The following is a 56,780-nucleotide window of genomic DNA, read 5'->3' as shown; positions in this document are numbered from 1 at the left end:
CGTCTTCACTGGAAGCACGAAGCTCGTCTTCTGTAATGTCTCCGTTTTTCTCAAGTTTTTTGAGGTCATCGTTGCTGTCACGGCGGACATTACGGACTGCTACTTTCGCTTCTTCCGCGTATTTTTTCACGACTTTGACAAGTTCTTTACGTCTTTCTTCCGTCAGAGCCGGGATCGCGATGCGGATAATTGTGCCGTCACTTGTCGGCGTTACGCCAAGATCAGCTTTCAGAATCGCTTTTTCAATATCGCCGATTGCCGTTTTGTCATACGGTGTGACAACAAGCATACGCGCTTCAGGCACATTGATGGAAGACAGCTGGTTTAAAGGTGTTTGGGCACCGTAGTATTCTACTGTCACTTTATCCAATAGAGATGGGTTGGCACGTCCTGCACGGACTGACGCCAATTCACGTGAATAAGCAGCAACCGCTTTTTCCATGCGTTCTTTTGTTTGTGTTAATACTTCGTTTGACAACGTTATTTCCCCCTTACGATCGTTCCGATTGATTCGCCGATTACGGCACGCTTAATATTTCCTTCTTCCATAATAGAAAAGACGATCAGCGGAATATCATTATCCATACATAGTGAAGAAGCCGTAGAATCCATGACTTCCAGCCCGTCTTTTAACACATCGAGATAAGATAATTTTTCGTATTTAACGGCTGACTCATCTTTTCTCGGATCAGCATTATACACACCGTCGACATTATTTTTCGCCATTAAGATCACGTCCGCTTCGATTTCAGCGGCACGCAGCGCTGCGGTTGTGTCCGTAGAGAAATAAGGGTTTCCTGTTCCCGCGGCAAAAATAACAACGCGTTTTTTCTCCAGGTGGCGGATGGCTTTTCTTCTGATGTAAGGCTCAGCGACCTGACGCATTTCAATTGATGTCTGCACTCTGGACTGAATTCCGAGCGTTTCCAGGCTGTCCTGCAGGGCAAGTGAGTTCATGACAGTAGCAAGCATGCCCATATAATCGGCCGTCGCACGGTCCATTCCTAAGTCACTGCCCGTTTTTCCGCGCCATAAGTTGCCGCCGCCTACGACTACGGCCACTTCGACGTCAAGCTCAGCGATTTCTTTTACCTGTTTAGCGATGGATTGGATGACAGTCGGATTAATGCCGTTTCCCTGCTCTCCTGCCAATGCTTCTCCGCTAAGCTTTAAAACGATACGATTGTATTTTGGTTTTTCCATAATAACCTCCAAGTGTAAACATTGCCGTTTCCTATTATGCAAGAGAAAAAAAGGTTTGTAAATATAGTTTTAAAAATAGGGAACACAAGTAGTGTCCCCTATACTGCCTGAAAAGCCGCGAAAGATTCGCCAAGGCTTTCCGCCATTATTTTTTCACTTGGTTCATAACTTCTTCAGCAAAGTTTTCTTGGCGTTTTTCAATACCTTCTCCAACTTCGTAGCGGACGTAAGTTTTAACAGATGCGTTTTTCGCAGCCACAACTTGTTTCACTTTTTCGTCTGGGTTTTTAACGAAAGCTTGGTCTAATAAGCAAATTTCTTCGAAGAATTTGTTCAGACGGCCTTCAACCATTTTAGCTACGATGTTTTCCGGTTTGCCTTCTTGAAGAGCTTGCTGAGTCAGAATCTGACGCTCATGGTTTGCTTCTTCTTCAGACACTTGGTCGCGGGAAATGTAACGAGGATTTACCGCTGCAACATGCATCGCGATGTCTTTTGCAAGATCTTCGTCAGTTGTTCCGCTAAGAACGGATAATACGCCGATGCGGCCTCCCATGTGAAGGTAAGCACCGAACGCTTCGCTGTCTTCTTTTGAAATAACAGCAAAACGGCGAAGAGTGATTTTCTCTCCGATTTTAGCAACGTTGCTTGTGATGTATTCTTCAACAGTAGAACCGTTTTCCATCTTTTGACCCATTGCTTCTTCAAGATCAGCAGGAGCGTTTGCAAGAAGGTGGTCAGCAAGCGTGTTCAGAAGCTCTTTGAAGCCTTCGTTTTTCGCAACGAAATCAGTTTCAGAGTTTACTTCTAAGATAACGCCTTTGTTGCCGTCAGTTTTAATAAGAGTAGAACCTTCAGCAGCGATACGGTCAGCTTTTTTAGCTGCTTTCGCAATTCCTTTTTCTCTCAGAAGGTCGATTGCTTTGTCCATATCTCCGTCAGTTTCAGTCAATGCTTTTTTACAGTCCATCATACCAGCGCCTGTTTTTTGACGCAGTTCTTTTACCTGCTGTGCAGTAATAGCCATTTGAATTCCTCCTTATATGTGTAAACAAGATATGTATAGATACATTTTTCTTGAAAAAAGGTGATAAAAGGCAGTCCCTCTTATCACCTTTTGATTAGGTTACGCAGTTGTCGTTTCTGTTTCAGGTGCAGTCTCTTCAGCAGCTTCCGCTTCTTCTTCGCCTTGCTTCGCTTCAAGAATAGCATCTGCCATTTTAGAAGTAAGAAGTTTGACAGCGCGGATTGCGTCATCGTTTGCAGGGATTACGACATCAATTTCATCAGGATCACAGTTTGTATCTACGATTCCGATGATAGGAATGTTCAATTTGCGAGCTTCCGCAACAGCGATGCGCTCTTTGCGAGGATCGATGATGAATAATGCATCAGGAAGATCCTTCATGTCTTTAATTCCGCCGAGGAATTTTTCAAGACGCTCTAATTCTTTTTTCAATTGAACAACTTCTTTTTTCGGAAGTACTTCAAATGTACCGTTTTCTTGCATTTTCTCGATGTCTTTCAGACGCTTAATGCGTTTTTGGATTGTTTCGAAGTTTGTCAGTGTACCGCCCAACCAGCGTTGGTTGACATAGTACATGCCAGAGCGTACAGCTTCTTCTTTAACAGAATCCTGAGCTTGTTTTTTTGTGCCGACGAAAAGGATTTTTCCGCCTTCAGCAGCAAGGTTTTTCGTGAAGTTGTAAGCTTCCTCTACTTTTTTCACTGTTTTTTGAAGGTCAATGATGTAGATTCCGTTACGCTCCGTGAAAATGTAACGCTTCATTTTTGGGTTCCAGCGGCGTGTTTGGTGGCCGAAGTGAACACCAGCTTCAAGCAATTGTTTCATAGAAATAACTGACATGTGATTTCCTCCTAATAAAATGGTTTTTTTCCTCCGCTTAGGTCATTTTTGTGCAGAACTGCCGTTTGCAGCACCCTCTGCATAAATCGTTAAGCGTGTGTATTTAACACCAAGACATAATATAACACAGCTTTATGCGACAATCAAGAATCCTTTACAGCTTTGCCGCGAAATTTTAAAAACAGCTCGATTTCTGTCTTTCCGCTCTGCATCCGTTTGGCGATTTCCGCGGGGGTGAGCCCTTGTTCATATAATTCTGAAACACGTTCTTCAAACGAATGCGCACCGTTGTTTTCATCACTTTCAGCCCGTTCCGTTGCACTGATGAGCTTTTCCATGTGGTCCGGAATATCAGGCTCTTCTTTCGGTTCCGCCATGGGTTCGGCGTCTTCTGCGTCCGGCGCTTGACGGCTTTTTGCGTCTTCGAGTCTTTCATTTTCTTCTTTCAGCTCAAGCAGAAACGCTGCAAGGGTGTTTTCCGTCTCTTCAAGAATCTTCTTCTGCTGGCGCTCTGTCTCCTTGAGGGCTGAAAACCTCGTGTACAGAATAATGACGGCATAAAGCAGTACGCCGTGAAGCACAAAGCTTAAAAGCCATAATAGTGTTGACATGTTTTTCACTCGCTAACCATGAGTTCATTATTGAATTACTTTTTCAAGCAGATGCTTTAATTTAAACAGCGCCTTTGAATGAATCTGTGAAATCCGCGACGTCGAAAGGTTCAGGACTTGTCCGATCTCGGTCAAAGTCAGTTCTTCTTTATAGAATAAACTGACGACAAGCTGCTCTTTTTCAGAGAGCTCGTGAATTTTGCCCGCAAGCTGAGCGATCAGCTCGTCCTTCATGATTTTTTCTTCCGGCGGCACATTTTTGTCATCTCTGATCATCACTTGAATATTCTCACCGTCATCCTGGTCATGAAGCTTTTCATCAATTGATAAGAGATTGGCAAAAAACCCTTCATTCATCGTTGATACTACGTCCTGCTCCGTCATCCCCAGCTCTTCTGCGATCTCTGAAGGCGTCACATTCCGAAGGTAGCGCTGTTCAAGTTTTTCGATCGCCGCTTCGACTTTTTTTGTCTTCTCCCGTGAAGTTCTGGGCAGCCAATCTTCTTTACGCAGCCCGTCGATGATTGCACCGCGAATTCTAAACGAGGCATAGGTATCAAATTTTAAATCCCGGCCGGGGTCAAATTTTTCCAGGGCATCATATAAACCAAGCATACCAAGGCTCATTAGATCGTCTTTATGCACCGATTTCGGCAGTCCGACGGAAATTCTGCCGACATGATATGTGACCAGCGGCATGTAACGGCGCATTAAATCATCACCGGCTTTAGGATCTTTCCACTCTTTCCAGCGCGACCAAAGCACCTGATCTTCATAATTCAAGGATTGCATTGTTATCCCCCTACCTCATACCTTTATTAAATCGTTGTTTCACCTTGTTTAACAGTTCGAATGTGCAGCATGCAGGACCTTGGCTCAAATTCAATCGTCCGGCCGCTTGAGCCGCCCGTATCTTCACTGATGACCGGAATGTTATACAATGAAAGCTGCTCTTTGATGGCCGCTACATTCCTCGGACCGATTTTCATCAGGTCGTTTGTCATTTTAAACTTAAACATCTCCGCTCCCCCGGCGAGTTTTGCCTTCAGGGCAAACTTGCGGCAGCCGGCTTTCAAAAGCATATCAATCGTCATCTTAACGGCGGTGTCCGCGTATTTTGCACGGTTGAGCTCCGCCGTTTTTGATAAACCGGAGTCCGGCAGCATGACGTGAACGAGTCCTGCCGTTTGTTTGTCTTTATCGTATAAAACCAGCCCCACGCATGAACCGAGTCCCGAGGTCCGGATTTTATCCGGGTAACGCGCGACTTGAACATCCGCAATCCCCACTTTAACGACTGCGGCTTCCGCACGGCTCATAAAGCCGCACCCAATGAGACGAAGAGCTTTTCAAAAGAATCATAGTCCGGGAGCATAAACATGTGAGCTTTGAGCTCCTGCCGGCTGCCCTGGTCAAAAATAGAAGTATCCACGACAATGGCATGCTCTCCGACTTGGCTGAGCTCCATCAGCCCTTCACTGATAACCGCGCCGAACATATCAAGTGAGATTTCCGGCACGCTCGGGTAAATCTCAAGTTTTGTCAAATCAGCCAATGCCGTTAAATAGGAACCTGCTAAAATATTGCCGAACTCATGTAAAGCAGAAGAACTCAAATGATCTTCGCCCAACTGGTCAATATCAAAATCCGGATTTCCGATCAGCTCTCTGATAAACTGTTCCGCCTGATGGAAAGGCATGATGAGAAAGATAGAGCCGGTCATGTCGCCTTCCATTCTTAAAAAGATACTGGCGACCGGCGTTTCAGCCCCGCCGAAAAAATCAGCAAGCTCATCAAATGTCAATAAAGTCGCAAACGGCACTTCCATGTCTATCTTTCTGTTCAGCAGCTGAGCCATTGCAGAAGCCGAGTGACCCGCCCCGATATTTCCGACTTCCCGCAAAATATCCATCTGCTCTTCTTTGATCGCTTCAAACTTACTCATGTTGTCTTTTCCCCTTTAAGCATTAGGCTCTCCGGACGCAGATGCCGAAGCACCTTTATCCAGCACCGCATGCGCATCGATAATATTGAGGAGCCTGTTATCTTGCTTGACGATCTGTTTAATCCACACATCCGTTTCCTTTGTCTGGCTTTCAGGCGCGGATTCGATTTCATTTTCATGCACGGTGATGACGTCATTGGCCTCATCCACGACCCATCCGACATCGGCGTCACGGTAAGAAATGATGATAATCCGAGTCTCTTCTGTGATGTCCTGTTCAGGCTGATTCAGACGTTTTCTTAAATCAAGAACCGGGGTAATCACTCCGCGCAGATTGATAACACCGCGGATATAAGATTCCACACCCGGGACCCTCGTCGGTTTTTGCCACTTTTCAATTGATTTCACCTGGGAAACTGAGATAGCGTATTCTTTCCCGTTTATCATAAACACAATCATTTTTTCACCTGTTTTGATTTCAGCAGTCATTCGGGCACCTCCTCGTGTCGTTTTAGTAGATCAGCGCATTGCAATCAATAATCAGCGCCACTTCTCCGTTTCCGAGAATCGTAGCGCCGGAAATCGCAAAGACGCTTGTTAAATAGTCGCCGAGTGATTTCAGTACGACTTCCTGCTGTCCGATAAAAGAGTCCACGACAAAAGCAGTGGATTTATCGCCCTTTTTCACGACGATTACATGGAACTGATCGGCATCCTGTTTTGAATCCGTAATGCCGAATTCTTTTTTCAGATAGACGATCGGAACGATTTGGCCTCTGAAATCAATCACTTCTCTGTCATGCGTCTGCAGGATATCTTTCTTATCAATAACAGCCGTCTCTATAATAGAAGAAATCGGTATCGCAAACGTCTCTTCTTCCAGTTTAATGAGAAGAACGGATATAATTGAAAGTGTCAGCGGAAGCTGGATACTGAAAAGAGAACCTTGACCTTCCGCGGATTTGACACTGACAGAGCCGCCGAGTGATTCGAGTTTATTTTTTACGACATCCAGGCCGACGCCCCGCCCTGAAATGTCAGAAATTTGATCGGCAGTCGAGAAGCCCGGAGCAAAAATAAGCTCGTAAATCTCATTATCTTCAAGCGTTTCAGCATCACGTTCGGTGATTACACTCCGCTCGAGCGCTTTTTCAAGAATTTTCTTTCTGTTCAGGCCGGCCCCGTCATCTTCAACCTCAATAAAGACGTGGTTGCCGCTGTGATATGCCTTAAGCACAACATGACCTGATTCCGGTTTTCCTTTATTCACCCGTACTTCAGGCGATTCAATGCCGTGATCGATGCTGTTTCTGATTAAATGAACAAGCGGATCGCCGATTTCATCAATCACCGTGCGGTCCAGCTCCGTTTCAGCTCCGATGATGGACAATTCGATTTTCTTGTTTAATTCTTTTTGAAGCTGGCGGATCATTCTCGGGAAACGGTTAAAGACGGTTTCTACCGGCACCATCCGCATATTAAGAATAATAGACTGAAGGTCGCCCGAGATTCTGGTCAGGCGTTCAACGGTTTCAGTCAGCTCATTGTGGTCAAGCTCTTTGGCGATCTGCTCAAGACGTCCGCGGTCAATGACAAGTTCTTCAAAAAGGTTCATTGAAGAATCCAGTCTTTCAATGTTGACGCGAATCGTTTTCGAGCCGCTGTGATGCTTCGGCTGTTCTTCCGTTTTCGCTTGCGGCTTAGGCTGTTTCTCAGCCTTTTTAACCGGAGCTTCCTTCACCGGTTCAGCCGCTTGCGGTTTTTCGGCCGTTTTTAACGGCGCACCGGCAGAAATTTCGACATTCTCCACTTCTGAAATGCCGCTGATGAGTTCTTTAATTTCTTCAGCAGGCTGCTTTGTTAAGAAACACACCTGAAAATCCGTTCCGAAATCTTCCGTCTCAAGCACTTCCGCGGCGGGTATCGTTTTTGCGACTTCCCCGGCTTCATTCAGCTTTTCAAATATCATGTACACGCGCACGGCTTTGAGCATGCAGCTTTCATTCAGGGAAACCGTTATTTCATAGCGGCTGAATCCTTGCTCTTCCGCCTCTTCAATAACAGTCCGTTCGAACTCATCATAATTCCATTCAGTTGAAGCCTGTTGTTTTGAAGCCGGCGGTTCTGCTGTTTCGGCTGAAGCCGCAGTCTCATGCTCCGCATTTACGTCGAGCTTCGCACTCACTTCAGAAATATCACGTTTGCCGTCTCCTCCGTCAATAATGGACTGCACCATCTCTTCTAGATGATCAAGCGCTTCAAACAGCACGTCCAGCCAATCTGATGTAACGGGCATTTCTCCGTTGCGGATGGCGTCCAGCACATTTTCCATCAGGTGGGTTAAATGCGCCAGATCTGTATATCCCATCGTTGCGCTCATGCCTTTCAGCGTATGGGCAGCTCTGAAGATGTCATGCACAAGCTGAAGGTCTGCCGGATCTTTTTCCAACAGCAGCAGCTTTTCGTTACATGTCTGTAAGTGCTCTTTACTTTCATCAATAAAGACATCTAAATATTGATTCATATCCAATTGATTCACACCCTCTCTTTTTTCACACATCCGGTGATGGATGCCGCGATATCTTCCACATGTTTAATCTCATGAATGAGGCCCGCCTTTATCGCTGACTTCGGCATTCCGAACACAACACAGGATTCGTCCGATTCCGCAATCGTTTTAACGCCGCCTGTTCTGAGCATTTCTTTTACGCCCTCGGTTCCGTCGCTGCCCATGCCGGTCATAATGACGGCTACCTTTTCGTAATCGGATAAGCGGCTTGCCGACCGAAACAAATAATCGGCTGACGGTTTATGCCGGCTTTCGGTATCATGAACGTCAAGAATGATGCGGAGCCTTCCGCCTTCCTCTGCAACCGTCATATTTTTTCCGCCGGGCGCGATGTACACCCATCCGTCTTTCGCTTCTTCACCGTTTTCCGCTTCTTTGACCTGAATATCTGACAAATGGTTGAGTCTGTCTGCAAGTGAAGCGGTGAAGCCTTCAGGCATGTGCTGAACGACAAATACAGGCGCCTTTAAATCCTTCGGCAGTTTCGGAATCACCTTTTGCAGAGCCCGCGGTCCGCCTGTAGAGGTCGCGATGAATACGGCCTGCTTGGCGGATTTTGCTTTCGGTCTTTCAAATCCCGCCAAAGCCGGACGTTCCGGGATAGAAGACTCTTTCACTGCCGCCTCAGGTTTTTGTGCGCGGGACAGCCCGGCTGCAATCACCCTCTCAATCAGCTGCTCTTTAATTTTATAAAGATCAAGTGAAATCGCTCCGGAAGGCTTGGTGATAAAATCAAAAGCGCCCATTTCCAGGCAGTTGATCGTTCGGTCCTTCCCTTGCTGTGTCTGGCTCGATACCATGATTACGGGAAGTTTATATATGCTGATGATCTTCCGCAATGTATCCGTTCCGTTCATGACCGGCATTTCAATATCAAGCGTTACAACATCAGGCTTGAGAAGCTCTATTTTCTTCAGCGCCTCTTCCCCGTTTCTGGCTGTCCCGATGACTTCTATCTGCACTTCCGCAGCCAGAAAATCGGTAATCATCTTTCTCATAAAAGCTGAGTCATCAACGACAAGCACACGAATCACTGTAAAGTCCTCCTCAATAAAAAAGAAGATAATCTCTCAATAAATGCCGGTTTCTCTTCTCTTGGTTTGTTTTCTTCCGTTTGAAACAAGACATCCGTCAGAAGACGGACGGACCTGCTGGCTTTTGCTTGAGGACTTTTTATTAAAAAAGGCACCTGGTCAATGACGGCTTGACTTACTAGCGGGTCATCGGGTATGGAGCCGGCGAAACGCACCTCCGCGCCTAAAAACGTGTGAATTGCATGAGAAAGGCGGTTGTACGTGTCCAGCGCCTGTTTTTGGGCGCGGGCGCGATTGACGGCAATGTTTACGGTCAGCCGTTCATCCGCGAGCAAGAGATGTTTGATCGCGCTGTAGGCATCCATAATGGCCGTCGGCTCAGGCGTTGTCACGGCGAGAATGTCTTCCGCCGATAAAATAAACGGCAGCTGTTCTTTTGAAAGTCCCGCTCCCATATCAAACAGAACGTAATCAAAATCGCCTAATACAGCGGAAAGACCATTCATAAAAGCCGACCACTTCTCTCCGTCTGCTTGATAGATCGCCTCAAGCCCCGTTCCTCCGGATATGTAGCGAAGGCCTTTCGGACCGGAGGACAGTGATTGCGCCAATGCGTGCCGATTCTCCATCACATCAATAATGGTGCGGGAAGAAGAAGCACCGATCAGCACATCAATGTTGCCCATTCCGATGTCAAGATCAATGATGAGTGCTTTTTTTCCTTTTTCCTGCAGGGCAACAGCCATGTTTAATGTTAAATTAGATTTTCCGACGCCGCCTTTACCGCTGATGACGGCTAATGTCTTCGCTTTTTTCTCATAAAGCTCCGGCTTGATCATTTGCCGCTCTCTCATTTTCCTTCTTAATGACTCTGCCTGATCGGGTTTCATGTCAAAAGCATCCTTACAAACTCTTTTGGTGAAGCCGATAGGATGTCTTCAGGCACATCCTGTCCATTTGTCAAATAGGCGGCGCCGATTCTTGATTCCGACAGCACTTGAAACACGGAGCCGAGTGAGGCGGTTTCATCCGTTTTCGTGAAAATGAATTGATTGACCGGCACACCTGAAAACTGTTTCAGCACCTGTTTCATATCTTCATATTTTGCAGATGCCGATAATACGAGAAAGGATTGTAAGCCTGATTCAAACGGAATCATCTCTTGTAATTCCGTAATATACTGCTCTTCTTTAAAGTTTCTACCGGCTGTATCAATGAAAACATGGTCATATTCAGCGAATTTTTCCAGCGCCTTCAGACATTCTTCCTTTGAATAGCATACTTCAAGAGGAGCCTGAAGCAGCTCCGCATATGTCTTCAGCTGCTCGACCGCGGCAATCCGGTAAGTATCCGTCGTCATAAAGGCAATTTTTTTATGCTCTGTCAGCATTGATGAGGCCGCGAGTTTCGCAAGTGTAGTCGTTTTGCCGGCCCCGGTTGAACCGAAAAGCACGACGTATTTTGATTGAATCCCTTCCTGCCACCTGTCTGCCGAAGGGAGTTTTTTCACTAACAAATCCTGCAGTTTGGAGCTGACATTATCTTCAGTTAAATCTCCGGAAACAATTGAAGAACGGAGCAGTTCACTGAGTACGGCGTTTTGCGTATGATCAGGAAGCCCGGCTTGCTTCAATAGTCTCTCGGCTTTTTTTAATGGTTCAGGGAGCACTTCTTTAAAATGCGCCAGTTCGCCGGAAATACTTTGATCCGGAAGACGTTGCGGCTGAACAGGCTCAGCTTTCTCCGCCGTTTTCGTCTTTTTCATTTCTTCAGCGGCAGCCGGCGGCGTTTTTCTCGCTTCCCTGACGTCACGATCTAAAACCGCTATCACTTCGACGGCCTGCTGCGACCGCAGCCCCAGCCATTTTCGTTTCTTTACTTGTTTGGAATGTAAAATAACGGCATCATTGCCGAGTTCCTTTTTGATTTGCTTCGCGGCATCCTGCATTGAAGCGGCTGTAAATTTTTTTATTTTCATTAAATATCCACCACTCCAATGCTCTGTACTTCAACATTTGCTTCCAGCTCATTATAAGAAAGAACCGGAAGATCAGGGAAATACCGTTCTAACAGCTGTTTTACATACATTCTGACAGCAGGCGAGCAAAGAAGAATCGCCGACTCCTGGCGGATGGAAAGCTGCTCGGCCTCTTTAGCGACAGAACGGATGATGCTGTCTGAAACCTCAGGGTCGAGTGACAGGTAATTGCCCTGTTCAGTCTGCTGAACCCCGTCTGCAATCGCTTTTTCCACCCGGCCTGAGCATGTGATGACCTTCAGCGTTTCATGCTCTCTCGCATATTGTGCCGTGATTTGTTTGGCAAGCGACTGTCTCGCGTATTCTGTCAAAAGGTCTGAATCTGTCGTTAATCTTCCGTAATCGGCAAGAGTTTCAAAAATGGTCACCAAGTTTCTGATTGAAACTTTTTCTCTCAGCAATTTGGCAAGCACCTTTTGAATATCGCCGACAGAAAGAGGGTTTGGCGTGACTTCCTCAACAAGCACAGGATAATTTTCCTTCAGATGATCGATCAGCTGCTTTGTTTCCTGTCTGCCAACCAGTTCATGGGCATGCTGCTTAATTTTTTCTGTAATATGCGTAGATACGACTGACGCCGGATCAACAACTGTATACCCCAGCATGTCCGCTTCATCTTTTGCAGCTTCACTTATCCATTTTGCGGGAAGTCCGAACGACGGCTCTATCGTTTCAATTCCTTCAATGACGTCATCTTCAGGCGTCGGTGACATCGCTAAGTAATGATCTAGCAGGAGCTCTCCTTTAGCGACTTCATTGCCTTTAATTTTCAATCTGTATTCATTCGGCTGGAGCGCGATGTTATCTCTGATGCGCACAACCGGAATGACAAGTCCCAATTCAAGCGCAAGCTGACGTCTGATCATGACGATGCGGTCAAGAAGATCACCGCCCTGCCCCGCGTCTGCAAGCGGCACGAGTCCGTATCCGAACTCAAATTCAATCGGATCAATATGTAAAAGCTGCACAACGCTTTCCGGGCTTTTCAGTTCATCCGCCTGAGCCTCTTCTTCAAGAATTTCTTCCTCTTCTTCGCTCGGCTTATCCGCTTTGGACAGCATGTAAGCGCCGAATGCAAGCAGACCGGCGATCGGCCCCGTCAGCAGAATGCCGATCGGTGTAAGAAGACCGAGCAAAAGTACAGTTCCCGCGGCTACATACAAGAGCTTCGGATAAGCAAACAGCTGGCCTGTAATATCATGACCGAGGTTTCCTTCAGATGCCGCTCTCGTCACGACAATCCCCGTAGCCGTTGAAATGAGCAAGGCCGGCATTTGAGAAACGATTCCGTCACCGACCGTCAGCATTGTAAAGTGAGACGCAGCTTCTTGTATGCTCATCCCCTGCTGCAGCATGCCGATTACGATTCCGAAAATAATATTGATCATCACGATGATGATACCCGCGATGGCATCCCCTTTGACGAATTTGCTCGCACCGTCCATGGCGCCGTAAAAATCCGCTTCCCGGGCGACTTTTTCACGTCTGTGCTTTGCATCCTGCTCCGTAATCATGCCGGCATTTAAATCCGCGTCAATACTCATTTGCTTTCCGGGCATCGCATCGAGCGTAAATCTCGCCGCCACTTCCGATACCCGCTCGGCGCCTTTTGTAATGACGATAAACTGAATAATAATCAAGATAATGAAGACAACAAGCCCTACCAGCACATTTCCGCCGACAACGAAATTCCCGAATGTCTCAACAACCTTTCCCCCTTCTCCGTGAGAAAGAATCGAACGTGTCGTCGACACATTGAGCGAAAGCCGAAACAGCGTCAATAACAGCAGCAATGACGGGAATATCGAGAATTGCAGCGGTTCTTGCATATTCATTGTGGTGAGAAGCACGATCAACGCAAGAGAGATATTAATGATGATCAAAATACTTAACAACCATGGAGGGAATGGAATCACCAGCATTGCCACAATGAGGACAACACTTATTAAAACCGATAAATCTCTTGTTGACATGCTGTTTTTCTCTCCTTTTGAATCTGAAATTCACTATACTTTTTGTTTCGTTTTATATACATAAGCCAAAATTTCCGCAATGACTTTGAAAAACTCTTCCGGCACGGCCTGGTCAATGTCAACCTGATCATATAACGCACGCGCGAGCGGCCTGTTTTCAATCGTCATGACATCGTGTTCTTTGGCGATCTGCCTGATTTTTAATGCGAGATGGTCGACCCCTTTGGCAACAATGTAAGGGGCGTCCATTTTCTTTTCATCATATTTTAAAGCTATCGCATAATGGGTCGGGTTGGTAATGATGACATCCGCTTTCGGCACTTCCTGCATCATCCGCCTCATCGCCATTTCCCGCTGCTTCTGCTTAATTTTGGACTTAATTATCGGATCACCCTCCGATTTTTTGTATTCATCTTTTATATCCTGCTTTGACATTCTGATATTTTTCTCATAGTCAAAACGCTGATATAAGTAATCAAGCCCGGCCAGCAGCATTAAAGCCCCTGATCCCGCAAGCCCCATCCAAAGAGTGAGCTTGGAAACGAAAGTGAGCACTTCCGCAGGAGTCAAAAGCGGAAGGCGGAGAATATCGCCATAATGCAGCCAGAGCACCATAAAGGCGGCAAAACCGACCACAGTAATCTTCAAAATGGATTTGACCAGTTCAACAATCGCCCTCATGCTGTAAATCCGCTTAAATCCTTTCAGCGGGCTGAGCTTATTCAAGTCAGGCTTGAGGACTTCCGCAGAAAACAGAAAACCCACCTGCATGTAATTGCTCACGACACCTGCCACAAGCGCGACCAGCATAATCGGCGCGAGGATGAGGCTGATATCTTTCACCGTATCCACGAACAGTTCATGCACGGCAGATGCAGACAGATGTAATGATATCGATTTCGTATAAAACGTTTTAATAAAGGACAGCAGCCTGTCCCGCATATAAGGACCGAGCGCGATCAGCGAAAGAAAGATAATCAGTAAAGAAACGGCTGTATTCACATCCGTACTTTTCGCGACCTGTCCTTTCTTTCTTGTATCCTTCCGTTTTTTCGGCGTGGCTTTCTCCGTTTTTTCACCGGCAAAGAATTGCAGATTCAGTCTGAGCCTCATCATGTCACACCGACCAATGCCAATAGATTCCGCATGGTTTCAACGGTAAGGCTGAAGATGTTGCGGACAACGACAAACATCACCGCCATACAAACGATCAGCATAATAAAGCTCACGGCTATTTTCAGAGGAAGCCCGACAACGAAAACATTCAGCTGCGGCACCGTTCTCGCCACGATACCGAGCGCCAAATCAACTAAAAACAGACTGGCCACAACCGGCGCAGACATTTGAAAAGCGATAATAAACATGGCATTGAAGCTTTTTGCGATAAAAAGTCCAAAGTGATCATTTCCAAACGACGGAAATGCCTGATCAAGCGGGATATACTGAAAGCTGTAATAAATCCCGTCCAACAAAAGATAATGGGCGTTTATGCTGAGCATAAATAACAGCGCCAGCGTATAAACGAATTGTCCGATCAGCGGGCTTTGCGTTCCTGATTGCGGATCAATGACATTGGCGATGGAAAAGCCCATCTGAAAATCAATAAAGGAACCTGCTATCTGAATGGCTGTCAGCATCATGAAAGCGATCAGCCCGAGGCTCAAGCCCACAACGGCCTCTTTTATGACAAGAAGCATATACTGTTCCCCTATTTCTATTTCCGGCGCATGTTTCAGCGTGCTGAAGCAGATCACCGAAAGAAAAAAAGCAAAGCCGATTCGGTGAACCGCCGGCAGATTCCGATGCCCGAACACCGGCACCGTTACAAAAAAAGCAGAGATTCTGATAAAGACCAATAAAAAAGCGGGAAATAAATCAATGATGGAATTCATTTGATTCTACCCTGCAAATCGGTTCAGATGAGAGAACAGATCAGTTGTGAACGAAAGAATCGTCGACAGCATCCAAGGACCGAAAAAGATCAGTCCAAGCATTACCGCCACGATTTTCGGAATGAACGCAAGCGTCTGTTCCTGGATTTGAGTTGTCGCTTGAAAGATACTGACGAGCAAACCGACGATCAGCGCGATCGCAAGCAGCGGCCCGCTGATCATTAGTGTTACATATACGGCTTTTTCCGCCATGGAAATTACAAATTCTGAACTCACAATTAGCACCTACCCTAAAAGCTGTCAAGCAAAGATTTCACGATTAAATACCATCCATCGACCAAAACGAAAAGCAATATTTTAAAGGGCAGAGAGATCATAACCGGCGGTAGCATCATCATTCCCATTGACATTAAGACGCTCGCCACGACCATATCGATAATTAAAAACGGAATAAAAATCATAAAGCCCATTTGAAAAGCGGTTTTGAGTTCTGATATCGCATAAGCGGGCACCATCGTCGTCAAAGGAATATCCTGAATCGATTCAGGTTTTTTCATTTTGGCATAGTTCATAAACAGCGCCAGATCCTTCTGCCTTGTATGCTTGCTCATATACTCTTTAATCGGCTTCTCGGCTTTTGTATATGCTTCATCGAGACTGATTTTGTTGTCCATCAGCGGCGTTAAGGCTTCCTTATTAATCTCTGAAAAAGTCGGCGCCATAATAAAAAACGTCAAGAACAGCGCAAGGCCGATTAAAACCTGGTTGGGAGGCATGTTCTGCGTCGCCAGTGAGGTTCTTACAAAAGACAGGACGATGACGATTCTCGTAAAGCAGGTCATCAAAATCAGAATCCCCGGCGCCACTGAAAAGACAGTCAAAAGCAGCAGTAATTTAACAGTGGAGCTGACTTCGGTCGGACTGTTTGAATTAAAAAGATTAATAAATTCATTCATGGTGATAAGGGCCTTTCTTCTTTCCTTCAGAACGGCTTTGTTTCAGCTCGTTCAGCTGTTCTTTCAGCGCTTTTGAAAACGACGGAAGCATCGTTTGCGGCTTTTTTTCTCCATCCTTACGCGGATTTACGAGCTTGGTCCATTCCACTTTTGAAGACATCGACTCTTCGTATTGGCTCAGAATCGCCTCGCGCTCTTTTTCATCTTCAATTTCTTTTAAAAGCTGTATCGTTTCGCCCACACCGACTACGAGAACGCTGTTTCCCACTTTAATCAGCTGCACGGAACGGTTTTGGCCGACTGATGTTCCGCCGATATTTTCTACATATTGAAACGGCTTCAGCAGACGGTTTCTTCTATTCATCAGTTTGACAAATCCATAGATCAGCAGAATGACGAATAATAATGCCCCAATCATCTTTACAAAATCAAAAGCGGAGACAGAAGATGCAGAAGCATCCCCTATCTCTTGATCAGCCGTTTGTTTCGATGTATCGCTTTTTTTCTCTGTTTTGTTTGTTGATTGTTTGTCAAACCATTCGTTGACGGTAGAATTGTCAGACTCCGCCGCAAAAGCAGGGAACGGATGTACATTGAGTAAAACGAAACAACAAATCAAAGCTAGTAAACCATGACTCTTTTTCAACAGTCGTACACCCTTTAGCTTAATGTTTTATTAATAGCTTCAAGCACGCGGTCCGCTTGGAACGGTTTCACGATAAAGTCTTTTGCGCCGGCTTGAATCGCGTCAATAACCATTGACTGCTGGCCCATAGCCGAACACATAATGATTTTCGCCTGCGGATCGATTTGTTTAATTTCCTTTAAAGCTGTAATCCCGTCCATTTCAGGCATTGTAATATCCATTGTCACTAGGTCGGGGGAATGCTCTTTGAATTTTTCGACTGCCTGCGCTCCGTCTGAAGCTTCAGCTACAACGTCAAAACCGTTCTTCACTAAAATATCTTTGATCATCATTCTCATAAATGCTGCATCGTCTACAATTAAAATTCTGTGTGCCATAATCTGTTTCTCTCCTCTATGTTCGCTTATTTTAAATTGTTAAGGCGGTCTGCCTGACTTAAAATATCAGTGACTCTCACGCCGAAGTTTTCTTCTATGACAACGACCTCGCCCTTTGCCACGATCCGCTGGTTGACCAGGATGTCAACAGGTTCACCAGCCAGCTTGTCAAGCTCAATAATGCTTCCCGCAGAAAGTTCAAGGATTTCTTTGACGCTTCTCTTCGTTCTGCCGAGCTCAACCGTAACGGAAAGCGGAATATCCATCAGCATATCAAGGTTATTCCTTGATCCTTGCGCCGCTTCGTTATGATCAAACGCCTGGAATTCTACCGGAGCGACTTGAACAGGAGCAGCTTTTTTTGCGGTTCCCTGTCTCTTCGGAAGCTCGGGTTTTGCCTGCGGCTCCGGCTGCATGGCAGGTTCCGGCTGCGGCGTTTCGTATGTTTCCTGTGGTTCTGATACGGTTTCTGCGGCCTCTGACTCATGCTGGTCTGCAGTCATCAGGTCTGCGATCAGATCTTTCGCAAACGTAATCGGATAAAGCTGCATGATGCTCGAATCGATTAATTCGCCGACTTTCAGACGGAATGACACTTTTACGAGCAGGTCATCCTCAGGTATTCTGTCAGTCCCTTTTTCTTCCGTCACATCCAGAAGTTCAACCCTTGGCGGAGAAATGTCAATCTTTTTACTGAACACGGTCGACATTGACGTAGCAGCCGAGCCCATCATTTGATTCATTGCTTCCTGCACGGCGCTCAGGTGGATTTCACCGAGTGACGGGTCGGCGCCCCGGCCGTCCCCGCCGATCATCAAATCCGCGATGATGGCCGCGTCGCTTTGTTCGACGACGAGCAAATTGCTGCCGTCAAAGCCTTCTGTGTAGTTCACTTCAATGGCAACATACGGATGAGGAAATTCATCACTGATTTTGCTTTTTGAAATGACGGTCACACTCGGCGTCGTAATGTCCACTTTTTGATTTAAAAGAGTGGACAGCGCCGTAGCCGAGCTGCCGAACGAAATATTCCCGATTTCTCCGATCGCATCGCGCTCAAGTTCAGACAAGTTCGCCCCTTGAGGCTGTTCTGTATCCTCTGATTGACTGTTTGTGCCGTTAAGAAGAGCATCGATTTCATCTTGAGATAATCTATTGTTCATCTTGTTCACCTCTTATGTCGTGATCTAAAATTTGCACTGCCTGTCTTCGATTCACCCGGCCGGCCTGCCCTAAAAACTTCGGTTTGTTTCCGACCAATACAGTAAGAGGATCAGTCACTGATTTGTCCAGAGTTATACAGTCCCCGACTTCCAAACTTAAAAATTCTTCTATTGTCAGTTCAGAAGCGCCCAAGAGAGCCACAACGGGAATTTGAGCCGTCATGATGCGCTTTTCAAGCAACTTCGTTTCTTCGGGCTTCGCTTCATTCCGGTCTGATTGCATCCAATAATGTACGGAAAGCTTAGGGATAATCGGCTCAAGTACGACATGGGGAATACAAAGATTAATGACACCGCTGATTTCACCTATCTGCGTATTGAGAGAAATGACAACGACTGTTTCATTTGGGGAAACCATCTGCACAAACTGAGGATTCACTTCAAATTCAGTCATTTCAGGGTCAATATCAGCAATCGATTGCCAAGCTTCTTTGTAGTTGCCCAGTGCATTTTCAAATAAGTTAGAAATAATATTCGTTTCAATTTCCGTAAGGCTGTCAGCTTTGTTATGAGTGATGCCGATGCCTCCCATGACGCGGTCAAGCATTGCGTATGCGATGGTGGGATTAACCTCCATCATGATTCTGCCTTCCATCGGATGAACATCGAATAAATTTAAAATCGTCATGTTCGGTATGGAACGGATAAATTCTTCATACGGCACCTGGTCAACTGAGCTGACGGATATATGAATATACGTTCTGAGCTTGGCGGAAAAGTGTGTTGTGAGAAGCCTCGCAAAGTTATCATGTATCCGGGTTAAACTGCGTATCTGATCTTTCGAGAATCTGAGAGCCCGTTTAAAATCATATACCTTTACTTTTTTCTCTTTAACTTCCTTTTTCAGCTCTTCCGCATCCGCCTCACCCGTGGAAATGGCGGAAAGCAGTGCGTCTATTTCATTTTGGGAGAGAACTTCTCCTGACATTTTCTTCACCTCCGTATTCTGTCAAATTTGTTTTTATTGCAGATTAAAGGAGGTAATGTACACTTTCTGAACTTTTCCTTCTTGGAGATAGCTGTTTACTTTCTCTTTTAATGATTGTTTAAACGCTTCTCTTCCTTTATCTCCCTCAATCTCTCCGGCGCTTGTGTCAGCTAAAATGGAAATGATGTTGTCTTTCACCTGAAAATCGCGTTTTTCAAGTTCTTCCTTCGCTTTAGCCGAGTCGGTTTCAAGCTTGATGCCGATACGGATGATGCTGTCAGACTTTAAGTTTGTCGTAATATCGTCGACAGACACAGTGGCTGCAACGACTTCGTCAATTGTCGGCTTTTTATCTTTGCCGGAATGTCCGCTGACGACAAAATATGCTGCCGTTCCGAGGCCGGCGATGACAATTAAAATAATCAGCAAAATGATGACTAATTTTTTCTTCATTCTTCTTCCTCTATTCCCTGATCCAGTGAAAATATTTGTATGCTATGGTAAAACGATATGACTTTTTTGAGAACTGCTTCTTCCGGTTCTTTCACTACGAACTTTTTGCCGTTGGACAGTGTAATCGTCGTGTCGGGGAAGCACTCAATCTGTTCGATAAACAGCGCGTTCAGCGTAAAAGGCTGGCCGTTTAAACGGGTGACTTGAATCATGCAATCCGGAGAAGCGGCCTAACCGCCTCTCCTCCCTCCTTACCGTTTCAGATTAACCAGCTCCTGAAGGATTTCATCTGAAGTCGTAATGATTTTTGAGTTTGATTGGAAACCCCGCTGAGCAACGATCATTTCGGTAAATTCATCTGTCAGATCTACGTTTGACATTTCAAGATAGCCTGCCAAAAGCTTACCCGTTCCGTTTTCGCCCGGAGTGGTGACTGCGCTTGCAGCTCCTGAACTTAATGATTCTCTGTAAAGGTTTCCTCCGATTTTTTCCAGACCGGCGCTGTTAGGGAACGTGACCAGACCGATTTGTCCGGCATCATGAACCTCATCCCCTGCATCAGTGTATGTAACGGTTCCGTCTGCACCGATGCTGTAATCTTTCGCATCAGTCGGAATATTGATTTTGCCGCCGCCGATTTTTTCAAGATAGTACCCGTCAGTCGTAACAAGGTTCCCTTGATTGTCCTTTCCGAAATTCCCCGCACGTGTGTAAACAATTCCCGCACCTGTATTAATCTGAAAGTAGCCGTCTCCGTCAATGGCTAGGTCGGTTTTATTCTGTGTAGCCTGCGGGGCGCCGGTTGAATGAACGACATCAATGGAAGAAGTCGCGGCACCTAAGCCGATTTGTTTTGAATTGGTCACGTTTGAACCGCCGGCGACTGTCTGGCTGATCATATCTTTAAATGTAACGCGGCTTTTCTTAAATCCCACTGTGTTGACGTTGGCGATGTTATTGCCGATTACATCTAGTTTTGTCTGAAAGTTTTTCATGCCGCTGATACCGGAATATAATGAACGTAACATGTTAAATTCCCCCTGGGTTTCTTTTTATTTAGATGTTTCGCTGACGGCCGTGACATTCCACGGACTGACCTCTTTGCCATTTTCAAGCACGAGCACGTAATTGCCGTTTGAATGCTTGACTGAATTGACCGGGCTTGTCTGATCCTTCCCGTCGCTGTCGCTGAATGTGACATTTTTGCCGATCCAGTTCACATACATCGTAAACGGATCTTGATTTTCTACAAATTTAGTCATCGTCGTATTCATATTCATCATTTGCTCCAATGAAGAAAATGTCGCCATCTGGCTGATGAATTCTTTGTCATCAACCGGATTGAGCGGGTCCTGGTTTTGAACCTGTGTCATTAAGATCTTCAGAAATTCGTCTTTCCCTAAATTCGTGCTGCTGTTTACTGCGGCGGTGCTCTTCGCGCTTGAAGTGGTTGAAGCGCCCGCCGCGGCATAATCCGAGTTTACTGATGTCAACTATTCTTCCTCCATTTCATTGAGAGAAAGCTCCTCCAGCATATCTCCGAAATCGCCTGACTGCTGCTGGTTCTTCTGCTCTCTCTGTCCCTGATGCTGCTGTTTATTGTGATCGGCCGTCTGCCCGTAAACAGGCTGCTGATCCCCGCTTTGAAGCGGGACTGTAAAACGGTCGACCTGGACCGCCATATTCGGAAGCGACTGTTTCAGCTGAGGAAGATGCTGTTCCAGCAGCTCTTTCGCGGACTGGCTGGATGCGATTATTTTGCTTTGAAACATCCCGTTTTCGTTTGTCACCTTAATTGTGACAAATCCGAGGTTCTCGGGATTAAGACGAATCGTAAAGCTTCCGGTTGTTTTCCCGAAAGGCGTGTATTTCATCTGTTTCCAGCCGCTGATGACCTGATCCGTTAACGGTTTATTTTCTGCCGGCTGCTGTTCGGCTCCTGCGGACGTTTGCTGAATGCCGGCAAGGCTTCTCGTTCCCGAAAACAGTATATGTGCAGACAATTTGCTGTCAGGCGCCTTTGCGTGAGAAACCGTGCCGCCGTTTTGCTGTTCTGTTTTTCCGGCTGACTCTTGGGATGATTCAGATGATTGAGATAACACAAAGGCTTTCAGCTCAGTTTCAGCCATATCCCATTCCTTTGTTCCCTTTTGAGAAAGGCCCGCAAGCTGCTCCGCGACGCTTTGAAAGCTCTTCAGCTCAGCGGCTGTCATGGAGTAAAGTTTAGATGCAGATTCGTTTTTCGGAAAAAATGTCTGCCGCAGGTCTTGAATCACGCGGTCCGGAACGCCTTGTTTTTTCAATGCCTCTAATAACCGGGCGCCTTCCTGGTAAACCGCCTTTGCCTGCGCGCTGTCCGGCAGTTCCTGCTGAGATGTGAAGAGCTGGGATACGGCTTCTTGAATGAAAAGCAGACCCTTCTCAAGCTCATCCTTGACGGAATCCCCGTCTTTTGCGGAAGAATCCGGCTCATCCGTTTCAGGCTTCGCCCCATGCTGTTTTCCCACTAACATGTCTTCAACAGATTCGGCAAGCTGTTTCAATAAAGGAAGAGCTGTTTCAGCCGTCTGCTTTCCTTCAAGAGCTTTTACCGCCTCAAGCAGCTGTTTTAGCTGCAATTCTTTATCTTCCGGGCCGGCTTTCAGCCAATCACCGATTTTCGATAAGGCATCATTCAGCTCTGCGTCACTTGTTTTTGTTTCATCTCCGGGCTGCCGGGGAAAAGTGATTTCCGACAGGAGCCAGTTCTGAAATAGACCTAAGCTGTTTACATTCATCTTCACATTGCTGTTTTGCACAGTCTGCGTACGATTACCCGTTAATTCAAGCAGCTTCAACTTACATCACTCCTTATTTCCGTCAGCGGATAGTTTTTCTGTATATTTAGCCGCTTGTTCAGGAGTCATTTTCGTCAAGATTTCAGCAAGCTGCTTTTTACTTAATCCGTTTAAAATATCGAGGGCTTCTTTTTCTTTCAGCTTTACGATAATGCTTGCCGCTTTACCGCTGTCCATACTTTTATAGATGTTGATCATTTTATCTTTTCCGGCTGAATCCGAAGCGTCTTTTTTCGTTTCATCCGTCTTCGTTTTCTGCTGTTGTTCAGCTTCCTGTTTCAGTGAACGGATTTTCTGATTCAGATTATCGATTTCGGACTTGCTTGTGTCTAAATCTTTATTCAAAATGTTAATTTCACTTTTTTGTTCCTTTATGGTCTTTTCAAGAGAAGCCGTTCTGTCTTCCTTCTGCTTTTCCGCCGCGCTTTTCATTTCTTTCGTTTCGGGAACCAATTCTTTTAAAACAGGCGTTTTAGCGGCTGTTTCCTGAATCGGCTTCATCACATCAACGCCGGCAGCCCAAAGGATGATGCTTGCGACGATGATCAGAAAAATCAGCGGGATCATGATAAAAAGCAGGATTGAACCGAACTTTCCAGATCTCTTTTCTTTATCGGCCATTTCATTCGCTCCTAATGCCCCTGAATCATAAACTGCTTGATTGAAATGTCGTCCATTTCCCTCATCTCTGCAGCTTTGTCTTCAAGTGCGAACATATTAAATTGTTTTTCCCGCATTTTTTCAAATTTCTTTACTTCAATGTTTTTTTCGGTGAGCTGTTCCTGCTTCTCATTCATTTCATTTCGTTTCATGATGACAAGCTTTTGATAATGATAGATGGTGTTCTCAAGATTGGAAACGAAGTGCTGATAATGTCTCATTTCCTGAACGCTCATCCCGCATTTCAGCTTTGATTCTTTGTCTTTTTCGAGCAATTCTTTTTTGCTCATATTTTCATATAGTTTTTCAGCCACTGTCTCAAATTCAGAAACCGATTGTCTGTATTCAGTCAATGTTTGGTCTTTTTCATTTTCTTTTAATTCCAGCAGCTTTTGAAATCTGAATTGGTATGCCACGATGTTATTCCTCTTTTCCTGTCAGACTCGTCAATGCCGCAATGCTGTCTTCCAATTGAGCGGGTTCTTCCGTTCCTTGTTTTAAAAATTGAATAAGCTGCGGATAAAACTGAATCGCTTCATCAATTTCTCTTGATGATCCTCTTTTGTAAGCTCCGATATTAATGAGATCTTCAGAGTTTTGATAAGTTGACAGAAGATCGCGGAATTTGTTGGCCGCCTCTATATGCGATGTGTCTGAAATATTAGACATGACCCTGCTGATGCTTTTCAGGATGTTCACGGCCGGGAACTGCCCTTTATTGGCAAGCGCCCGATCGAGAACGATATGCCCGTCTAATATTCCGCGCACCGTATCGGCAATCGGTTCGTTCATGTCATCTCCGTCAACGAGAACCGTATAAAAAGCGGTTATCGTTCCTTGTTCATTCGCGCCCGTTCTTTCCAGCAAACGGGGTAAAATAGCGAACACAGAAGGTGTATATCCTTTTGTTGTCGGCGGTTCTCCCGCTGCCAGGCCGATTTCCCGCTGAGCCATCGCGACCCTCGTGACGGAGTCCATCATGAACATCACATTCCTGCCTTTATCGCGGAAGTACTCTGCAATGGCGGTGGCCGTATACGCCGCTTTCAAACGCATTAAGGCAGGCTGATCAGAGGTCGCGACTACGACTATTGAGCGTTTCAGGCCTTCTTCGCCTAAATCCTTCTCGATGAATTCACGCACCTCTCGCCCCCGTTCACCGACGAGTGCGATAATGTTTAAATCAGCTTCAGTCTGCTTCGCGATCATTCCCATCAGGGTGCTTTTTCCGACTCCGCTTCCGGCAAAAATCCCGATTCTCTGCCCTTTTCCTACCGTCAGCAGACTGTCAATCGATCTGACGCCGACACCCATCTTTTCCCGTATCGGCGGGCGTTTCATCGGGTTTGGCGGCGGCTGTTCCGTCGAAACGGGGGACAAACCTTTCGGAAGCGCCCGGCCGTCAAGAGGTTCGCCGAACGCGTCGACAACTTGTCCGATTAAACCCGCGCCTACTTTGATGCGGAGCGACTCGCCAGTGGCCTCCACAATGCTGCCCGGCGCGATGCTGGCCGCTTCCAGATAAGGCATTAGCAGAATGTTTTCATCCTGGAAGCCTACAACCTCAGCTTTAATCGCTTTTTTCGCATGGCCTTTCGGATAAATGAGACAAACATCTCCGATTGAGCTTTCGGGCCCTTTTGATTCAATCATCAGCCCGATGACCCGTTTAACCTTGCCGTAGCGTTTGTACGGATCCGCTGTTTCAATTGAGTCTATTAAATACTGTGTCTTCATTGCTCCGCTCCCGCCTCAAGCGCCGTTAAAAGTTTTTGCTTTAATTGCATCAGCTGGGTATCTATGCCTGCATCAACACGTCCGAACGGAGTTTCTATCGAGCACGTTCCCTTCGCGGCTTTTTCATCGGCATATAAGCTTAATCTGCATTCTTTGTATAACAGCTGCTGAATTTCGTCCATATGCTGATGAACCGTCTCATAATATTCAGGGTCCACATAGATGGAGATGTCATCATAATCTTTTACTTCGGCTACTACCTGTTTGACCAGCAGAAGGAAAGCCTCTTTATCATCACTTTTTTGCCGCCATACTTTTTTAGCGAGCGCAACGGAAAGCTCAATAATTTCTTCCTCAGCGCTTTCCAGTTTTTCCTCGACTGACTGTCTCGCCATTTCCATAACGGCATTGGCCCGGCTGATGAGATTGGCGTATTCAGCTTGAGCCTCGGCTTTTCCCAATGCCATGCCTTCTTCATATCCTTCTGCCTTTGCTTCTTCTATCAATCTTTGTTTTTCTTCCGCCCAGCGGTTTTTCTCTTCTTCAATCTGCAGAAGAGTGTGCTCTAATTGATTTTTCGCTTCTTCAGACACCCTGTCGGCTTCGGCCTTGGCAAAGGCCATGAGAGCCTCCGGATTTTCGGGTTCCTCCCGGTCTGGATGGGAATGTGTTTTCCTGACTTCCTGCAAGGAAAGCTTGCGCCGTTTTTGTTCAGGAGAAAATGATGATTGCTGTTTAATGATATTAGACAATAATATCGTCTCCTCCGCCTCGCGCGATTACAATTTCTCCGGCTTCTTCCAGCTTGCGGACGACGCCCACGATTCTTGATTGCGCCTCTTCCACATCACGCAAACGCACAGGCCCCATAATTTCCATTTCCTCTTTAAACGTTTCAACCATACGCTGTGACATATTGCTGAAGACGATTTCTTTGACTTCCTCGCTCGCAACCTTCAATGAAAGCAGGAGGTCGTCGTTTTCAACGTCTCTGATCACGCGCTGAATCGCACGGTTATCAAGGGTGACAATATCTTCAAAGACAAACATCCGTTTTTTGATTTCATCCGCCAACTCAGGATCTTGGATTTCTAATGAATCAAGGATCGTTTTTTCCGTTCCTCTGTCTACGCCGTTTAACACTTCAACAACGGCTTCTATGCCGCCGGTCTGCGTATAATCCTGCGTAAAGGAGGAGGACAGCTTTTGTTCAAGGACCCGCTCCACTTCATTTATGATTTCAGGAGACGTTCTGTCCATAACCGCAATCCTTCTTGCCACCTCAGCCTGAACGTCCGGGTTCAGCTCAGACAAAATCTGTCCGGCCTGCACCGGGTCAAGGTAGGATAAAATCAGCGCCATCGTTTGCGGATGTTCCTGCTGAATGAAATTTAAAATCTGTTCGGGCTCCGCTTTTCTCGCGAAATCAAACGGCTTTACCTGCAAAGAAGAGGTGAGCCTGTTTAAAATGCTTACCGCTTTGTCTTCTCCGAGCGCTTTTTCAAGCACTTGGCGGGCGTAATTTAAACCGCCTTGTGAAATATAGTCCTGAGCGATTGCGATATTATGAAATTCTTCAATGATTTCATCTTTTCTTTGATGATCGACGCTTCTGACTCCCGAAATCTCGAGTGTCAATCTTTCAATTTCTTCTTCAGACAAATGCTTGTACACAGAAGCTGATACATCAAGGCCTAAGGAAATCATGAGGATGGCTGCTTTTTGTTTTCCTGTAAGCTTGTTCTGATCACGTTTCGCCATTTTCCATTCCCCCTAATCCTCGTCCAGCCAGCTTCGAAGCAATTTAGCAAAGTCTTCCGGTTTTTCTTTAGCCATTTTTTCAAGCTGTTTTCGTCTGACTGTTTCTTCCGTTTCAATTTTCTCTTCGTTGATATCAGGCAATCGAACCGGCTCGGGCGGTGTTTCATATTCATATTCTTCGTATTCATCCTCTTGTGAGCGTTTCTTTCTGATGAGGAGAATAATAAGCAGAATAATGGCCGCAAGCAGTACGCCGCCTGTAATGTATACCCAGATCGGAAGACCTGAAGATTGTGCCGAATCTGTGTTCAGGCTTGTTTTTCCGTCAAACGGCTGAACGGATACAACGATTTTATTGTTGATATCATTGTCTGTCAGGTTTTGATTTTGCGTTTCGTTTTTATCAAGAGACGTTCTGACGACCGTTCCTAAAATCTTCTGTATATCAGCCTGTCTCTGTGCTGATAAGGAAGCGGCATTTTTCGGATTAGGCGGCTCCACCATGACCTGAATGCCTAAATCACGCACTTTATACGGGCTTTCAGCGATTTCTTTATGAATGCGGTTGACTTCATAGTTGATTTTATTGCTGCTTTTTTCGTAGTCCCCGCTGTTTGAACCGCCGTTTGTCTCGGCATAGTTCGCGGTGTCATTGCTTCCCGTTCCGGCCGTGCCGCCGTTGGCCGCTCCGTCGCCTTTATACGTTTCCGCAACTTTTTCGGCGCTTACCGCTATGCCTTCCATGTTATCTTTATCGACAGGTTCGACAGTGTCTTCAGTGCGTTTTTCCTTCGTGAAGTCAACATCCGCCGTCACGGAAACAACGACCTTATCCTGCCCCATCATTGTGCCGAGCAGTGACTGAACATGTTTTTGAATGTCCTTTTCGACCTGCGACTTAATACCTTGCTGAGAAGCATAACTGTCAGAAACGGACCCTGCACCGCTGTCACTTTTGTCATAATATGTAGAATTTTGATCCATTATGACGATATTATCTTCTTTTAAGTTCGGAACACTTTTAGAAACGAGATGGTACAGCCCGTTGATCTGGTTTTGATCAAGCGAGTAGCCCGGTTTCATCTGCAAAACGATTGATGCGGACGCTGCCGGCTGATCTTCACCGACGAACACGGCTTCTTTCGGCATATTGATCATGACCTTCGAGCTTTTAATACCGTCCATTTCATTTATCAGGTTTGACAATTCGGTCTGAGTCGCCTCAACCTTTAAAACGTCAAACTCATTATCTGTCAGGCCGAAGCCCGCATTTTGTCCGAAAAACGAATAATCAATTGATCCCGTTTTCGGCAGGCCTTCCGCGGCAAGCTGGACTTTAAGCGAATCCACTTGGCTCTCAGGAACCTTAATGACCGTGCCGCCGTCAGCAAGTTCAGAAGACACCTTTTTCGTATCGAGCTCTTCTTTAATCTTCCCCGCTTCTTCCGCGGACAAATCTTTATAAAGAGGCACCATCTTTTCAGACGAAGTAAAAATAATAACGACGATGAGTAAAATAATGAATGCGGCCAAGCCGCTTACCATGAGTATCTTCTGTGTTTTTGATCTGTTGTTCCAAAACGCTGCCGTTTTGGTTTTCATTTGCATTAGAGTACGATTCATGTTAACCCCCGGTCATTCCAGTCATTCTCTTCAATCTGACCACTACATCTGCATTCTCATGATTTCCTGATAGGCTTCCACGGCTTTATTGCGGAATTCGGTAGCGGCCGTCAGAGAAATATTTGCTTTTTGGGCAGCGATCATGACCTCGTCAAGGTTTACATCCTTTCCTGCAGCCAGTTCGTTCGTTATTTGGTCAGATTTTACTTGTGACTCATTTAACGAATCAATAGAGTTTTTTAAAAGCTCCGAAAAGCTTGTTTGGTTTGAAGAATCAGTTTTTTGAGTTTGGTTTAATTGATTCGTTACGTTTTGAGTATTTTGGGTTTGTTGAAGCTGAAAAGGAGTAATAGCGTTAACCACTTACATCACCTTACTTTCCGATTTCTAACGCCTTCAAAAGCATGCCTTTGGAGGCGTTTAATGCAGTTACGTTTGCTTCGTATGATCTCGAGCTGCTGACAAGATCCACCATTTCCTTTAATGGATCTACATTTGGTTTTTGTACATATCCGTCTTTATTCGCATCAGGATTCTCCGGATCATAAACGAGATTAAAAGCGGACGGGTCTTCCGTAACACCAGATACCTCTACGCCATTTCCCGCGCTTCCTGTTCCGTTCATCTTGGAATGTAAAAGGGACGAAAATGATTCGCCTCCGGATTGGAGAGATACCAGCTTTCTTCTGTAAGGCACCCATTCGCCATTTACCTGCTTCGCTCTCGTTGTATCCATATTGGCCAGGTTGGACGATACGACGTCCATCCGGACACGCTGTGCAGTTAAAGCGGAACCCGAAATATTTAAGCTTTGAAAGCCACTCATTATTTTCCTCCTGTCAAGACGGTTTTCAGAGAATTGAATTTGCCGCTCATTCTTTCAACCAAAGCCTGATAATTAATTTGGTTTTCGGCTAAATCTGTCATTTCTTTGTCGATATCGACATTGTTTCCGTTTTGCTGGTACGATGTATCACTGCTGGACACGATAGAATAATCGTCCCCCGAACCCGTAAAGTCAACGTGCCGATAGTCGGTTTTTACAGCCTCAAGATTGGATGTTTCCTGATCTAACAAATTTCGGAAAGAGACTTTTTTTGCCTTGTAGTTCGGTGTATCTATATTGGCGATATTATTAGTTAAGACTTTTTGCTTAATGTCCGCTCTCCCCAAGGCATTCTCAAGATTTTGTATAGTTCCAGAAAATAAGTCCAAATCCACTTACCTCCATTTCAGATATTTTTCTCCTAAAAATCCTTGTCGAGAATTGTAAAACCATATGCTTATTGTAAGAAATAACAGGCTTAAAGTCTATGAAGTTAGGCTAAAAAAAAGTGCTCAATTATATCTATTTTGTATGTAGGTATTAAGTCCTAGAATATTTGTACTACAAGGATTTGTTTAATATTAGACTGAAAATAGCAGAATTTCTGTATCTTCCTCCTTTTTTCACACAGCAAGATGGATTATCTCAGATCAGATTCCAATAAGCAACTTTAAACTGCAACTTTTCACCTATTGTCCATAAAAAAAGCAGGACGCCCATTTTTAGGGATCCTGCTTTTGTCTTAATGAGATTTAAGGTTTTCCAATTCAATAAGGAATTTGTTGTTCAGAACTTTAATGTACGTCCCCTTCATTCCCAGTGATCTGGATTCAATGACGCCTGCGCTTTCCAGCTTTCTCAGCGCGTTAACGATGACTGAACGCGTAATGCCGACACGGTCCGCAATCTTACTTGCCACAAGCAAGCCTTCGTTTCCGTCAAGCTCTTCAAAGATATGCTCAATCGCTTCAAGTTCACTGTAAGACAGAGAACTGATCGCCATTTGAACAACCGCTTTGCTTCGCGCCTCTTCTTCGATTTCTTCCGCTTTTTCTCTTAAAATCTCCATTCCTACAACGGTTGCTCCGTATTCAGCAAGAATGAGATCATCATCTTCAAATTGATCCTGCAGACGGGACAGAATGAGCGTGCCCAGTCTCTCTCCTCCGCCGATGATCGGCACGATCGTTGTTAAGCCCGCTTGGAACAGGTCTCTGTTTTCTACAGGAAACGCCGTGTATTCGCTGTTGATATCAAGGTTTGAAGACGTCTCCGGAACATTGAACAGATTTCTCGTGTACTCTTCCGGGAACTGGCGGTCTTCAAGCATTTTTTTCATGCGGTCATTTTCAATCTGCTGATTAATAGAGTAGCCCAAAAGCTTTCCTCTGCGGCTGACGACGAAAATATTAGAATCAATGACGTCACGAAGCGTTTCAGCCATTTCTTTAAAGTTTACGGGTTTGCCTGCCGCAGCCTGCAGCATGCTGTTAATAATTCGTGTTTTTTGTAGTAAAGCCATGATAAATAATCCTCCTAGAATTCCTCTTATTAAATTTTCACAATATAAATTGACTTAGATCTTTGTTGTTTGCAATCGTTCCGAGCTTTTCTTCAACGTATTGCGGCGTGATAGCGACTTTTTCCATCGTCACGTCCGGCGCTTCAAACGACAGGTCTTCCAAGAGACGTTCCAATATCGTGTGAAGCCTTCTCGCTCCGATGTTGTCCGTATCCTGATTCACATGGTAAGCTACTTCGGCGATCTTACGAATAGCTTCGTCAGAAAATTCAAGAGATATACCTTCTGTCTGCAATAAAGCCTGATATTGTTTTAACAGCGCGTTATCGGGTTCGACGAGAATCTTCACAAAATCATCTACTGTCAGCTTGCTCAATTCTACACGAATCGGAAAGCGGCCCTGCAGCTCCGGAATCAGATCAGACGGTTTGGCCATATGGAATGCCCCGGCTGCGATAAACAGCACGTGATCTGTTTTGACGGAGCCGTATTTCGTGACGACGGTAGATCCTTCGACAATCGGAAGGATATCTCTTTGAACGCCTTCTCTCGATACATCTGCTGAGGAAGAAGCCCCTCCGTTTTTTGCAATTTTATCTATTTCGTCAATAAAGATAATGCCGCCCTCTTCAGCTCTTAACACGGCCTCTTGGCCGACTTCATCCATATCGATTAATTTGCCTGCCTCTTCATTGGTCAGAACCTTCCTTGCTTCTCTGACCGTCATTTTGCGGCGTTTTTTCTTTTTTGGCACCAGATTGCTCAGCGCATCCTGCATATTCATGCCCATCTGCTCCATCCCGGAGCCTTGCAGCATGTCAAACATCGATGGCTGCTGCTCTTCCACCTCTACGGAGACGTAATGGTCTTCGAGCTCTCCCAATGCGAGCTGATGCGCCATGCGCTTTCTTTTCTCTTCAAGGCTTGCTTCTTCCTGCTGGTCGGCTTCATCATCATTTGCCGCCTGGCTTCCTCCGAAAAGCATTTCAAACGGATTTTTCACACCCGCTTGTTTTTTCTTTCCCGGAACGAGAAGCCGCACTATACGTTTGTTTGCATTTTCTTCAGCCTGTTCTTTCACTTCGCTGATTTTTTCTTCTTTAATGAGCCGCACGGATGTCTCAACGAGGTCTCTGACCATTGATTCGACATCTCTGCCTACATAGCCGACTTCTGTAAATTTTGTCGCTTCAATTTTTATAAATGGCGCACCGGTAAGCTTGGCGATCCGTCTGGCGATCTCTGTTTTCCCCACCCCGGTCGGGCCCATCATCAGGATGTTTTTGGGAACGATCTCATCTCTCAGTTTTTCATCAAGAAGACTTCTGCGATAGCGGTTTCTTAATGCCACGGCGACAGCTTTTTTCGCATCCTGCTGTCCTACAATGTATTGATCCAACCGATCTACGATTTGTCTCGGTGTTAACGGTTTGTTTTCCATGCGCCTCAAGTCCTTTCTATTCAAGTTCTTCCAAAATGATCTGATCGTTTGTGTACACACAAATCTCGCCCGCGATTTTCAAAGCGGCTTTTGCAATATCTTTGGCGGACAGATTCTCTCCGGCATAGGTTTTCAGCGCTCTTCCTGCTGACAGGGCGTAGTTTCCGCCGGAGCCGATTGCCAAAATGCCGTCATCCGGCTCAATCACTTCACCTGTTCCCGATACGAGAAGCAAGGTATCCTGGTTCATGACAATCAGCATGGCTTCCAGCTTGCGCAGCACTTTATCGCTGCGCCATTCTTTCGCAAGCTCAACCGACGCACGTTTTAAATTGCCGTTGTATTCTTCAAGCTTCGCCTCAAACATTTCAAAAAGTGTGAAAGCGTCTGCAACAGATCCTGCAAATCCGGCCAGAACCTTTCCGTTAAACAGCTTTCTCACTTTTCTCGCGGTATGTTTCATGACTACAGCCTGACCGAATGTGACCTGGCCGTCTCCTGACATAGCGCTTTTCCCGTTATGCTGGACGGCAAAAATCGTTGTCGCATGAAAAGATGACATGAGAAGGGCCTCCTTTTAATTTTCTTTAAAAGCTCTCGGGTGGTGGGACATATATGTGTTTCTCAGCATTTCCTTCGATACATGCGTGTATATCTGCGTAGAAGACAGATTGGAATGGCCCAAAAGCTCCTGGACGCTTCTTAAATCAGCCCCTTCATTCAGCAGATGAGTCGCAAACGTGTGCCGAAGCATATGCGGGTGTATATGTAAAGTGCCGGATGCTTTTTTTACAAGCCCGCTTAAAATATACCGGATTCCTCTGGCGGTCAGCGGGCCGCCTCTTTGATTGACAAACAGCACATCATGAGGCTCTTTTGCTTTTTCAAGCAGGCACTGCCTTCCGCTGTTAATATACAGCTCCAGCGCATCACGGGCATATGAGCCGAACGGGATATAGCGCTGCTTCTTGCCTTTCCCGTGAACGAGCACCGTATCCATGAACAGGTCAAGATCGCCGACAGTGAGCGTACAGCACTCACTGACCCTCATTCCGGTCGCATAAAGAAGCTCAAGCAGGGCCTGATCGCGCATCCCTGACGGCTGACTTCTGTCTGAAACAGCGAATAGTTCCTCAAGTTCTTTTTCATAAAGAAACTTCGGAATCCGTTTCTCTTGTTTCGGCAGATGAACAAGCTGAAACGGATTCTCTTCAACAAGCTTTTCCCTCATTAAAAATTTATAGAAGCTTCTCAAAGCTGAAATTTTCTTGCTGATTGTTTTTCTTGACAGGCCTTTTTCATAAGCCTCTGTCAAAAATATTCTCACATCATGATATGCAGCTTCTTTCATTCCATTTATATTTTGAGCATGCAGAAACATCCCAAATTCTTCAATCGAATTAACATAATTCACAATAGTATATTGTGAATAATTTTTTTCAATTTGTAAATATTCAACGAATAACTTTAAAAAAAAGTTAACATTCTCAGTCATTATGAAGACCTCCCTCTCCGAAGGGCTTTTAAATGGTATCATATAATGCATCGAAGTTGCAATGAAAAGCTATATCGTTTTCGAAATAGTTTGAATAGTTTCAATTGCACGTTTAGCGTATTCTTCATTTCGTTCTTTTTTGTTTTTAATTTTCACAGGCAATTCTTTTAAGAGGCCGAAGTTTGCATTCATCGGCTGGAAGTTCTTCTGATTTGTCGTCGTAATGTAGTGAGCCATGCTTCCGATTGCCGTCTCCTGCGGGAATGTCACAAGATCCTGATCGAGCACAAGTTTGGCGGCATTGATTCCCGCTACAAGACCTGAAGCGGCAGATTCAACATAACCCTCTACGCCGGTCATTTGGCCCGCGAAAAACAGATCGTTCCGCTGTTTAAATTGATATGTCGGGTTCAAAAGGCTCGGCGAGTTGATAAATGTGTTTCTGTGCATGACGCCGTATCTGACGATATCAACATTTTCAAGACCGGGGATCAGTTTAAGCACTTCTTTTTGGTCTCCCCATTTTAAATGTGTCTGAAAACCTACAATATTATAAAGCGTTCCCGCCGCATCATCCTGTCTGAGCTGAACGACTGCATAAGGGCGCTTGCCTGTTTTCGGATCTTCCAGTCCGACCGGTTTCATCGGTCCGAACAGCATTGTTTTCTTGCCTCTTTTCGCCATGACTTCAATCGGCATGCAGCCTTCAAAGAAGATTTCTTTCTCGAATTCTTTTAAAGGTACCGTCTCAGCCGTCGTCAATGCTTCATAGAAACGGTCGAACTCTTCCTCTGTCATCGGGCAGTTTAAGTATGCCGCTTCTCCCTTGTCATAACGGGATTTTAGGTACACTTTCTCCATATCGAGGCTGTCTTTTTCGACAATCGGCGCCGCCGCGTCATAAAAATACAGATACTCTTCTCCCGTGAGCTCTTTCAGCTGCTGTGAAAGCGATTCTGACGTAAGCGGTCCGGTCGCGATAACAGTCGGGCCTTCCGGAATCTCTGTTACTTCCTCAGTAAGAACCGTTACGTTCGGATGGTTTTTCACGAGATCCGTCACGCTTTGCGCAAATTCATGACGGTCAACGGCAAGCGCTCCCCCGGCCGGAACCGAGCATTTATCAGCAGATTGAATGATTGCCGAGTCAAGGGCCCGCATTTCTTCTTTTAATACGCCTACCGCATTGGCGAGTGTATTTGAACGGAGGGAGTTGCTGCATACCAGTTCGGCGAATTTATCAGTATGATGGGCTGCCGTCTGCCTGACGGGCCGCATTTCATATAGTTTCACTTGAATTCCTCTTTTTGCAAGCTGCCATGCCGCTTCACTTCCGGCAAGGCCTGCTCCGATTACATTAACTGTTTGCTGGTTCATTTCTTTTCATCTCCTGTTGTTTGTCCCTTCCACACAAAGAAGGTGAGCAAGGCTCTGCTCACCGCTACTTCTGTGGTTCTTCCTTATAATCGCATTCGACGCATTGGACTTGTATGCCTTTTTTAAGCTTTTTCTCTACGAGCATATTTTCACATTTCGGGCATTTTCGTTCAATCGGTTTGTCCCAAGATACGAAGTCGCATTCAGGATAACGGTCACAGCCGTAAAAGATGCGTTTCTTTTTTGATTTTCGTTCGACAATGTTTCCTTCATGGCACTTAGGACATTTTACGCCGATTTGTTTGACAATCGGTTTTGTATTCCGGCAGTCAGGGAAGTTGGAGCACGCCATAAATTTGCCGTATCGGCCCATTTTATAAACCATCCGGGAGCCGCATAACTCACAATCTTCATCGGCGTATTCAGGTTCAATTTCCACTTCTTTCATTTCGGCTTCCGCTTTTTTCACGCGTTTTTCGAAATCAGTATAGAAGCTGTCAATGATTTGAACCCATTCTGTCTGGCCATCTTCAACATGGTCAAGGTCTCTTTCCATTTTAGCCGTGAATTCAACGTTGATGATTTCCGGGAAAAACTCCATGATAAGATCCAGCACGATCTGCCCAAGCTCAGTCGGCACAAACCGTTTATTGTCTAATCCCACGTAACCGCGGCGCTGGATGGTGTCAAGAGTCGGCGCATATGTCGAAGGACGGCCGATCCCCAGTTCTTCAAGCGTTTTAACCAGGCGCGCCTCTGTATAACGCGGAGGCGGCTGAGTAAAGTGCTGCTCAGGCTCAATATCTTTCGATAAAACCGTGTCTCCCTCTTTAAGGTCCGGAAGCATGCGGTCTTTTTCTTCCAGCTGATCGTCTTTACCCTCTACATAGACTTTCATGAAGCCGGCGAATTTGACTTTACTTCCGTTTGCCCGGAATGTCAATCCGTTATTGCTGAGATCGACGCTCATCGTATCAAGGACGGCAGGCGCCATCTGGCTTGCAACAAAGCGCTCCCAAATCAGCTTGTATAATCTGAGCTGGTCTCTTCCAAGCACCGCTTTTAAGTCGGCAGGTTTTCTGAGCACCGAAGTCGGACGGATCGCTTCGTGGGCATCTTGAGCGTTTTCATTTTTCTTTGCCGGTTTCCGTTTTCCCGCTAAGTACTCTTTTCCGTACGCCTGATCAATAAAAGCTGACGCTTCTTCAACGGCTGTATTGGAAATCCGCGTTGAGTCCGTTCTCATATACGTGATGAGCCCGACTGTCCCTTCTTTGCCGAGATCAATTCCTTCATATAATTGCTGCGCGATCATCATCGTTTTCTTCGCTCTGAAATTCAGCTTTCTTGCAGCCTCCTGCTGCAGAGTGGACGTTGTAAACGGCAGAGCGGGATTTCGTTTGCGCTCTTTTTTCGTAACCTTGTCAACTGTATACTTATTGCCTTTCAGCTGAGCAAGGATGGCTTTTACGTCTTCTTCGCTTTTTAAAGGAAGCTTTTTGCCGTTTTTTCCGAAAAATCCGGCTTCAAACGTCTCTTTTCCTTTTAAAAATGAGCCGGTAATCGTCCAGTACTCTTCAGGTTTAAAATCGTTGATTTCCTTTTCCCGGTCGATGATCAGCCGGAGCGCAACGGATTGCACACGGCCCGCACTGAGGCCTTTTTTTACTTTTTTCCAAAGAATCGGGCTGATTTTGTATCCGACGAGTCTGTCTAGTATGCGGCGCGCCTGCTGCGCATCGACAAGATCCATATTAATCATGCGCGGATGTTTAAATGATTCTTTAATGGCGTCTTTCGTTATTTCATTAAAGACGACCCGGCAGTCCGAGCTGAGATCCAGATCAAGACTGTGTGCGAGATGCCATGCAATCGCTTCCCCTTCTCTGTCGGGGTCGGCCGCGAGATAGACTTTTTTTGCTTTCTTTGCCGCTGTTTTTAATTCTTTTAAAACAGGGCCTTTTCCGCGGATCGTAATATATTTCGGTTCAAAGTTCTGTTCGATGTCAACTCCCATTTGACTTTTCGGAAGATCCCGGACATGTCCCATTGAAGCTTTGACTTTATATTTCTTCCCTAAATAACGTTCAATCGTTTTCGCCTTTGCCGGCGATTCCACGATGACTAGATAATCAGACATTTTCATCCCCCTCAAGAGGTGTTCTCTCTCTTTTCAAGTATCAATTCATTTTAGAGCTGCCTTTTTTTGGCTTTCAACATTTCATTCTTTATGATGAACGTCATTTTATACATGAAAATAATGTGCAACTTTAAATCCTCACTATTATTAAATATTACAATACCGTTTGTCAAACGATATTTCAAAAGGGTTCCGTATACTGAACGCATCGGGGGGTCAGCTCTCCGTCAATATCCTCTGCGCATAATACAGCTTTCGCCCCTTCTTGAATGAGTTTTATAGGTCCTCCGGAATATGGATTAAATATGGAACCCGGAACGGCAAATACCTCTCTGCCTTGATCGAGAGCCTGGTAAGCTGTGATTAATGAACCGCTTTTTTCTTTTCCCTGCACGACCACAATTCCTTCACTTAGTCCGCTGATTATGCGGTTTCTCATCGGAAAGTGCCATTTTTTCGGCTTTGTTTCAGGAGGATGTTCTGAGAGTAGGAGATGGTGTTCAGCCATGTATTCTGCTAACAGGAGATTTTCCCGGGGATAGATGTGATGGAATCCGCCGGCTATCACGCCGATCGTAAGCCCTTTTGCCCTGATGCTCGCCTTATGAGACAATCCGTCTATACCGGATGCAAGCCCGCTTACAATGACCCAGCCTTTTTTTGAGAGTTCGGCGGAAAGATGCCCAACCGCTTTTATTCCGTCTTCCGTCGGTTTCCGCGTTCCTACAATCCCAATTTTTCTGCCTTTTTCAAGAAGCGGCGTGTTCCCTTTTGCATACAAGACAGCCGGCGGATCATAAATCGCTTTAAGCCATGTTGGATAGCGGCTTGATGAAATCGGAATGACAGTAATGCCTTCGCGGCGGTAATCGGACAGAACTTCATCAAGTTCCGGATCCTTGCGCTCTATTTCCCGAAAAATTGCTTCCGGGGCTGTTTTCCCTTCTGATAAAACAGTTAATGGATGCGGATTCGGTAAAAAAGACAGAGAGTGATCAGCTTTCCACCATTTTAATAGAAGAGACGGGGAAATGATTTGATTAATACTGCAGACCATTAAACAGCGCGATGCTTGATCCAAATCTGGAAACCTCCTCTTTTTTTCAGCAAAAACAGGAACAGCCGTTACGGCTGCCCCTGCTTCGATCAGTGCGTTTTGCACGTTTCAAATAAGCCTTTTTCTTTTAACACCTTAATCAGCGTTTCACCCATTACAGAAGGGGTTTCCGCGACTTCAATTCCGCAGGCGTTCATCGTTTTGACTTTTTCTTCTGCCGTGCCTTTTCCTCCGGAGATGATGGCGCCCGCATGGCCCATACGTTTTCCCGGAGGCGCGGTTTTACCGCCGATAAAGCCGACAACAGGCTTCGTCATGTTCGCTTTCACCCACTCAGCCGCTTCTTCTTCAGCTGTGCCGCCGATTTCTCCGATCATGATGACGGCATGTGTTTCAGGATCTTCATTGAACGCTTTTAACACGTCAATAAAGTTCGTGCCGTTGACCGGATCGCCGCCGATCCCTACAGCGGTAGATTGGCCTACGCCGGCTTCTGAAAGCTGATGGACAGCCTCGTATGTCAATGTTCCTGAACGGGACACAACGCCTACATGACCCTTTTTATGAATGTATCCCGGCATAATGCCGATCTTGCATTCTTCAGGTGTAATAACACCAGGGCAGTTCGGCCCTATTAATCTCGTTTTCTTGCCTTCCATAAAGCGCTTCACTTTCACCATGTCCAAAACCGGAATGTGCTCAGTGATACAAATGACAAGATCAATTTCCGCGTCAACCGCTTCCATAATTGCGTCCGCCGCAAACGGAGCCGGCACGTAAATAACTGACGCATCTGCGCCCGTTGTATGAACCGCTTCTGCGACCGTATTGAATACCGGTACGCCTTCCGCTTCCGTTCCGCCTTTTCCAGGTGTTACACCGCCAACGATATTCGTGCCGTATTCCAGCATCTGCTTTGTATGAAATAAAGCGGTAGAACCTGTAATCCCCTGTACAATAACTCTTGTATCTTTATTGATAAAAACACTCATTATCTGGTCCCCTGCCTTTCATTCTTTCCTAAACTAAGGATACGATTTTCTGTGCGCCGTCTGCCATTGATTCCGCAGATGTGATGTTTAAGCCTGATTCATTCAGGATTTTCTTTCCTAAATCTACGTTTGTCCCTTCAAGGCGCACGACCAGCGGCAATGTCAATCCGACTTGTCTCGTCGCTTCAACAACGCCCTCGGCGATGACATCACACTTCATGATGCCTCCGAAAATATTGACGAAAATTCCTTTTACGTTTTGATCGGAAAGAATGATTTTAAAAGCTTCCGTAACTTTTTCTGCGGTTGCGCCGCCCCCGACATCAAGGAAGTTTGCAGGTTCTCCGCCGTAGTGTTTAATGATATCCATAGTAGACATTGCAAGACCCGCGCCGTTTACCATACAGCCGATATTTCCATCAAGGGAAATGTAGCTTAAATCGTATTTTGACGCTTCGATTTCTTTCGGATCTTCTTCATCTAAATCTCTGTATTCCATAATGTCTTTTTGTCTGTATAACGCATTGCTGTCGAAGTTCAGCTTAGCATCCAGCGCCATGACGTTTCCGTCCCCCGTAACGACGAGAGGGTTGATCTCGGCGATCGAGCAGTCCTTCTCAACAAATGCTTTATATAAACCGAGCATAAATTTAGCGGCTTTGCCGACAAGCTCTTTCGGGATGTTAATTGCGAATGCAATTTCCCTTGCCTGATAGCCCTGAAGGCCGACAGCCGGATCAATTACCGCTTTTTTAATTTTTTCAGGTGTTTTTTCCGCTACTTCTTCAATCTCCGTTCCGCCTTCTTCAGACGCCATTAAAACGATTCTTGAAGTAGCGCGGTCAAGTACAAGCCCGACATAGTATTCCTTTTTAATATCGCAGCCTTCTTCAATAAGTAAGCGTTTTATTACTTGTCCGTCCGGACCCGTTTGATGTGTGACGAGCGTCTTGCCTAACAGTTCTTCGGCATACTCTTTCACTTCATCTTTTGTTTTTGCAATCTTTACCCCACCAGCTTTGCCGCGGCCGCCAGCATGGATTTGCGCCTTTACGACATAAACCGAGCTTGACAGGCTCTCTGCTTTTTCAACTGCTTCCTCTGCTGTAAAAGCCACTTTACCTTCAGGAACAGACACCCCGTATTTTCTGAGGACTTCTTTTCCCTGGTACTCATGGATATTCATTTCCCATCCTCCTAACTTATGTAGCAAAACTAAAAATAGACTGCGCTTTCATTCTATATAATACTGGAAGAATTGTCTAGGGTTCAAAACAAAATCTTTATATCCTTCCAAACATTCTAACTTTTATTTTATTGAAAATATAAATTTAAACGGAGTCCGGGAAATGAATGGTCCTTATTTTTCGTTTTTCAGGGTTTCGTCCAGTTTGTAAACAAATGAAAAAATTTCGGCAACGGTTTCATAGAGCGCCTCCGGTATCTGATCGTCAACCGTCAAATGGCGCATTAATTCGACAAGGGTTCTGTCTTCCTGAATGGGAACCCCCGCCTTCTCAGCTTCTTTTATGATATTTTCCGCCACGTGCCCCCTGCCTGTTGCGACAACCTTCGGGGCTTGGTCTTTCTGCCGGTCGTAATGCAGGGCGACAGCTCTTCTTAACGGCGTTTGCTCTTTCATATTTTCACATCCACTTTTCTTCCGCCGTCTTTTTCTATAAACTCTTCCACAAGAGCGCTCTGGTCTTTCGGGCGCCGTTTTTTAGCCGTGACGCCTGACAGGCTGAAGCCCGTTTCTTTTACGGCTTCTTTTAAAGCCGGTACGAGAGGGTCGATGGCCGCCTGAAGCTCAAAATCAGTCTCAACCGTAATGGTCATTACATTTTGCTGAATCATGCAGTCCACAACGGTTTCTTGCAGTGTTTCAAGGTGCAGCAAAAACAGGAGCCTGCAATGTGACGGATCGAGTTTTCCGTCCGGCTTCTTCCGTCCTTTAAAGAGAACTGTGATGTCATTCTCATACGCGGACGCTCCCAGCGGAAATGACAGCACCATCTGCGTAAAAGAAGGGTTATGCTGCTCAATAAACAGCTGGCCGTTTAATTTATGAATAAGCGGTTCCGCCTCTTGTTTAACGGATTGGGGCGCTTCTTGAAGCGTCCGGACGGCTTGGAGGGCTGTTTTCAGCGCTTGTTTCTCCGGCTGCGGAGACACGCCTTTTTCAAGCGCTGTAATGAATGATAATTCATCACGTGTGCCCAGTCCTTTTTTGATTTTCTGCAAAAGGCTTAATACATCATGTTTTTCTGCATATTTCAATTCGGTGAGCTGAGCGGCTTTTTCAAAAACAGCCGCCTCCTGTTCTGTCAGATGTGCGTTTTGAAGAACAGGTGCTGTTTTAAATGTTTTTTCTTGAGAAATGAAAGCCTTAATGATCTCCGCCGTTACTTTTACGGGACGGTTTTCAGTTTTTTCTGCCGATGTCATTAATTTCTCTATAATCTGTTTTGCCGTTTTTTCAGGCAGTTCCGGATCTGTCCGTGCACTCGGAGGAGAAGGCTGGCTTGAGACTGCCTTTCCGTTTTCACGAGTCTCTCGGACAAATGGTGATTGTTTTGATTCCGTCCGTTCTCCTTCATCCATCAGCCCGGTTTCTGAGAGCGGCATGCGTGCAGTCTCGGCAAGCTTCTTCAAGAGACGTTCTGCATGAAGATCCGTTTCCGCGTTTAACACGTCAGAAACCGCCTCTTTGAGCACAGACAGCTCTTTTGCCGATTGCGGAGCCTGATTGATTGCCTGAAGCAGTCCTGAGAGGAGGCGCCGGGTCGGAACCGGATATTTAACAGCATGAATGGCTGACAAGACTTCCGGATGTGCGGGCAGTTCCCGTTTCAGCGCAAATACGATTGTTTCCGCCGCTTTTTTCAATTCGGCGGCCGGAAGCGATTCAGCCCAGCGGATGCAAGCTTTGAGGCTGTTTTCCGTCATCGGCAGCTTCTGCTGCATAAACGTTTCGGCAATCTGCAGAGACACAGGGCCTGGTTTGACAGAAAGAGCGTTTAACAGTCTTCCCGCCGCTTCCTGAACGGTTTTCGGGTTTCCTTCGAATTGGTCGATGACATGAAGCCGGCCCGTTTTTTCCGCCGGCTGTTTGTCATAAGAAAACCAGTAATACGCCTGCGGACGAAGGGCGGTTTCAAGTTTTCCCTGCATCGTCCGGCCGCCGATTTGGATAAGAGCGCTTTGATCGTCCAGCAAACGGAGAACCTTCCCCAACAGCAGCCTTTGAGCGCCGCTGTCTTTACCGCCGTCTTGCCGGTCCGGAGGGATTTCCGCCGTCAGCTGTCTGAAAGCCGCTTGGATTTCGCCGCTTATGTTCATGTCTTAAGCCTCTTTTCTAACAATAAGATTGAACGGGAGCGAACGTTTTTCGGTGAATAGTTGTCGGTCCGTATGCCTGAAGAGCTTCAAGATGTTCTTTCGTTCCGTAGCCTTTATTTTTTTCAAAGCCGTACATGGGGTAGGTTTTGGCGTACTCAGCCATGAGACGGTCCCGCGTTACTTTTGCGATGCAGGCTCCGGCGGCAATTGACACGCTTTTGGCATCCCCTTTTATAACTGATGACTGCGGAATGTCAAGCGGAAGGGTCATGGCATCAACAAGCAGATAATCAGGTGTTTCCGTTAAAGCATTGACGGCTTTTACCATCGCCAGTCTCGCGGCCTCATAAATGTTGATCCGGTCAATGACGTCCGCATGGACAATGCCGACTCCTACAGCCGCCGCTTCTTCCGTGATCCGGCTGTAATACTCCTCGAGCTTCTTTTCCGACAATTTCTTCGAGTCCGTGAGACCGAGAATCTCGCATTCTGCCGGCAAAATGACGGCGCCGGCGACAACCGGTCCGGCAAGCGGCCCTCTTCCGGCTTCGTCAACACCCGCAATCAGGCGGAAGCCCTTTTTGGATGACAGTCTTTCGTATGCCGTCATGTTCAGCCATTGCTCTTTAAGAGCTTTTTCCTTCGCGTGCTTTTTCAGCCATTGCTCTAAAAGCGTCTGTACGCTTTTTCTCGGGTCTTTCTCACATTGGGCAAGGAAGGGGTCGCTTTCGTCCCTGACCTCTTGCAGGCGTTCTTTTACGCTTTTTACGGTTAATGTATTCACGTTCTCTTCTCCCTTACATTATGTATATCGGTATTCTGCGGAAAAAATAAAGACCCGCATCGCTGCGCGTCTTTATTCTGATGGTGTTTCAAATGAAAGCCTGCCGAATTTTTCCGTCCGGATGTCCCGAATGATGACTTCCGTTGTTTTATCATAGTCAACCATTCCGCCGCCCATCAAACAGCCGCGTTTTTCACCGATCGCGTCGAAAAGAGCGGCGATATCCTCAGGGATTTCCTGAAGTCCGTAGCGCTCCTTCAAGCGGTCGGGATAATGCTCTTCCAGAAAGCGCAGCCCGAAGACGGCCACATCCTGCAGGTTGATAATCGTATCTTTAATCGCCCCGGTGATCGCCAGACGCAAGCCGACAAGCTCATCTTCAAATTTAGGCCATAAAATTCCCGGTGTATCGAGCAGCTCTAATTCCTTGCCTACCTTTACCCACTGCTGTGAAGTGGTAATGCCGGGCCTGTCTCCCGTCTTGGCAATGTTTTTTTTGGCCAGCCGGTTAATGAGCGTAGACTTGCCGACATTCGGAATGCCGATGATTAATGCGCGGATTGCTCTTGGCCTAACACCTTTTGCTTTCATTTTATCGAACTTATCTTTCAGCAGCTCTTTCGATGACGGCACGATTTGATGCAGTCCCTGCCCGTTAACGGAGTTTATTGAAAGAGAGGGAATGCCCTGTTCCTGAAAGTGGTCCTTCCACTGAGCAGTCACAGCCGCATCCGCCTTATCGGCTTTATTTAAAAGCATAATGCGCGGCTTATTCTTTAAAATCTCCTCAATCATCGGATTTCTCGATGACATCGGGATTCTCGCATCCACCAATTCGTATACGATATCAATTAATTTCAGTTTTTCTGTTACTTCCCGTCTCGCTTTAGCCATATGGCCTGGGAACCATTGAATGGTCATGTGACTTCGACACCTGCCTTATTTACCGGAACCGGATGTTCCGATGATCTCTTATGTATTTTACGTTGCTTGTTCTGCTTTTACAAATTTCATATAAAAAAAGAGCCTGTTACGGGTAACAAGCTCTTTTCGTTCGTTATCATTATCGTCTGATTTCTTTAATACGAGCCGCTTTTCCGCGAAGTTCACGCAGGTAGTAAAGCTTAGCGCGACGTACTTTACCGTAACGTACAACTTCGATTTTCGCGATTTTTGGTGTGTGTACAGGGAATGTACGTTCAACGCCAACACCGTAAGAAATCTTACGAACTGTGAACGTTTCGCTGATTCCACCACCACGACGCTTGATCACAACACCTTCGAAGATCTGGATACGCTCACGGTTACCCTCAACAACTTTTACGTGTACACGTAAAGTGTCACCAGGACGGAACGCAGGAAGATCAGTGCGAAGCTGTTCTTTTGTGATATCTTGAATTAGTTTTTGCATCGTTTTCAACTCCTTCCAACAGATGCTCTTGGCCACAACTGCAAGGCACAGCGGAACATCGTTTTCAAGCTTCTGAAGGATAAGCCTCCTTAAGCCACAAGTAGTATCTTATCATATCTTCATCGCCTGCGCAATAGAATCTATTCGTTTTCCCACTCGGAAATCCATTTTCTTTGCTCATCAGTGAGAGGATAGTTTTCAAGAAGATCCGGACGTCTTAAAAAGGTTCTTCTGATTGATTCTTTATTGCGCCATTCTTGTATTTTTGCATGGTTGCCGGACAGAAGGGTCTCAGGCACTTTTAAGCCTTTATAATCTGCAGGCCTCGTATAGTGCGGATGCTCTAAAAGCCCCGTGCTGAAGGAATCCTCCACGTGGGATGCTTCTTTCCCGAGGACGCCCGGCAAAAGCCTGACAACGCTGTCAGCGATCATCATGGCAGGGAGCTCTCCCCCGGTCAGCACAAAATCCCCGATGGAGATTTCATCAGTGACAAGATGTTTCCGGATCCGTTCATCATACCCTTCATAATGTCCGCAAATAAACATGAGATGTTCCTCTTCCGCCAGCTCCTCGGCTTTCTTCTGCGTATAACGCTCACCTTGCGGGCAGACGAGAATAATGCGCGGCTTGGCGTCCGTACCGGCTGTCAGCTTTTCAACCGCATCAAATACAGGCTGCGGCTTTAATACCATCCCGGCTCCCCCGCCGTACGGGTAATCATCAACCGTTTGGTGTTTATTATCCGAAAAAGCCCGGAAATTGATGACGTCAAAACGGACAGCCTCTTTTTCCTGTGCTTTTTGCAGAATGGATGAGCCGAGCACCCCTTGAAACATTTCGGGAAACAGTGTTAAAAAGTCGATTTTCATTCGTCTATTAACCCTTCCATTACATGAATCTTAATTTTCTTCTCATTTATATTAATATCCTTTACCACAGAAGCAATATACGGAATGAGCGCATCTTTTTTGCCTTTTCTTGCAACCACCCATACGTCATTAGCCCCGGGCGTCAAGATTTCCTTCACTGTGCCGATCAGTTCCCCGTCTTCTGACACAACCTCGCAGCCGATGATTTCATGAAAATAAAATTCATCTTCTTCAAGCTCTCCCAAGTCTTCTTCAGGGACTTTGATCACCATGTTTCTTAGGTGTTCGACTTCATTGAGACTCGGCATTTCTTTGAATTGCAGCAGGTGAAACTGCTTGTGAAGCCTGTGGGCGCTGACCGTTACTTTGATTGGCTCCGCAGCCCCTTCCGCAAACAAATAAAGCGTATTGCCGGGCTTGTACCGTTCTTCGGCAAAGTCCGTTTTAGAAATGACCCGCACTTCGCCTTTAATGCCGTGGGTATTTACAATTTTGCCTACATTAAACCATCTGTTTGTCATATTATCACCTCGGGCGGATTTCAATTACTACCCCGTCTTTTATGACGATGGTATTTGCCGCTGTTTTTTCATGCCAGTTATCACCGACGTTGATTGAAAGCAGCGCATCGATCTCCTTTTCCTTCACTTCGCTTCCAAGCGGGAGCGACTCTGTCTGGCTTATTTGGAAATCGATCATTTTGATTTTGTCTTGTCTTTTTTCAATGGCTTTTTTAAAAGATTCCGCTACATCGGGATTCTGCTGATCTTTTTCATGTTTTCTAAGCTGAAAATAGAGCTGGCTGCATTCTCGTTCAAGCGTTTGCTTTTTTTCTGCAAAAGAGGCCAAAAGCTTTTCCTTGCTTTGCTCGGTCAGAACCTGCATAACGGTTACCCTGTGAATAATCTGCATAGTACCAGACTCCCCACTCTTCCAACATATTTCTGTTCATTTGCCTTTTTTACGTGTAAAAAAAGGGGAGGTGCCGGCCCTCTCCCTTTTTCAGTCAAATATTTCAAATTGAACTTTCTTAGAAGACTGTGCGCCAGCTGCAAAAACGACGGTTCGAATCGCTCTTGCAGTCCGGCCTTGCTTTCCGATAATCTTACCGGTATCTGACTTATTGACAGATAAGCGCAGCGCAATCTTTTGATCAGTCTCTTCCTTTGTGACCGTTATGTCTTCCGGATGGTCGACAAGCGGAGCCACAATGCTGACAATCAAATCTTCCAAGTTCTGATCAGTCATTACTTGCCTTGTTTAGCGTTGTGGAATTTTTCCATAATTCCTTGGCTTGAGAACAAGTTGCGGACTGTATCAGAAGGTTTAGCTCCTGTTTGAAGCCATTTAAGAGCAAGCTCTTCGTTGATTTTCACTTCAGCCGGTTTTGCAACCGGGTTGTATGTGCCGACTGTTTCGATGAAACGGCCGTCACGCGGTGAACGAGAATCTGCTACAACAATACGATAGAAAGGAGATTTTTTTGCTCCCATACGTTTTAAACGAATTTTTACTGCCATTTTACTAGCACCTCCGAAAATATTTCAACAAGATAGTATATTAACAATGATAAAAGTGTTTGTAAAGTGTTTTTTCTTAACAACGGTTTTATCATGTATAACCGATTACATAAAAGGTAATTTAAAGCCTTTTTTCTTCCCTTTTGTCATGTTGGTCATCTGCTTCATCATTTTTTTCATTTCCTCAAACTGCTTTAAAAGACGGTTGACTTCCTGAACGGATGTTCCGCTTCCTTTGGCAATCCGCTTCCGCCGGCTGGCGTTAATGATATCCGGCTGTTCTTTTTCAAGAACAGTCATTGATTTAATGATCGCTTCCACATGATTCAGCTGTTTTTCATCGACTTGGATGTTTTTTAAGCCTTTCATTTTGCCTGCGCCGGGCATCATTTGCAGCAGTTCGTCAAGAGGCCCCATGTTTCGGACCTGGCCGAGCTGCTCCAGAAAATCATCCAATGTGAAGCTCATCGTTCTCATTTTCTGCTCAAGCTCTTTGGCTTTGTCTTCATCAACGGTCGCCTGAGCTTTTTCAATCAGCGTCAGCACGTCACCCATTCCGAGAATCCGGGATGCCATCCGTTCAGGATGGAATGCTTCAAGAGCATCGAGCTTTTCTCCCATTCCGGCGAATTTAATCGGCGTTTCGGTGACCGCGCGGATAGAAAGCGCCGCACCTCCCCGGGTATCCCCGTCAAGCTTTGTTAAAATGACACCCGTTAAACCGAGCTGGTCATTAAAGCTTTTGGCGACGTTTACCGCATCCTGACCGGTCATTGAGTCGACGACAAGGAAAATTTCCTCAGGATTTGCGACTTCCTTTACGCCGGAGAGCTCATCCATCAGTTCGTGATCGATGTGCAGCCGTCCGGCGGTATCTAAAATCACATAATCATGATGCTCTTCCTTCGCTTTTTCAATCGCCTGTCTGGCAATTTCCACAGGGCTGACCTGATCGCCAAGCGAAAAGACCGGCATATCAAGCTGTTTCCCCAGTGTTTCCAGCTGTTTAATCGCGGCGGGGCGGTAAATATCCGCAGCCACGAGCAGCGGTTTGCGGTTATGTTTTTTGCGCAGCAGGTTGGCAAGCTTCCCCGTGGTTGTCGTTTTACCGGCACCTTGGAGCCCGACCATCATAATAACGGTCGGGGGGCGTTTGGCGACGGCAATTTTACTTTCTTCGCCGCCCATCAGCTCAGTAAGCTCTTCTTTTACGACTTTAATAACCTGCTGACCGGGTGTCAGACTCTGCATAACGTCCTGTCCGACAGCCCGTTCACTTACTTTTTTCACAAAATCCTTTACGACTTTAAAGTTAACGTCAGCCTCAAGAAGCGCAAGACGAACTTCACGCATCATCTCTTTTACGTCTTGTTCGCTGACTTTTCCTTTTCCGCGGATTTTTGAAATCGTCTTTTGCAGTCGGTCGGCTAATCCTTCAAATGCCATTGTTTGCCGCCTCCTAATCTAATTTCTCAAGCGCTTCAATCAGAGCCGTCATTTTTTCCTCTTCCTGCAACCCGGAAGCAAGCTCTTTCAGCTTTGTAAACATTTCTTTACGCTCCTGAAACTTTTTAAAAAGGAGCAGTTTTTCTTCATATTGTTCAAGCATCGCTTCAGTCCGTTTGATGTTATCGTAAACGGCTTGCCTTGAAACGTCATACTCTTCGGCTATTTCACCAAGGGAGAAATCGTCCAGATAATAAAGCGACATATAGCTCTTTTGTTTTGACGTCAGCAACGACTGATAGAAGTCAAATAAATAGTTCATTCTCGTCGTTTTTTCGAGCGACATTTGAGCTCTCCCCTTTGTTAAGTCAAATCCCTTTACAAAAACTTAGTTTACATGGTTTCAGAGCGTGTGTCAAGTTTTTATCTTGTCAAAGCATGATGCTCTTTTTACATAATAAGTTTTTTTAAAAAAATTCATATAGACCGTCGTTAAAATACTCGAATTCTTGTTTTGATACACGATAGCGGCAATAGCCTTCGTAAAAAGCATTAAGGCATGCTTCATTTGTGACAAAATGACTGATCGCTAATGATTCATCATATCGCGGATCTCCCGCCGATATTCCCGCAGCATCGATAAACAGATAGACCTCTCCGTCTTTCACCAGCACATTATCAGTCGTGCAGTCACCGTGAATCATTGTCTGCTGAACAGGAACAGGCCTGTACCTGTCCAATTCCTTCAAAAGCTCTGCACTTCCTTCAGCCTGTCCTTTTTTGACATATTCCCCGGCTCGTTTGATTTGCAGATCGAGCCAGTCTGTTTCCGGCTGTAAACCAGAGACCATTTCGGTTTCATGCAGCCGTTGCAGAAACTGCCCGAAACTTTTGATCAGCTTTTTCTTTTAAGTATCCCCTTTTGCTTTTCTTAAAGCCGAAGTCAGGGTGATTCCATCCTCAAATGACATTAGGATATGGCTGGCATGCTGTTCCTGTATCATCCCATAATAAATAGGAACAGGCAGACGACGAGTTTCCGTCAGTTTTTGTAAAACGAAGGCTTCTCTCATTAACCATTCCCGATACTTCTGTTGAAAAGAACTTTTCAGCAGAAATGCGTCTTGGCCAGTCACTATTTTTCGAACGGTTGAAGTGCCTCCCTGTTCATCCAGCAGCGACATATGGTTTATCGCGCCGATCTTACTTTCCAATTCAGCTTTCAGCCATTTGTCCAACAATTGCCCCCTCCATTCCGATCTATCAATGCGTATAAAAAAACGAGTATAAAACCGTCCATTTTATACTCGTTTTTTATTCATTAATCCTCGGCTTTTTCAACTAAATCAGAAAAGAGACCGTATACGTAAGATTCTGCATCAAACCGCTGGAGATCGTCAACCTTTTCTCCGAGGCCGACCAGTTTCACGGGGATGTGAAGCTCATTGCGGATCGCCAGGACGATACCGCCTTTTGCGGTGCCGTCAAGCTTCGTTAACGCGATACCCGTCACATTCGTCGCTTTGGAGAATTCTTTCGCCTGCGCCATCGCATTTTGGCCTGTCGTCGCGTCCAGCGCAAGGAGAACCTCATGCGGAGCCTCAGGCACTTCGCGTTCGATGACGCGTTTGACTTTTTCAAGCTCTTTCATTAAGTTTACTTTATTCTGAAGGCGGCCGGCCGTATCACAAATCAGCACATCCGCTCCTCTTGCTTTAGCCGCGTGTACGGCATCATAAATAACCGCAGCAGGGTCGCTTCCGGCAGCCTGTTTAATGACAGGCACGCCTGTACGCTCCCCCCACACTTCAAGCTGTTCAATCGCCCCGGCTCTGAAGGTGTCTCCGGCAGCGAGCACAACGGATTTGCCTTCATTTTTCAGCTTATGGGCAAGTTTTCCGATCGTTGTCGTTTTTCCGACGCCGTTTACCCCGACAAGCAGAATAACGTTCAGGCGCCCGTCCTGAATATTTAATTCAGAAATCTGTTCGTCGCCGCTGTTATAAATGTCGACAAGCTTTTCAGAAATGACGGACTGCACTTCCTGAGGATCCTGGATGTTTTTCAGCTTCACTTCATTTTTGAGTTCATCAATCAGCTCCATAACGGTTGTAAAACCGACGTCAGCGCCAATCAGCACTTCCTCAAGCTCCTCGAAGAAATCCTCGTCGACTTTCCGGTAGCGGGAGACGAGTTCGTTCACTTTATTTGAGAAGGAATTTCTTGTTTTTTCAAGACCATCTTTAAATTTTTCAGAGACGGAGTCTGTCTGTTTCGTGATTTTCTCTTTTAATTTTTTAAAAAAGCTCATCTTTCAACCTCTTTCCTCGTTACTGAACGAATTCTTTTGTTTCTTCCAGTTTGACCGAAACCATTCGGGAAACGCCGGATTCCTGCATCGTAACACCGTAGAGGACATCCGCTTCTTCCATGGTGCCTTTTCTGTGGGTGATGACGATAAACTGGCTGTCGCCGCTGTATTTTTTTAAATATTGCGCAAACCTGAATACATTGGCTTCATCAAGCGCAGCTTCCACTTCATCAAGGACGCAGAACGGCACGGGCCTTACTTTCAGAATGGAGAATAAAAGGGCAATGGCAGTCAGCGCCCGTTCTCCCCCTGACAAAAGATTTAAGTTTTGCAGTTTTTTGCCCGGAGGCTGCGCGATAATGTCCACCCCGGAATTAAGAAGATCATTCGGATCAGTCAGCTTCAGTTCAGCCCGTCCTCCTCCGAATAAAGAACGGAACACGTCGTTGAATTGAGAACGGATCTGGACAAACGTTTCATGGAATCGCTTCGTCATTTCAGAATCCATTTCTTCAATGACTTGAAACAGTGTGTTTTTCGCTTCCGTCAGGTCATTTTTCTGCTCTGTTAAAAACTGATACCGTTCGTTTACTCTTTCAAATTCATCGATGCTGCCGAGATTGACCGTTCCGAGCTCTTCAATTGAAAGCTTGATCAGTTTGACCCGTCTTCTCGCCTCTTCAGGCTCGAGTTCGAGCTGATATTGTTCTTTTGCCCCTTCAAAGGATAAGCTGTACTCCTCGCGTAAATACTGCAAGAGATTATCAAGCTCGACTTCCATCCGGCCGAGTTTTACCTCTTCATCTTTCAGAATGTCCGTTTTTTGCTTGTACAGACGCTTCATCTCTTTCAGCTCAAGCTCGTTCGTATCAAGCGCCCTCTGAAGCTTCACCCGCTGGTCGCGCCGGCTGGCGATCAATTCGATCGTTCTCGTTTTATCGTGAAGCTTGTGATGGGCTGCTTCTTCAAGCTGCTCCTCACCGCTTGTGCTGGACGTCATCTCTGAGGTCAGGAGGCTTAAATCTTCCCGTGTTTCTTTCAGAGCGAGCTGCGTTTCTTCAAGCTCTTTTTTCAGCCGTTTGAGGTTGTCTTCTTCACTCGAACACGCCTGTTCTTTTTTCGCAGCAGCCACTTTACATTCCGTCAGTTCATGAGAGAGCGTTTCTTTTGTTGAGGATAGGGTCTGCTTTTGTTTTGTCAGCCTTTCCATCTCTTCCTCAAGCTCTTTCAGCTGGCCGGATGCCTCACTCAGCTGTTCTTCCAGAGCTGATTTGCGCGTCTCTTTTTCCCGGCTGCTTTCGGTCAGTGATGCTTTCTCCTGATCGTAAAGCTCCAGATGGATATTGATGTTCTTTTCAGCGACTTCGAGTTCATACAGCCTGCCTTTTACATCCTGCTGCTTTGTTCTGAAAGCTTCACCGTCTTCACGGAGACCGCTCAGCGTATGTTCAAGCTCTTGAATGGCCTGCTTCAGCGTTTTGACCTCTTTTTCGAGCAGAGCTGTTTTTTCTTCCATTTCGGCAAGCCGCGCAGTCACCGTCTCAAGCTCACGGCTTCTGCCGAGCAGAGAATTGTTTTTCTTTTTGACCGCGCCGCCTGTCATTGATCCGCCTGGATTGACGACATCGCCCTCAAGCGTCACGATGCGGTAGCGGTGCCCGAGAAGCTTGGCCAGTTCATTCGCGCCTTTTAAATCTTCAGTGATCAGCACGGTGCCGAGAAGGTTTTGAATGACATTCCGATACGCGGCATCATATGTGACAAGCCCGCTCGCTGTGCCGAGGAAAGACGGATGCTTCTGAGCCGTCTGTTCATCACGGGTTTGGAGCTGGCGCGGTTTCATAACCGTAAGCGGCAGGAACGTCGCGCGGCCGAATGAATTCTGTTTTAAATATTGAATCGCTTTCCGCGCCGCCTGCTCGTCGTCTGTGACAACGTGCTGCGCCGCTGCGCCGAGTGCAATCTCGATCGCCGTTTCATACTTTTGTTCGGTGGCAATCAGTTCGAGAACGGCGCCGCGGATGCCGCCGAGCTTCTCTTTCTGCTTCAGCACTTCTTTTACGCCTTGGTAAAATCCTGAAAAATCGCCTTGCATCGTTTCAAGCATATCTTTTTTGGATCTGGCCTGCTGGACGAATTGATATGCCTGATACAGCGCAGATTCTTTCTTTTCATATTGGCGTTTTTTCTGTTCATATGCTGTCTGGACTTCGCGAAAGCGGACGACCTGATTGTGAATATCCTCTTCAACGGCAGCCAATTCTTCTTCGCACGCCGCTTTGCGGACTGCAATATCGTTACGTTCTTCAAGATATTTTTCATTGTTTGCGGTCAGTCTCGCCTGCTGGACCGCAGATTGGGACATCTGGTCATCTAAAAGCTGCAGCTCGTTGCGAATCGACGCCTGGCTGTTTAACAATTCAAAGTAATCGCTTTTTAATTGTTCAATTTTCTCTTCTACATTTTCATTATGCAGACTGAGAGCCTGCTGCTTTTCTTTCACCTGGGCGTTTAACCGCTTCACTTCCGCACGAAGTTTATCATAGACGGCAGACTGTTTTGCAATGTCCGCTTTCAGTTCGGCTTCTTTGTTCGTGTAATGTATAACGGATTCCTCAAGCTGTTCCCGGTTTTGCGCGGCGTTTTTTTTGCGCTCTTTCAGCACTTCTTTCCGGCCTTCCAGCTTTTCCAGCTCTTCACTTGTCACGAGCAGAACCTGCTGCAGTTCGTTGACGGATTCATCAAGCGCGTGGATTTTATCTCTCGTCTCTTCTATCATGGCTTCTTTTGCGGATAGAGCCGATGATTCCGCCAATTCTTCTTCTTTAGCAGCCTGCACCTTGTCTTTTAAACCCGACCATCTGCCATGCAGTTCTTCGATGTCAAAGGCGGTAAGGGCAATTTCGACATGCTCAAGCTCTTTCTTTTTTTCTAAGTAGTCTTTGGCGATTGATGCCTGGATTTTCAGCGGTTCAACCTGATCTTCAAGCTCGTGGAGAATATCTTCCACCCTGTTTAAGTTATCCTGCGTCTCAAACAGTTTGTTTTCCGCTTTTTTCTTTCTTGTTTTATATTTCAGCACGCCGGCCGCTTCTTCAAAAATACTGCGGCGGTCTTCCGCTTTGCTGCTGAGAATCTCTTCGACTTTCCCCTGGCTGATAATAGAGAATGCTTCTTTTCCGAGCCCGGAGTCCATAAATAAGTCAATGATGTCTTTCAAACGGCACTGCTGATTGTTGATGAGAAATTCACTCTCTCCGGAACGGTACACCCGTCTCGTCACGCTGACTTCGTGATAATCGATCGGGAGAAAATGATCTTCATTATCAAGCGTTAACGTGACTTCGGCAAGGTTCAGCCGCTTGCGCGAATCACTTCCCGCAAAAATGATATCTTCCATTTTTCCGCCCCGAAGCGAGCGGGCTGATTGTTCGCCGAGCACCCAGCGGATGGCTTCGGTAATGTTGCTCTTTCCGCTGCCGTTCGGACCGACAACGGCCGTGACGCCTTTTACAAAGTCAACGGATATCCGTTCTGCAAATGATTTAAATCCTATAACGTCTAAACGTTTGAGGAACATCCCAGATCCTCCTTATCGTATAAGTATCTCAATATTATCATAATCACCCGCTTATATCAGGCGCAGACATACTGAAATCCCCCTAGGGAAACAGGGGGATTTTATTGTTTCGTATGATGTTTTTGCATTTTTGCAAGAGCTTCCTGTGCCGCATGCTGCTCGGCTTCTTTTTTGGAACGTCCGTTCCCGATACCGAGCGCCTCACCTTTAAGAGAGACAAGCGCCTCGAATTCCCGGTTGTGGGCAGGCCCTTTTTCATTGAGAATTTTGTACTCAAGCGATCCTTTTCCGTCCCGCTGTACAAATTCTTGAAGCTGGCTTTTGAAATCCATCACATGAGAAAAAGCACCATCGTTTATTTTAGGGAACACGTACACTTTCAGGAATTGCTGAACCGGCTCAAGGCCCTGATCCAGATACAGTGCGCCAATAAACGCTTCAAACACATCCGCTAAAAGCGCAGGACGCTTTCTGCCGCCCGTCATTTCTTCTCCTTTTCCCAAGAGAACAAGATCGCCGAATGACAATTCATGGGCAAGTGAGACGAGTGACGGCTCGCATACGATAGCGGCTCTCAGCTTCGTCAAATCTCCTTCACTCATGGCCGGGTATTTGGCAAATAAGAATTGGGAGATCGTCAGTTCCAAAACAGCGTCACCTAAAAATTCAAGCCTTTCATTGTCTTCATACGGCTTTTTCCGATGCTCATTCACATAAGATGAATGTGTAAATGCTTGATACAAAAGTTTCTCGTTTTGAAAATGAACCGAAATCCGTTCTTGGAACTCTTTAAATTGCTCTATTTTTTTATAGAACTTTTTTTTATCTTTAAAATGTGAGTGTTTTGACATAGTAACCTCCATAGGCACATCAGGTTCACCGCGCTCCCCGCCGTAAACGGAATCGGCAGCGCGTACAGCGTCAGACGCCGGTAACCGAACGATTAAAGGGCTAAAGCCCCGCTGTCAGGCGGGACTTTAAGCATCAGCTTATTGCTGGTTTTGTATGTAGTTCACAGCGTCGCCGACTGTTGCAATCTTTTCAGCATCTTCGTCAGAAATCTCCATATCAAACTCGTCTTCAAGTTCCATAACAAGCTCAACTACATCTAGGGAATCAGCACCTAAGTCTTCCTTGAAAGAAGCTTCAAGTTTGACGTCAGCTTCATCAACGCCAAGGCGGTCTACGATGATTTTCGTTACACGCTCTAATGTATCTGCCATAGCAATTCACCTCCCCTCAAGTATTATAGAGGATTCGTTTTTAAAAAACTAGAGAAACTAGGATGAAATTTTAAAAACAAATCTTTACATCACCATTCCGCCGTCAATATGAAGGGTTTGGCCCGTCATATAACGCGATCCTTCAGAAGCAAGGAACGTAACAACGCTGCTGATATCGGAAGGATCACCGAAACGCGCGAGCGGAATCTGCTTCAGCATTTCATCTTGGACTTCTTTAGAAAGCTTGTCCGTCATATCTGTAGAAATAAAGCCCGGAGCAATGGCATTAACCGTAATATTGCGGCTCGCAAGCTCTTTGGCTGATGACTTCGTTAAGCCGATTACACCGGCTTTTGCCGCCACATAGTTCGCCTGGCCGGGGTTTCCGCTGACGCCGACGATTGATGATACGTTGATAATCCGGCCGGAGCGCTGTTTCATCATCTGTCTTGTCACGGCTTTCGTGCAGTTGAATACACCTTTCAGGTTAATGTTAATGACATCATCCCATTCATTTTCTTTCATTCTCATCAGAAGATTGTCTTTTGTGATCCCCGCATTGTTCACGAGAATGTCGATTGAAGAAAATGCAGCGACAGCCTCTTTCATCATGTTTTGTACTTCTTCGGAATTTGATACATCGGCTTTTACCGCGATCGCGTTTCGGCCCAAAGATTTGATTTCATCTACGACTTCGTTCGCTTTCGCTTCATTCCCGGAGTAGTTGACTACTACGTTACAGCCGTTTTTCGCAAGATCAAGCGCGATCGCCCGCCCGATTCCGCGGGACGCTCCCGTTACCACTGCTGTTTTTTCATTAAGCATCCTGATTCTCCTCCTTCAGCGTTTGAATCGCCAGTTCGATGGTTTCATGGTCAGAAACCGCGATTGTTTTAAGGCGGCGGTTCACTTTTTTCACAAGGCCTGAAAGCACTTTTCCCGGCCCGATTTCAACAAACGTCGTGACGCCTTCGTCAATCAGTTTGTTAATGGTTTCTTCAAAGCGAACAGGTGAATACAGCTGTTCGATCAGTTTTTTCTTGATATCGTCTTTTTCTGTCATAACGTCAGCCGAAACGTTTGAAATCACGGGAACAGCCGCATTTTT

63 protein-coding genes and 1 pseudogene (2 of these 64 cut by a window edge) are annotated in these 56,780 nt (G+C 45.9%); all 64 read right to left on the bottom strand.

From position 1 onward, the window contains the following. Positions 1–478: the 5' portion of a ribosome recycling factor gene (gene frr, locus NQS30_RS07860; RefSeq protein WP_003154212.1), read on the bottom strand. 80 nt of this gene lie to the left of the window's left edge; only the first 478 of its 558 coding nucleotides appear in the window; it begins with the start codon at positions 476–478; its stop codon lies beyond the left edge, outside the window. Positions 479–480: 2 nt separating this feature from the next. Then, entirely contained in the window at positions 481–1,203 is a 723-nt protein-coding gene (gene pyrH, locus NQS30_RS07855) for a UMP kinase (protein WP_003154213.1), read from the bottom strand. 145 nt (positions 1,204–1,348) lie between these two features. After that, positions 1,349–2,230: a translation elongation factor Ts gene (tsf, locus tag NQS30_RS07850; protein ID WP_007611455.1), complete on the bottom strand. Its 882-nt coding sequence runs from the start codon at positions 2,228–2,230 to the stop codon at positions 1,349–1,351. A 99-nt stretch (positions 2,231–2,329) separates the two neighbouring features. Continuing rightward, a complete protein-coding gene (rpsB, locus tag NQS30_RS07845) occupies positions 2,330–3,070 on the bottom strand; it encodes a 30S ribosomal protein S2 (protein ID WP_003154215.1) in 741 nt (246 codons plus the stop codon). Between the two features lie 143 nt (positions 3,071–3,213). Beyond that, positions 3,214–3,681: a DUF6115 domain-containing protein gene (locus NQS30_RS07840; RefSeq protein WP_122503908.1), complete on the bottom strand. Its 468-nt coding sequence runs from the start codon at positions 3,679–3,681 to the stop codon at positions 3,214–3,216. Positions 3,682–3,708: 27 nt separating this feature from the next. Next, complete coding sequence (gene sigD, locus NQS30_RS07835; protein WP_003154217.1) at positions 3,709–4,473, bottom strand: RNA polymerase sigma-28 factor SigD; 765 nt, start codon at positions 4,471–4,473, stop codon at positions 3,709–3,711. Positions 4,474–4,499: 26 nt separating this feature from the next. Then, complete coding sequence (gene cheD, locus NQS30_RS07830) at positions 4,500–5,000, bottom strand: chemoreceptor glutamine deamidase CheD (RefSeq protein WP_015239863.1); 501 nt, start codon at positions 4,998–5,000, stop codon at positions 4,500–4,502. Continuing rightward, a complete protein-coding gene (gene cheC / locus NQS30_RS07825) occupies positions 4,997–5,626 on the bottom strand; it encodes a CheY-P phosphatase CheC (protein WP_003154222.1) in 630 nt (209 codons plus the stop codon). Before cheC ends, cheD begins: the two co-directional genes overlap by 4 nt. Before the next feature lie 15 nt (positions 5,627–5,641). Continuing rightward, the gene (gene cheW, locus NQS30_RS07820; RefSeq protein ID WP_003154225.1) at positions 5,642–6,115 is read right to left on the bottom strand and encodes a chemotaxis protein CheW; all 474 of its coding nucleotides are present in this window, start codon (positions 6,113–6,115) and stop codon (positions 5,642–5,644) included. Positions 6,116–6,137: 22 nt separating this feature from the next. Then, positions 6,138–8,156: a chemotaxis protein CheA gene (gene cheA, locus NQS30_RS07815; protein WP_122503907.1), complete on the bottom strand. Its 2,019-nt coding sequence runs from the start codon at positions 8,154–8,156 to the stop codon at positions 6,138–6,140. Positions 8,157–8,161: 5 nt separating this feature from the next. Further along, entirely contained in the window at positions 8,162–9,229 is a 1,068-nt protein-coding gene (locus NQS30_RS07810; RefSeq protein ID WP_007409791.1) for a protein-glutamate methylesterase/protein-glutamine glutaminase, read from the bottom strand. Beyond that, entirely contained in the window at positions 9,226–10,119 is an 894-nt protein-coding gene (locus NQS30_RS07805; protein ID WP_025284729.1) for a MinD/ParA family protein, read from the bottom strand. The genes NQS30_RS07810 and NQS30_RS07805 overlap by 4 nt, the downstream gene beginning before the upstream one ends. After that, on the bottom strand, positions 10,116–11,207 hold the full coding sequence (gene flhF, locus NQS30_RS07800; protein ID WP_025284728.1) for a flagellar biosynthesis GTPase FlhF: 1,092 nt from the start codon (positions 11,205–11,207) through the stop codon (positions 10,116–10,118). Before flhF ends, NQS30_RS07805 begins: the two co-directional genes overlap by 4 nt. Next, positions 11,207–13,240 carry a flagellar biosynthesis protein FlhA gene (gene flhA, locus NQS30_RS07795; protein WP_007409788.1) on the bottom strand — a complete coding sequence of 678 codons (2,034 nt, stop codon included), beginning with the start codon at positions 13,238–13,240 and terminating at the stop codon, positions 11,207–11,209. The genes flhF and flhA overlap by 1 nt, the downstream gene beginning before the upstream one ends. A gap of 33 nt (positions 13,241–13,273) precedes the next feature. Further along, positions 13,274–14,353, bottom strand: a complete 1,080-nt coding sequence (gene flhB / locus NQS30_RS07790; RefSeq protein WP_007409787.1) for a flagellar biosynthesis protein FlhB — start codon at positions 14,351–14,353, stop codon at positions 13,274–13,276. Then, on the bottom strand, positions 14,353–15,132 hold the full coding sequence (gene fliR / locus NQS30_RS07785) for a flagellar biosynthetic protein FliR (RefSeq protein WP_052827426.1): 780 nt from the start codon (positions 15,130–15,132) through the stop codon (positions 14,353–14,355). The genes flhB and fliR overlap by 1 nt, the downstream gene beginning before the upstream one ends. A gap of 6 nt (positions 15,133–15,138) precedes the next feature. Next, complete coding sequence (fliQ, locus tag NQS30_RS07780) at positions 15,139–15,408, bottom strand: flagellar biosynthesis protein FliQ (protein ID WP_003154234.1); 270 nt, start codon at positions 15,406–15,408, stop codon at positions 15,139–15,141. A 14-nt stretch (positions 15,409–15,422) separates the two neighbouring features. After that, positions 15,423–16,088, bottom strand: coding sequence for a flagellar type III secretion system pore protein FliP (gene fliP, locus NQS30_RS07775; protein WP_012117556.1), 666 nt, complete (start codon positions 16,086–16,088; stop codon positions 15,423–15,425). Further along, a complete protein-coding gene (fliZ, locus tag NQS30_RS07770; protein WP_003154237.1) occupies positions 16,081–16,734 on the bottom strand; it encodes a flagella biosynthesis regulatory protein FliZ in 654 nt (217 codons plus the stop codon). Before fliZ ends, fliP begins: the two co-directional genes overlap by 8 nt. A gap of 14 nt (positions 16,735–16,748) precedes the next feature. After that, a complete protein-coding gene (cheY, locus tag NQS30_RS07765; protein WP_003154238.1) occupies positions 16,749–17,111 on the bottom strand; it encodes a chemotaxis protein CheY in 363 nt (120 codons plus the stop codon). Positions 17,112–17,137: 26 nt separating this feature from the next. Continuing rightward, positions 17,138–18,274: a flagellar motor switch phosphatase FliY gene (gene fliY, locus NQS30_RS07760; RefSeq protein ID WP_007409785.1), complete on the bottom strand. Its 1,137-nt coding sequence runs from the start codon at positions 18,272–18,274 to the stop codon at positions 17,138–17,140. Beyond that, positions 18,264–19,262: a flagellar motor switch protein FliM gene (gene fliM / locus NQS30_RS07755; RefSeq protein WP_003154240.1), complete on the bottom strand. Its 999-nt coding sequence runs from the start codon at positions 19,260–19,262 to the stop codon at positions 18,264–18,266. The genes fliY and fliM overlap by 11 nt, the downstream gene beginning before the upstream one ends. 33 nt (positions 19,263–19,295) lie before the next feature. After that, positions 19,296–19,715: a flagellar basal body-associated protein FliL gene (gene fliL, locus NQS30_RS07750; protein WP_003154241.1), complete on the bottom strand. Its 420-nt coding sequence runs from the start codon at positions 19,713–19,715 to the stop codon at positions 19,296–19,298. Then, a complete protein-coding gene (gene swrD, locus NQS30_RS07745; protein ID WP_003154243.1) occupies positions 19,712–19,927 on the bottom strand; it encodes a swarming motility protein SwrD in 216 nt (71 codons plus the stop codon). The genes fliL and swrD overlap by 4 nt, the downstream gene beginning before the upstream one ends. Before the next feature lie 39 nt (positions 19,928–19,966). Further along, positions 19,967–20,743: a flagellar basal body rod protein FlgG gene (gene flgG, locus NQS30_RS07740; RefSeq protein ID WP_007409783.1), complete on the bottom strand. Its 777-nt coding sequence runs from the start codon at positions 20,741–20,743 to the stop codon at positions 19,967–19,969. Between the two features lie 24 nt (positions 20,744–20,767). Further along, positions 20,768–21,208: a flagellar hook assembly protein FlgD gene (gene flgD / locus NQS30_RS07735; RefSeq protein ID WP_015239855.1), complete on the bottom strand. Its 441-nt coding sequence runs from the start codon at positions 21,206–21,208 to the stop codon at positions 20,768–20,770. Next, positions 21,209–22,552, bottom strand: coding sequence for a flagellar hook-length control protein FliK (locus NQS30_RS07730; RefSeq protein WP_218791632.1), 1,344 nt, complete (start codon positions 22,550–22,552; stop codon positions 21,209–21,211). A 6-nt stretch (positions 22,553–22,558) separates the two neighbouring features. Further along, entirely contained in the window at positions 22,559–23,173 is a 615-nt protein-coding gene (locus tag NQS30_RS07725) for a MotE family protein (RefSeq protein ID WP_015388236.1), read from the bottom strand. Positions 23,174–23,184: 11 nt separating this feature from the next. Then, entirely contained in the window at positions 23,185–23,628 is a 444-nt protein-coding gene (gene fliJ / locus NQS30_RS07720; RefSeq protein ID WP_032874893.1) for a flagellar export protein FliJ, read from the bottom strand. A 4-nt stretch (positions 23,629–23,632) separates the two neighbouring features. Then, positions 23,633–24,949, bottom strand: a complete 1,317-nt coding sequence (gene fliI / locus NQS30_RS07715) for a flagellar protein export ATPase FliI (RefSeq protein ID WP_007611430.1) — start codon at positions 24,947–24,949, stop codon at positions 23,633–23,635. Beyond that, a complete protein-coding gene (gene fliH, locus NQS30_RS07710) occupies positions 24,946–25,701 on the bottom strand; it encodes a flagellar assembly protein FliH (protein WP_015239852.1) in 756 nt (251 codons plus the stop codon). Before fliH ends, fliI begins: the two co-directional genes overlap by 4 nt. After that, complete coding sequence (fliG, locus tag NQS30_RS07705) at positions 25,694–26,710, bottom strand: flagellar motor switch protein FliG (protein WP_003154256.1); 1,017 nt, start codon at positions 26,708–26,710, stop codon at positions 25,694–25,696. Before fliG ends, fliH begins: the two co-directional genes overlap by 8 nt. 12 nt (positions 26,711–26,722) lie before the next feature. Beyond that, entirely contained in the window at positions 26,723–28,333 is a 1,611-nt protein-coding gene (gene fliF, locus NQS30_RS07700) for a flagellar basal-body MS-ring/collar protein FliF (protein WP_012117551.1), read from the bottom strand. 42 nt (positions 28,334–28,375) lie between these two features. Beyond that, positions 28,376–28,696 carry a flagellar hook-basal body complex protein FliE gene (gene fliE / locus NQS30_RS07695; protein ID WP_007409777.1) on the bottom strand — a complete coding sequence of 107 codons (321 nt, stop codon included), beginning with the start codon at positions 28,694–28,696 and terminating at the stop codon, positions 28,376–28,378. Positions 28,697–28,706: 10 nt separating this feature from the next. Next, positions 28,707–29,159 (bottom strand): flagellar basal body rod protein FlgC, encoded by a 453-nt coding sequence (gene flgC, locus NQS30_RS07690; protein ID WP_218791631.1) that lies wholly within the window; start codon positions 29,157–29,159, stop codon positions 28,707–28,709. Continuing rightward, positions 29,159–29,548, bottom strand: coding sequence for a flagellar basal body rod protein FlgB (gene flgB / locus NQS30_RS07685; protein ID WP_003154260.1), 390 nt, complete (start codon positions 29,546–29,548; stop codon positions 29,159–29,161). The genes flgC and flgB overlap by 1 nt, the downstream gene beginning before the upstream one ends. 353 nt (positions 29,549–29,901) lie before the next feature. Next, a complete protein-coding gene (gene codY, locus NQS30_RS07680) occupies positions 29,902–30,681 on the bottom strand; it encodes a GTP-sensing pleiotropic transcriptional regulator CodY (protein ID WP_003154263.1) in 780 nt (259 codons plus the stop codon). Between the two features lie 37 nt (positions 30,682–30,718). Continuing rightward, positions 30,719–32,122, bottom strand: a complete 1,404-nt coding sequence (hslU, locus tag NQS30_RS07675) for an ATP-dependent protease ATPase subunit HslU (RefSeq protein WP_007611413.1) — start codon at positions 32,120–32,122, stop codon at positions 30,719–30,721. A 16-nt stretch (positions 32,123–32,138) separates the two neighbouring features. Beyond that, on the bottom strand, positions 32,139–32,684 hold the full coding sequence (gene hslV, locus NQS30_RS07670; protein WP_003154267.1) for an ATP-dependent protease subunit HslV: 546 nt from the start codon (positions 32,682–32,684) through the stop codon (positions 32,139–32,141). Positions 32,685–32,699: 15 nt separating this feature from the next. Beyond that, positions 32,700–33,617 carry a tyrosine recombinase XerC gene (xerC, locus tag NQS30_RS07665; protein WP_007409774.1) on the bottom strand — a complete coding sequence of 306 codons (918 nt, stop codon included), beginning with the start codon at positions 33,615–33,617 and terminating at the stop codon, positions 32,700–32,702. Between the two features lie 69 nt (positions 33,618–33,686). Then, positions 33,687–34,994: an FADH(2)-oxidizing methylenetetrahydrofolate--tRNA-(uracil(54)-C(5))-methyltransferase TrmFO gene (gene trmFO, locus NQS30_RS07660; protein WP_218791630.1), complete on the bottom strand. Its 1,308-nt coding sequence runs from the start codon at positions 34,992–34,994 to the stop codon at positions 33,687–33,689. Between the two features lie 64 nt (positions 34,995–35,058). After that, entirely contained in the window at positions 35,059–37,134 is a 2,076-nt protein-coding gene (topA, locus tag NQS30_RS07655; RefSeq protein ID WP_007409771.1) for a type I DNA topoisomerase, read from the bottom strand. Between the two features lie 181 nt (positions 37,135–37,315). After that, on the bottom strand, positions 37,316–38,215 hold the full coding sequence (gene dprA, locus NQS30_RS07650) for a DNA-processing protein DprA (protein WP_025284725.1): 900 nt from the start codon (positions 38,213–38,215) through the stop codon (positions 37,316–37,318). Positions 38,216–38,280: 65 nt separating this feature from the next. After that, positions 38,281–39,183, bottom strand: a complete 903-nt coding sequence (sucD, locus tag NQS30_RS07645) for a succinate--CoA ligase subunit alpha (protein WP_003154281.1) — start codon at positions 39,181–39,183, stop codon at positions 38,281–38,283. Positions 39,184–39,211: 28 nt separating this feature from the next. Next, on the bottom strand, positions 39,212–40,369 hold the full coding sequence (sucC, locus tag NQS30_RS07640) for an ADP-forming succinate--CoA ligase subunit beta (RefSeq protein WP_003154283.1): 1,158 nt from the start codon (positions 40,367–40,369) through the stop codon (positions 39,212–39,214). Between the two features lie 174 nt (positions 40,370–40,543). After that, positions 40,544–40,825: a FlhB-like flagellar biosynthesis protein gene (locus NQS30_RS07635; RefSeq protein ID WP_015239847.1), complete on the bottom strand. Its 282-nt coding sequence runs from the start codon at positions 40,823–40,825 to the stop codon at positions 40,544–40,546. Beyond that, positions 40,822–42,525, bottom strand: coding sequence for a hypothetical protein (locus NQS30_RS07630; RefSeq protein ID WP_025284723.1), 1,704 nt, complete (start codon positions 42,523–42,525; stop codon positions 40,822–40,824). The genes NQS30_RS07635 and NQS30_RS07630 overlap by 4 nt, the downstream gene beginning before the upstream one ends. Before the next feature lie 16 nt (positions 42,526–42,541). Continuing rightward, positions 42,542–43,309: a ribonuclease HII gene (locus NQS30_RS07625; RefSeq protein ID WP_007611398.1), complete on the bottom strand. Its 768-nt coding sequence runs from the start codon at positions 43,307–43,309 to the stop codon at positions 42,542–42,544. Positions 43,310–43,381: 72 nt separating this feature from the next. After that, on the bottom strand, positions 43,382–44,230 hold the full coding sequence (gene ylqF / locus NQS30_RS07620) for a ribosome biogenesis GTPase YlqF (protein ID WP_007409766.1): 849 nt from the start codon (positions 44,228–44,230) through the stop codon (positions 43,382–43,384). 142 nt (positions 44,231–44,372) lie between these two features. Beyond that, positions 44,373–44,720, bottom strand: a complete 348-nt coding sequence (rplS, locus tag NQS30_RS07615) for a 50S ribosomal protein L19 (RefSeq protein ID WP_003154288.1) — start codon at positions 44,718–44,720, stop codon at positions 44,373–44,375. 140 nt (positions 44,721–44,860) lie between these two features. Beyond that, positions 44,861–45,592, bottom strand: a complete 732-nt coding sequence (trmD, locus tag NQS30_RS07610) for a tRNA (guanosine(37)-N1)-methyltransferase TrmD (RefSeq protein WP_218791629.1) — start codon at positions 45,590–45,592, stop codon at positions 44,861–44,863. Further along, positions 45,589–46,113 (bottom strand): ribosome maturation factor RimM, encoded by a 525-nt coding sequence (gene rimM / locus NQS30_RS07605; protein WP_003154290.1) that lies wholly within the window; start codon positions 46,111–46,113, stop codon positions 45,589–45,591. Before rimM ends, trmD begins: the two co-directional genes overlap by 4 nt. Positions 46,114–46,117: 4 nt before the next feature. After that, a complete protein-coding gene (locus NQS30_RS07600) occupies positions 46,118–46,504 on the bottom strand; it encodes a YlqD family protein (protein ID WP_003154291.1) in 387 nt (128 codons plus the stop codon). Between the two features lie 90 nt (positions 46,505–46,594). Continuing rightward, entirely contained in the window at positions 46,595–46,840 is a 246-nt protein-coding gene (locus tag NQS30_RS07595) for a KH domain-containing protein (RefSeq protein ID WP_007611392.1), read from the bottom strand. After that, positions 46,840–47,112, bottom strand: a complete 273-nt coding sequence (gene rpsP, locus NQS30_RS07590; RefSeq protein WP_003154296.1) for a 30S ribosomal protein S16 — start codon at positions 47,110–47,112, stop codon at positions 46,840–46,842. Before rpsP ends, NQS30_RS07595 begins: the two co-directional genes overlap by 1 nt. A 105-nt stretch (positions 47,113–47,217) precedes the next feature. Beyond that, positions 47,218–48,558 (bottom strand): signal recognition particle protein, encoded by a 1,341-nt coding sequence (gene ffh / locus NQS30_RS07585; protein WP_007409763.1) that lies wholly within the window; start codon positions 48,556–48,558, stop codon positions 47,218–47,220. A gap of 13 nt (positions 48,559–48,571) precedes the next feature. Then, complete coding sequence (locus NQS30_RS07580; protein WP_003154299.1) at positions 48,572–48,904, bottom strand: putative DNA-binding protein; 333 nt, start codon at positions 48,902–48,904, stop codon at positions 48,572–48,574. Positions 48,905–49,025: 121 nt separating this feature from the next. Continuing rightward, positions 49,026–49,796: pseudogene (locus NQS30_RS07575) on the bottom strand (phosphotransferase family protein). 83 nt (positions 49,797–49,879) lie between these two features. Next, the gene (gene ftsY, locus NQS30_RS07570; RefSeq protein WP_038457996.1) at positions 49,880–50,869 is read right to left on the bottom strand and encodes a signal recognition particle-docking protein FtsY; all 990 of its coding nucleotides are present in this window, start codon (positions 50,867–50,869) and stop codon (positions 49,880–49,882) included. A gap of 19 nt (positions 50,870–50,888) precedes the next feature. Then, positions 50,889–54,449, bottom strand: a complete 3,561-nt coding sequence (gene smc / locus NQS30_RS07565; RefSeq protein ID WP_218791628.1) for a chromosome segregation protein SMC — start codon at positions 54,447–54,449, stop codon at positions 50,889–50,891. 101 nt (positions 54,450–54,550) lie between these two features. Beyond that, the gene (gene rncS, locus NQS30_RS07560; RefSeq protein WP_014417754.1) at positions 54,551–55,300 is read right to left on the bottom strand and encodes a ribonuclease III; all 750 of its coding nucleotides are present in this window, start codon (positions 55,298–55,300) and stop codon (positions 54,551–54,553) included. 138 nt (positions 55,301–55,438) lie between these two features. Beyond that, on the bottom strand, positions 55,439–55,672 hold the full coding sequence (gene acpP / locus NQS30_RS07555; protein WP_003154310.1) for an acyl carrier protein: 234 nt from the start codon (positions 55,670–55,672) through the stop codon (positions 55,439–55,441). An 84-nt stretch (positions 55,673–55,756) separates the two neighbouring features. Beyond that, complete coding sequence (gene fabG / locus NQS30_RS07550) at positions 55,757–56,497, bottom strand: 3-oxoacyl-[acyl-carrier-protein] reductase (protein WP_003154312.1); 741 nt, start codon at positions 56,495–56,497, stop codon at positions 55,757–55,759. Beyond that, on the bottom strand, positions 56,490–56,780 hold the 3' end of the coding sequence (gene fabD, locus NQS30_RS07545; protein ID WP_218791627.1) for an ACP S-malonyltransferase. The gene runs 663 nt beyond the window's last position; only the last 291 of its 954 coding nucleotides appear in the window; its start codon lies off the right edge, out of view — the gene reads right to left on this strand; it ends in the stop codon at positions 56,490–56,492. The genes fabG and fabD overlap by 8 nt, the downstream gene beginning before the upstream one ends.

This window comes from Bacillus sp. B1(2022) (assembly GCF_040259625.1).
GTDB lineage: Bacteria > Bacillota > Bacilli > Bacillales > Bacillaceae > Bacillus > Bacillus velezensis.
Note: the sequence above shows the minus strand (reverse complement) of the source record. Positions and strands in the feature narration are given on the sequence as shown.

What these genes read in the sequence shown, in the direction of transcription:
- NQS30_RS07600 (WP_003154291.1), bottom strand. Translation starts at nt 46,504, where the DNA reads ATGCAGATTATTCACAGGGTAACCGTTATGCAGGTTCTGACCGAGCAA.
- fliI (WP_007611430.1), bottom strand. Translation starts at nt 24,949, where the DNA reads ATGAAGACACAGTATTTAATAGACTCAATTGAAACAGCGGATCCGTAC.
- trmFO (WP_218791630.1), bottom strand. Translation starts at nt 34,994, where the DNA reads ATGAACCAGCAAACAGTTAATGTAATCGGAGCAGGCCTTGCCGGAAGT.
- ffh (WP_007409763.1), bottom strand. Translation starts at nt 48,558, where the DNA reads ATGGCATTTGAAGGATTAGCCGACCGACTGCAAAAGACGATTTCAAAA.
- flhF (WP_025284728.1), bottom strand. Translation starts at nt 11,207, where the DNA reads ATGAAAATAAAAAAATTTACAGCCGCTTCAATGCAGGATGCCGCGAAG.
- cheW (WP_003154225.1), bottom strand. Translation starts at nt 6,115, where the DNA reads ATGACTGCTGAAATCAAAACAGGTGAAAAAATGATTGTGTTTATGATA.
- topA (WP_007409771.1), bottom strand. Translation starts at nt 37,134, where the DNA reads ATGTCTGATTATCTAGTCATCGTGGAATCGCCGGCAAAGGCGAAAACG.
- hslU (WP_007611413.1), bottom strand. Translation starts at nt 32,122, where the DNA reads ATGGAAAACAAACCGTTAACACCGAGACAAATCGTAGATCGGTTGGAT.
- fliF (WP_012117551.1), bottom strand. Translation starts at nt 28,333, where the DNA reads ATGAATCGTACTCTAATGCAAATGAAAACCAAAACGGCAGCGTTTTGG.
- NQS30_RS07580 (WP_003154299.1), bottom strand. Translation starts at nt 48,904, where the DNA reads ATGTCGCTCGAAAAAACGACGAGAATGAACTATTTATTTGACTTCTAT.
- fliR (WP_052827426.1), bottom strand. Translation starts at nt 15,132, where the DNA reads ATGAATTCCATCATTGATTTATTTCCCGCTTTTTTATTGGTCTTTATC.
- fliG (WP_003154256.1), bottom strand. Translation starts at nt 26,710, where the DNA reads ATGGCGAAACGTGATCAGAACAAGCTTACAGGAAAACAAAAAGCAGCC.
- sucD (WP_003154281.1), bottom strand. Translation starts at nt 39,183, where the DNA reads ATGAGTGTTTTTATCAATAAAGATACAAGAGTTATTGTACAGGGGATT.
- cheY (WP_003154238.1), bottom strand. Translation starts at nt 17,111, where the DNA reads ATGGCACACAGAATTTTAATTGTAGACGATGCAGCATTTATGAGAATG.
- rplS (WP_003154288.1), bottom strand. Translation starts at nt 44,720, where the DNA reads ATGCAAAAACTAATTCAAGATATCACAAAAGAACAGCTTCGCACTGAT.
- NQS30_RS07840 (WP_122503908.1), bottom strand. Translation starts at nt 3,681, where the DNA reads ATGTCAACACTATTATGGCTTTTAAGCTTTGTGCTTCACGGCGTACTG.
- flhB (WP_007409787.1), bottom strand. Translation starts at nt 14,353, where the DNA reads ATGAGGCTCAGACTGAATCTGCAATTCTTTGCCGGTGAAAAAACGGAG.
- ftsY (WP_038457996.1), bottom strand. Translation starts at nt 50,869, where the DNA reads ATGAGCTTTTTTAAAAAATTAAAAGAGAAAATCACGAAACAGACAGAC.
- flgG (WP_007409783.1), bottom strand. Translation starts at nt 20,743, where the DNA reads ATGTTACGTTCATTATATTCCGGTATCAGCGGCATGAAAAACTTTCAG.
- xerC (WP_007409774.1), bottom strand. Translation starts at nt 33,617, where the DNA reads ATGACTGAGAATGTTAACTTTTTTTTAAAGTTATTCGTTGAATATTTA.
- codY (WP_003154263.1), bottom strand. Translation starts at nt 30,681, where the DNA reads ATGGCTTTACTACAAAAAACACGAATTATTAACAGCATGCTGCAGGCT.
- flhA (WP_007409788.1), bottom strand. Translation starts at nt 13,240, where the DNA reads ATGTCAACAAGAGATTTATCGGTTTTAATAAGTGTTGTCCTCATTGTG.
- cheC (WP_003154222.1), bottom strand. Translation starts at nt 5,626, where the DNA reads ATGAGTAAGTTTGAAGCGATCAAAGAAGAGCAGATGGATATTTTGCGG.
- swrD (WP_003154243.1), bottom strand. Translation starts at nt 19,927, where the DNA reads ATGATTCAAGTCACCCGTTTAAACGGCCAGCCTTTTACGCTGAACGCG.
- trmD (WP_218791629.1), bottom strand. Translation starts at nt 45,592, where the DNA reads ATGAAAATCGACTTTTTAACACTGTTTCCCGAAATGTTTCAAGGGGTG.
- sucC (WP_003154283.1), bottom strand. Translation starts at nt 40,369, where the DNA reads ATGAATATCCATGAGTACCAGGGAAAAGAAGTCCTCAGAAAATACGGG.
- smc (WP_218791628.1), bottom strand. Translation starts at nt 54,449, where the DNA reads ATGTTCCTCAAACGTTTAGACGTTATAGGATTTAAATCATTTGCAGAA.
- NQS30_RS07630 (WP_025284723.1), bottom strand. Translation starts at nt 42,525, where the DNA reads ATGAACATAAGCGGCGAAATCCAAGCGGCTTTCAGACAGCTGACGGCG.
- rimM (WP_003154290.1), bottom strand. Translation starts at nt 46,113, where the DNA reads ATGACAAACAGATGGTTTAATGTAGGCAAAATTGTAAATACCCACGGC.
- rpsB (WP_003154215.1), bottom strand. Translation starts at nt 3,070, where the DNA reads ATGTCAGTTATTTCTATGAAACAATTGCTTGAAGCTGGTGTTCACTTC.
- fliL (WP_003154241.1), bottom strand. Translation starts at nt 19,715, where the DNA reads ATGAAGAAAAAATTAGTCATCATTTTGCTGATTATTTTAATTGTCATC.
- hslV (WP_003154267.1), bottom strand. Translation starts at nt 32,684, where the DNA reads ATGTCATCTTTTCATGCGACAACGATTTTTGCCGTCCAGCATAACGGG.
- pyrH (WP_003154213.1), bottom strand. Translation starts at nt 1,203, where the DNA reads ATGGAAAAACCAAAATACAATCGTATCGTTTTAAAGCTTAGCGGAGAA.
- NQS30_RS07725 (WP_015388236.1), bottom strand. Translation starts at nt 23,173, where the DNA reads ATGGCCGATAAAGAAAAGAGATCTGGAAAGTTCGGTTCAATCCTGCTT.
- sigD (WP_003154217.1), bottom strand. Translation starts at nt 4,473, where the DNA reads ATGCAATCCTTGAATTATGAAGATCAGGTGCTTTGGTCGCGCTGGAAA.
- cheD (WP_015239863.1), bottom strand. Translation starts at nt 5,000, where the DNA reads ATGAGCCGTGCGGAAGCCGCAGTCGTTAAAGTGGGGATTGCGGATGTT.
- tsf (WP_007611455.1), bottom strand. Translation starts at nt 2,230, where the DNA reads ATGGCTATTACTGCACAGCAGGTAAAAGAACTGCGTCAAAAAACAGGC.
- acpP (WP_003154310.1), bottom strand. Translation starts at nt 55,672, where the DNA reads ATGGCAGATACATTAGAGCGTGTAACGAAAATCATCGTAGACCGCCTT.
- fabG (WP_003154312.1), bottom strand. Translation starts at nt 56,497, where the DNA reads ATGCTTAATGAAAAAACAGCAGTGGTAACGGGAGCGTCCCGCGGAATC.
- NQS30_RS07595 (WP_007611392.1), bottom strand. Translation starts at nt 46,840, where the DNA reads ATGACTGATCAGAACTTGGAAGATTTGATTGTCAGCATTGTGGCTCCG.
- NQS30_RS07635 (WP_015239847.1), bottom strand. Translation starts at nt 40,825, where the DNA reads ATGAAAGAGCAAACGCCGTTAAGAAGAGCTGTCGCCCTGCATTACGAC.
- flgC (WP_218791631.1), bottom strand. Translation starts at nt 29,159, where the DNA reads ATGAGTGGCTTTCAAAGCTTAAATATTTCGGGTTCCGCTTTAACTGCA.
- fliP (WP_012117556.1), bottom strand. Translation starts at nt 16,088, where the DNA reads ATGAATGAATTTATTAATCTTTTTAATTCAAACAGTCCGACCGAAGTC.
- rncS (WP_014417754.1), bottom strand. Translation starts at nt 55,300, where the DNA reads ATGTCAAAACACTCACATTTTAAAGATAAAAAAAAGTTCTATAAAAAA.
- NQS30_RS07805 (WP_025284729.1), bottom strand. Translation starts at nt 10,119, where the DNA reads ATGAAACCCGATCAGGCAGAGTCATTAAGAAGGAAAATGAGAGAGCGG.
- rpsP (WP_003154296.1), bottom strand. Translation starts at nt 47,112, where the DNA reads ATGGCAGTAAAAATTCGTTTAAAACGTATGGGAGCAAAAAAATCTCCT.
- fliM (WP_003154240.1), bottom strand. Translation starts at nt 19,262, where the DNA reads ATGTCAGGAGAAGTTCTCTCCCAAAATGAAATAGACGCACTGCTTTCC.
- ylqF (WP_007409766.1), bottom strand. Translation starts at nt 44,230, where the DNA reads ATGACCATTCAATGGTTCCCAGGCCATATGGCTAAAGCGAGACGGGAA.
- fliY (WP_007409785.1), bottom strand. Translation starts at nt 18,274, where the DNA reads ATGAACAATAGATTATCTCAAGATGAAATCGATGCTCTTCTTAACGGC.